General features: G+C 72.6%; 50 protein-coding genes (2 of these 50 only partly in view). 25 read left to right on the top strand and 25 right to left on the bottom strand.

The features are described from left to right. From ACZ404_RS31890 to ACZ404_RS31880, 3 genes are all read left to right on the top strand, one after another. Positions 1-251: the 3' end of an RNA polymerase sigma-70 factor gene (locus ACZ404_RS31890; protein WP_468445964.1), read on the top strand. The gene continues 676 nt to the left of window position 1, outside the view; 251 of the gene's 927 nt are visible here — the last part of the coding sequence; the start codon falls outside the window, past its left edge; it ends in the stop codon at positions 249-251. A 258-nt stretch (positions 252-509) separates the two neighbouring features. Beyond that, a complete protein-coding gene (locus ACZ404_RS31885) occupies positions 510-1,175 on the top strand; it encodes an SDR family NAD(P)-dependent oxidoreductase (protein WP_468445962.1) in 666 nt (221 codons plus the stop codon). 98 nt (positions 1,176-1,273) lie between these two features. Next, positions 1,274-2,278, top strand: a complete 1,005-nt coding sequence (locus ACZ404_RS31880) for an MIP/aquaporin family protein (protein WP_468445960.1) — start codon at positions 1,274-1,276, stop codon at positions 2,276-2,278. A 243-nt stretch (positions 2,279-2,521) separates the two neighbouring features. On the opposite strand, the gene ACZ404_RS31875 is transcribed toward ACZ404_RS31880, so the two are convergent. Continuing rightward, positions 2,522-3,895 (bottom strand): hypothetical protein, encoded by a 1,374-nt coding sequence (locus ACZ404_RS31875; protein ID WP_468445958.1) that lies wholly within the window; start codon positions 3,893-3,895, stop codon positions 2,522-2,524. 113 nt (positions 3,896-4,008) lie between these two features. Between ACZ404_RS31875 and ACZ404_RS31870 the strand changes: the two genes are divergently transcribed. Continuing rightward, positions 4,009-5,244 (top strand): molybdopterin-dependent oxidoreductase, encoded by a 1,236-nt coding sequence (locus ACZ404_RS31870; protein ID WP_468445956.1) that lies wholly within the window; start codon positions 4,009-4,011, stop codon positions 5,242-5,244. 367 nt (positions 5,245-5,611) lie between these two features. Here the strand turns inward: ACZ404_RS31870 and ACZ404_RS31865 are convergent, their stop codons facing one another. The 3 genes from ACZ404_RS31865 to ACZ404_RS31855 all read right to left on the bottom strand — a co-directional run bounded on the left by ACZ404_RS31865 (position 5,612) and on the right by ACZ404_RS31855 (position 7,926). Further along, positions 5,612-6,439: a class I SAM-dependent methyltransferase gene (locus ACZ404_RS31865; RefSeq protein ID WP_468445954.1), complete on the bottom strand. Its 828-nt coding sequence runs from the start codon at positions 6,437-6,439 to the stop codon at positions 5,612-5,614. Then, entirely contained in the window at positions 6,436-7,053 is a 618-nt protein-coding gene (locus ACZ404_RS31860) for a TIGR04282 family arsenosugar biosynthesis glycosyltransferase (RefSeq protein WP_468445952.1), read from the bottom strand. Before ACZ404_RS31860 ends, ACZ404_RS31865 begins: the two co-directional genes overlap by 4 nt. A gap of 141 nt (positions 7,054-7,194) precedes the next feature. Next, positions 7,195-7,926 (bottom strand): glycosyltransferase family 2 protein, encoded by a 732-nt coding sequence (locus ACZ404_RS31855; RefSeq protein WP_468445950.1) that lies wholly within the window; start codon positions 7,924-7,926, stop codon positions 7,195-7,197. Between the two features lie 104 nt (positions 7,927-8,030). Between ACZ404_RS31855 and ACZ404_RS31850 the strand changes: the two genes are divergently transcribed. Further along, a complete protein-coding gene (locus ACZ404_RS31850) occupies positions 8,031-8,816 on the top strand; it encodes a response regulator transcription factor (protein WP_468445948.1) in 786 nt (261 codons plus the stop codon). Between the two features lies 1 nt (position 8,817). Further along, positions 8,818-9,930: a sensor histidine kinase gene (locus tag ACZ404_RS31845; RefSeq protein ID WP_468445946.1), complete on the top strand. Its 1,113-nt coding sequence runs from the start codon at positions 8,818-8,820 to the stop codon at positions 9,928-9,930. 55 nt (positions 9,931-9,985) lie between these two features. Here ACZ404_RS31845 and ACZ404_RS31840 read toward each other — a convergent pair whose 3' ends face one another. Together ACZ404_RS31840 and ACZ404_RS31835 are read right to left on the bottom strand one after the other, a co-directional pair. Further along, positions 9,986-10,975, bottom strand: a complete 990-nt coding sequence (locus ACZ404_RS31840; RefSeq protein WP_468445944.1) for an NAD-dependent epimerase/dehydratase family protein — start codon at positions 10,973-10,975, stop codon at positions 9,986-9,988. 89 nt (positions 10,976-11,064) lie between these two features. Further along, positions 11,065-12,117, bottom strand: coding sequence for a PucR family transcriptional regulator (locus ACZ404_RS31835; protein ID WP_468445942.1), 1,053 nt, complete (start codon positions 12,115-12,117; stop codon positions 11,065-11,067). 233 nt (positions 12,118-12,350) lie between these two features. Between ACZ404_RS31835 and ACZ404_RS31830 the strand changes: the two genes are divergently transcribed. The 8 genes from ACZ404_RS31830 (at position 12,351) to ACZ404_RS31795 (ending at position 25,084) form a co-directional block, all read left to right on the top strand. Beyond that, positions 12,351-14,384 carry a flotillin family protein gene (locus tag ACZ404_RS31830; protein WP_468445940.1) on the top strand — a complete coding sequence of 678 codons (2,034 nt, stop codon included), beginning with the start codon at positions 12,351-12,353 and terminating at the stop codon, positions 14,382-14,384. Positions 14,385-14,501: 117 nt separating this feature from the next. Next, positions 14,502-19,661: a DNA repair ATPase gene (locus tag ACZ404_RS31825; protein WP_468445938.1), complete on the top strand. Its 5,160-nt coding sequence runs from the start codon at positions 14,502-14,504 to the stop codon at positions 19,659-19,661. Positions 19,662-19,669: 8 nt separating this feature from the next. After that, the gene (locus ACZ404_RS31820) at positions 19,670-19,849 is read left to right on the top strand and encodes a hypothetical protein (RefSeq protein WP_468445936.1); all 180 of its coding nucleotides are present in this window, start codon (positions 19,670-19,672) and stop codon (positions 19,847-19,849) included. 45 nt (positions 19,850-19,894) lie between these two features. Next, on the top strand, positions 19,895-20,284 hold the full coding sequence (locus ACZ404_RS31815) for a hypothetical protein (RefSeq protein WP_468445934.1): 390 nt from the start codon (positions 19,895-19,897) through the stop codon (positions 20,282-20,284). A 25-nt stretch (positions 20,285-20,309) separates the two neighbouring features. Then, positions 20,310-22,847: an NACHT domain-containing protein gene (locus ACZ404_RS31810; RefSeq protein WP_468445932.1), complete on the top strand. Its 2,538-nt coding sequence runs from the start codon at positions 20,310-20,312 to the stop codon at positions 22,845-22,847. Between the two features lie 122 nt (positions 22,848-22,969). Beyond that, on the top strand, positions 22,970-23,365 hold the full coding sequence (locus ACZ404_RS31805) for a VOC family protein (RefSeq protein WP_468445930.1): 396 nt from the start codon (positions 22,970-22,972) through the stop codon (positions 23,363-23,365). 87 nt (positions 23,366-23,452) lie between these two features. Continuing rightward, on the top strand, positions 23,453-24,535 hold the full coding sequence (locus ACZ404_RS31800; RefSeq protein ID WP_468445928.1) for a class I SAM-dependent methyltransferase: 1,083 nt from the start codon (positions 23,453-23,455) through the stop codon (positions 24,533-24,535). Positions 24,536-24,673: 138 nt separating this feature from the next. Then, positions 24,674-25,084: a hypothetical protein gene (locus tag ACZ404_RS31795; protein ID WP_468445926.1), complete on the top strand. Its 411-nt coding sequence runs from the start codon at positions 24,674-24,676 to the stop codon at positions 25,082-25,084. Positions 25,085-25,103: 19 nt separating this feature from the next. On the opposite strand, the gene ACZ404_RS31790 is transcribed toward ACZ404_RS31795, so the two are convergent. The 6 genes from ACZ404_RS31790 to ACZ404_RS31765 all read right to left on the bottom strand — a co-directional run bounded on the left by ACZ404_RS31790 (position 25,104) and on the right by ACZ404_RS31765 (position 31,221). Continuing rightward, the gene (locus ACZ404_RS31790) at positions 25,104-26,420 is read right to left on the bottom strand and encodes a phospholipase D-like domain-containing protein (protein ID WP_468445924.1); all 1,317 of its coding nucleotides are present in this window, start codon (positions 26,418-26,420) and stop codon (positions 25,104-25,106) included. A 95-nt stretch (positions 26,421-26,515) separates the two neighbouring features. After that, positions 26,516-27,187 (bottom strand): serine/arginine repetitive matrix protein 2, encoded by a 672-nt coding sequence (locus ACZ404_RS31785; RefSeq protein WP_468445922.1) that lies wholly within the window; start codon positions 27,185-27,187, stop codon positions 26,516-26,518. 363 nt (positions 27,188-27,550) lie between these two features. Further along, positions 27,551-28,936 (bottom strand): sensor histidine kinase, encoded by a 1,386-nt coding sequence (locus tag ACZ404_RS31780; protein WP_468445920.1) that lies wholly within the window; start codon positions 28,934-28,936, stop codon positions 27,551-27,553. Beyond that, a complete protein-coding gene (locus tag ACZ404_RS31775; protein WP_468445918.1) occupies positions 28,933-29,601 on the bottom strand; it encodes a response regulator transcription factor in 669 nt (222 codons plus the stop codon). Before ACZ404_RS31775 ends, ACZ404_RS31780 begins: the two co-directional genes overlap by 4 nt. 249 nt (positions 29,602-29,850) lie before the next feature. Further along, the gene (locus ACZ404_RS31770) at positions 29,851-30,288 is read right to left on the bottom strand and encodes a nuclear transport factor 2 family protein (RefSeq protein WP_468445916.1); all 438 of its coding nucleotides are present in this window, start codon (positions 30,286-30,288) and stop codon (positions 29,851-29,853) included. Positions 30,289-30,300: 12 nt separating this feature from the next. Beyond that, on the bottom strand, positions 30,301-31,221 hold the full coding sequence (locus tag ACZ404_RS31765; RefSeq protein ID WP_468445914.1) for a zinc-binding dehydrogenase: 921 nt from the start codon (positions 31,219-31,221) through the stop codon (positions 30,301-30,303). Positions 31,222-31,356: 135 nt separating this feature from the next. Here ACZ404_RS31765 and ACZ404_RS31760 point away from each other — a divergent pair, with 135 nt between their 5' ends. Next, positions 31,357-32,307, top strand: a complete 951-nt coding sequence (locus ACZ404_RS31760; RefSeq protein ID WP_468445912.1) for a LysR family transcriptional regulator — start codon at positions 31,357-31,359, stop codon at positions 32,305-32,307. A gap of 117 nt (positions 32,308-32,424) precedes the next feature. On the opposite strand, the gene ACZ404_RS31755 is transcribed toward ACZ404_RS31760, so the two are convergent. Continuing rightward, positions 32,425-33,921, bottom strand: a complete 1,497-nt coding sequence (locus tag ACZ404_RS31755; protein ID WP_468445910.1) for an MFS transporter — start codon at positions 33,919-33,921, stop codon at positions 32,425-32,427. A gap of 47 nt (positions 33,922-33,968) precedes the next feature. On the opposite strand from ACZ404_RS31755, the gene ACZ404_RS31750 reads away from it, so the two are divergent. Next, the gene (locus ACZ404_RS31750) at positions 33,969-34,895 is read left to right on the top strand and encodes a helix-turn-helix transcriptional regulator (protein ID WP_468446061.1); all 927 of its coding nucleotides are present in this window, start codon (positions 33,969-33,971) and stop codon (positions 34,893-34,895) included. Between the two features lie 18 nt (positions 34,896-34,913). On the opposite strand, the gene ACZ404_RS31745 is transcribed toward ACZ404_RS31750, so the two are convergent. Continuing rightward, positions 34,914-35,543, bottom strand: a complete 630-nt coding sequence (locus ACZ404_RS31745) for an MmyB family transcriptional regulator (protein ID WP_468445908.1) — start codon at positions 35,541-35,543, stop codon at positions 34,914-34,916. A 461-nt stretch (positions 35,544-36,004) separates the two neighbouring features. Between ACZ404_RS31745 and ACZ404_RS31740 the strand changes: the two genes are divergently transcribed. The 6 genes from ACZ404_RS31740 (at position 36,005) to ACZ404_RS31715 (ending at position 42,473) form a co-directional block, all read left to right on the top strand. Next, the gene (locus ACZ404_RS31740) at positions 36,005-36,502 is read left to right on the top strand and encodes a MaoC family dehydratase (protein ID WP_468445906.1); all 498 of its coding nucleotides are present in this window, start codon (positions 36,005-36,007) and stop codon (positions 36,500-36,502) included. Further along, complete coding sequence (locus ACZ404_RS31735) at positions 36,499-36,933, top strand: MaoC/PaaZ C-terminal domain-containing protein (RefSeq protein WP_468445904.1); 435 nt, start codon at positions 36,499-36,501, stop codon at positions 36,931-36,933. Before ACZ404_RS31740 ends, ACZ404_RS31735 begins: the two co-directional genes overlap by 4 nt. A gap of 360 nt (positions 36,934-37,293) precedes the next feature. Further along, the gene (pabB, locus tag ACZ404_RS31730) at positions 37,294-39,405 is read left to right on the top strand and encodes an aminodeoxychorismate synthase component I (RefSeq protein ID WP_468445902.1); all 2,112 of its coding nucleotides are present in this window, start codon (positions 37,294-37,296) and stop codon (positions 39,403-39,405) included. Next, positions 39,402-40,319, top strand: a complete 918-nt coding sequence (locus ACZ404_RS31725) for an aminotransferase class IV (protein ID WP_468445900.1) — start codon at positions 39,402-39,404, stop codon at positions 40,317-40,319. The genes pabB and ACZ404_RS31725 overlap by 4 nt, the downstream gene beginning before the upstream one ends. A 6-nt stretch (positions 40,320-40,325) precedes the next feature. After that, entirely contained in the window at positions 40,326-41,267 is a 942-nt protein-coding gene (locus ACZ404_RS31720) for a diiron oxygenase (protein ID WP_468445898.1), read from the top strand. Between the two features lie 54 nt (positions 41,268-41,321). Then, a complete protein-coding gene (locus ACZ404_RS31715; RefSeq protein ID WP_468445896.1) occupies positions 41,322-42,473 on the top strand; it encodes an acyl-CoA dehydrogenase family protein in 1,152 nt (383 codons plus the stop codon). Positions 42,474-42,503: 30 nt separating this feature from the next. Here the strand turns inward: ACZ404_RS31715 and ACZ404_RS31710 are convergent, their stop codons facing one another. From ACZ404_RS31710 to ACZ404_RS31675, 8 genes are all read right to left on the bottom strand, one after another. Next, positions 42,504-43,967, bottom strand: a complete 1,464-nt coding sequence (locus tag ACZ404_RS31710) for a DEAD/DEAH box helicase (RefSeq protein WP_468445894.1) — start codon at positions 43,965-43,967, stop codon at positions 42,504-42,506. A 178-nt stretch (positions 43,968-44,145) separates the two neighbouring features. Further along, complete coding sequence (locus tag ACZ404_RS31705; protein WP_007383480.1) at positions 44,146-44,349, bottom strand: cold-shock protein; 204 nt, start codon at positions 44,347-44,349, stop codon at positions 44,146-44,148. A 229-nt stretch (positions 44,350-44,578) separates the two neighbouring features. Beyond that, a complete protein-coding gene (locus ACZ404_RS31700; protein ID WP_468445892.1) occupies positions 44,579-44,917 on the bottom strand; it encodes a MerR family transcriptional regulator in 339 nt (112 codons plus the stop codon). A 434-nt stretch (positions 44,918-45,351) separates the two neighbouring features. Next, the gene (locus ACZ404_RS31695) at positions 45,352-45,573 is read right to left on the bottom strand and encodes a hypothetical protein (RefSeq protein ID WP_468445890.1); all 222 of its coding nucleotides are present in this window, start codon (positions 45,571-45,573) and stop codon (positions 45,352-45,354) included. Between the two features lie 549 nt (positions 45,574-46,122). Further along, positions 46,123-47,655 carry a hypothetical protein gene (locus ACZ404_RS31690; RefSeq protein WP_468445888.1) on the bottom strand — a complete coding sequence of 511 codons (1,533 nt, stop codon included), beginning with the start codon at positions 47,653-47,655 and terminating at the stop codon, positions 46,123-46,125. A 238-nt stretch (positions 47,656-47,893) separates the two neighbouring features. Further along, the gene (locus ACZ404_RS31685; RefSeq protein WP_468445886.1) at positions 47,894-48,592 is read right to left on the bottom strand and encodes a hypothetical protein; all 699 of its coding nucleotides are present in this window, start codon (positions 48,590-48,592) and stop codon (positions 47,894-47,896) included. Between the two features lie 133 nt (positions 48,593-48,725). Continuing rightward, positions 48,726-49,472 (bottom strand): hypothetical protein, encoded by a 747-nt coding sequence (locus ACZ404_RS31680; RefSeq protein WP_468445884.1) that lies wholly within the window; start codon positions 49,470-49,472, stop codon positions 48,726-48,728. Positions 49,473-49,548: 76 nt separating this feature from the next. After that, complete coding sequence (locus ACZ404_RS31675) at positions 49,549-50,094, bottom strand: RNA polymerase sigma factor (protein WP_468445882.1); 546 nt, start codon at positions 50,092-50,094, stop codon at positions 49,549-49,551. A 103-nt stretch (positions 50,095-50,197) separates the two neighbouring features. On the opposite strand from ACZ404_RS31675, the gene ACZ404_RS31670 reads away from it, so the two are divergent. Continuing rightward, entirely contained in the window at positions 50,198-51,112 is a 915-nt protein-coding gene (locus ACZ404_RS31670; RefSeq protein WP_468445880.1) for a serine/threonine-protein kinase, read from the top strand. A gap of 97 nt (positions 51,113-51,209) precedes the next feature. On the opposite strand, the gene ACZ404_RS31665 is transcribed toward ACZ404_RS31670, so the two are convergent. From ACZ404_RS31665 to ACZ404_RS31655, 3 genes are all read right to left on the bottom strand, one after another. Next, the gene (locus ACZ404_RS31665; RefSeq protein WP_468445878.1) at positions 51,210-51,566 is read right to left on the bottom strand and encodes a carboxymuconolactone decarboxylase; all 357 of its coding nucleotides are present in this window, start codon (positions 51,564-51,566) and stop codon (positions 51,210-51,212) included. A 249-nt stretch (positions 51,567-51,815) separates the two neighbouring features. Then, positions 51,816-53,432 (bottom strand): MFS transporter, encoded by a 1,617-nt coding sequence (locus tag ACZ404_RS31660; RefSeq protein ID WP_468445876.1) that lies wholly within the window; start codon positions 53,430-53,432, stop codon positions 51,816-51,818. A 216-nt stretch (positions 53,433-53,648) separates the two neighbouring features. Next, the gene (locus tag ACZ404_RS31655) at positions 53,649-54,200 is read right to left on the bottom strand and encodes a DUF3566 domain-containing protein (RefSeq protein ID WP_468445874.1); all 552 of its coding nucleotides are present in this window, start codon (positions 54,198-54,200) and stop codon (positions 53,649-53,651) included. Positions 54,201-54,618: 418 nt separating this feature from the next. On the opposite strand from ACZ404_RS31655, the gene ACZ404_RS31650 reads away from it, so the two are divergent. Both ACZ404_RS31650 and ACZ404_RS31645 read left to right on the top strand, forming a co-directional pair. Next, positions 54,619-55,317 (top strand): hypothetical protein, encoded by a 699-nt coding sequence (locus ACZ404_RS31650; protein ID WP_468445872.1) that lies wholly within the window; start codon positions 54,619-54,621, stop codon positions 55,315-55,317. Between the two features lie 131 nt (positions 55,318-55,448). After that, positions 55,449-56,624, top strand: partial view of a hypothetical protein gene (locus ACZ404_RS31645; protein ID WP_468445870.1) — the 5' portion only. The gene runs 84 nt beyond the window's last position; the window shows 1,176 of its 1,260 coding nt (coding positions 1-1,176); the start codon lies at positions 55,449-55,451; the stop codon falls past the right edge of the window.

Genomic DNA, 56,624 nt, shown 5'->3' with positions numbered 1-56,624 from the left:
AGGTCACCGCGGCCCGCCGCCCGATCCACGGCCGCGACCGCGTGGCCAGGTGGATCCTCGGCATCCTGGCGAAGCCCCAGTCGGCGGGCCTCACCTTCCGCCGCACCTGCATCAACGGCGAACTGGGCCTCCTGTTCACCGTCGACGACCACCCGAGGGCGGCCCTCACCTTCGACCTGACGGACGAGCGCATCACCAACCTGCGCCTGCAGGTGAACCCGGAGAAGCTGAGGGGCGTCCAGAGCCAGTAGTCAGCCCCTCGACCGCGGCGGCCAGGGATACCCGAGCCGGCGGGCGGCCTCCTGCGCCCCCCCCGCAGACGTCGCCCGCCTCGCGCGGGTCCTCGGCCGCGATCCGCCCGGCAAGCGCCCGGGCCTGCCGCACCGGGTCGTCACCGGTCACGTCGAGCACCCACCGGAACTGCAGCCAGGGCCGGTGGTCCGGGACGCGATCCCGGCCGGCGCCAGGCGCAGGTGGTGGGTGGGGAGGGGGCGGGCAAGGATGGGGGGATGAGGTGTGTGGCCGTTGTCGGGGCCGGGCCGGGGCTGGGGGCCGCTGTGGCCCGGCGGTTCGGGCGGGAGGGGTTCCGCATCGCGCTCGTCGCCCGGGACCGGGAGCGGCTGGGAGCCCTCGTCGGCGAGCTGGGCGGGGACGGCGTCGACGCGCGCGGCTTCCCTGCCGATGTGCGCAGGCCCGAGGAGCTCGTCGCCGCCCTGAAGGCCGCGGCCACCGCGCTCGGGACCGTGGAGGTGCTGCAGTACAGCCCCGTCCCGCACCGGGACTTCATGCGGCCCGTGCTGGAGACCCGGCACCGGGACCTGCTGGGCCCGATCGAGTTCTCGGTCTACGGACCGGTCGCCGCCGTGCAGCAGGTGCTGCCGGGCATGCGGGCGCTGGGCCGCGGCACCATCCTCTTCGTCAACGGGGGCACCGCCGCCGTACCGCACCCGGACCGCGCCGGCACCTCGATCGCGTTCGCCGCGGAGAGTGCCTACGGGCATCTGCTGCACGAGCGCCTGGCGCCCGAGGGGATCCATGTCGCCCAGCTGATCATCCCGGGCGCCATCACCCCGGGGCATGTGCGCAAGGACCCGGCCGTGCTCGCCGATGTGCTGTGGGGCATGCACCAGGGCCGGCGCGGCTTTCGGCACTACGCCGACGACCTGGACGGTTGAGCCCCCGACGGCCCCCGGAAGGGCGCCGCACTGCGTGAAGAGTGTTTGTGGGCCAAGATGGTGATGTTGGCCGTACTGCTCTCTTCAAGGGGGCCTCAATGGCTGTCGAAATCCCTCCGCTCATCAAGCCCTCCCAGCTGAGAAGCCGAGGAGGCCTGCTGGGCGAGTGTCTGGCGGAGTTCCTGGGAACCTTCGTCCTCATCGCCTTCGGCTGCGGCTCGGTCGCGATGGCGGTCGCCGCACTGCCCGGCTCGGGCCGTGCCGCCACCCCCACGACGATCTTCCTCGCGGCCGGCGACTGGCTGCTGATCACCTGGGGCTGGGGCATGGCGGTCGTCTTCGGCGTCTATGTGGCCGGCGGCGTCAGCGGCGCCCACATCAACCCGGCGGTGACCCTGGCCATGGCCGTGCGCCGCGGGTTCGCCTGGGCCAAGGTCGTGCCGTACGTCTTCGCGCAGCTCGTCGGCGCGTTCACCGGAGCGGCCCTGGTCTACCTCGTGTACCACAACGCGATCGACGCCTTCGACTCCGCGGCCAAGGGTCCGAAGACGAACGGGCACACGCTCGCCACGTTCTCCATCTTCGCGACCTTCCCGGCGCCGTACTTCAACGGCGGCGTCGCGGGACCGCTGATCGACCAGATCGTCGGTACGGCCTTCCTGGTGATGCTGGTCGTCGCCGTCATCGACCTGCGCAACCAGGCCGTGAAGGCCAACCTCGGCCCGCTGATCATCGGCTTCGCGGTCGCCGCCATCGGCATGTCCTTCGGCGCGAACGCGGGCTACGCGATCAACCCCGCCCGTGACTTCGGGCCGCGTCTGTTCACGTACGCGGCGGGCTGGGGCAGTCTGGCGCTGCCGGGGAGCGTGCCCGGCGCGTTCAGCGACTACTGGTGGATCCCGATCGTCGGTCCGCTGATCGGCGGGGTCATCGGGGTCCTGATCTACGACCTGTTCATCGGCGACGTCCTGCTCGTGCGGTCCGAGATGGCCGAGCTGCCCGAGCCCGGCCGCACCCGTCCCGTCGAGACCGAGGAAGGGGGCGTGCCGCCCGAGTCCGGCCGTACCCGGCGGACGAAGACCGAGGACGACGAGGAGTATTGACGGGCCCCCTGAGCTGTCAGGGGGCCGGTGGGCGCCTTCCCGACCGGGACTGCGACCGGGACTCCGCTCCCGCGCTGCGGGCCGCCGACGCGATCTGCTCCAGGGCCGCCAGATGACCCGACAGCGCCCGGCGGCCCGTCAGGGTGAGGGCCGCCCAGGTGCGCGGGCGTCGAGTCGGAGACCTGGCAGCAGTCCCGCAGGATGCTGCTTTCGTCACCGAGGCGGCGATGTCGGTCGGCCCCCTCACCACCCCGTCAGCAGTAGATGGTTCAGCAGCAGTGCCAGCAGCGCCTGGCCGGTCAGCCAGGCCCGTGGCCGGGGCAGGTACGCGCACGCCGGCAGCAGCCAGAGCGCGAACGGCAGCCAGATCCGCTCGGTCTCCGCCTTGCTCATCCCCGACACGTCGGCGATCAGCAGCGCCAGCAGCCCGGCGCACACCAGCAGCGCCAGGCGGGTGTGGGACGGCTGCGTGCGGTGCCTGAGCGCGGTGCCCGTGCGGCCGAGGGCCGCCGCCGTCGCCGGGCCCGTGATGACCGCCGTACAGGCCAGGTTGGCCCACACCCAGTAGCCGTAGGGGCGGGTGCCGCCCACGCCCTGGTAGTAGCGGATGACCAACAGGTGGTACGCCGTCCACCAGTTGAACCCGGCGAGCGTGAACGCCAGGGGGACGACGGCCAGTCCGGCCAGGAACGCAAGGACGAGGGGGAGGCGGACCTCCTTGCGGGAGATGAGCAGGACCGTGCCGGCGAGGAGGGCGATGAGCGTCAGGCCGTAGGAGAGGTAGCAGGTCAGACCCAGGAGCAGGCCGGAGGCCGCGGACAGGGCGGGCGAGCGCCCGGTGACCGCGAGGGCGAGGAGGGCCACCGACCAGGCGGCCACCGCCGCGAAGTAGGCGTCGGCGGAGGTGCCCAGCCAGACCGCCGCCGGGGCCAGGACCAGGAAGGGGGCCGCGCGGCGGGCCAGGGTCTCGTCGGCCAGGGCGCGGACCGTCACCAGGACGGCCACGGACGCGGAGGCGCCCAGCAGAACGCACCACATGCCGGCCCAGCCGCCGCCGTGCAGCCCGATGCGGTCCAGGAGGACGAAGGTGAGCGGGGCGGCCGGGGGATGGCCGGCCACGTGGGCGGGCCAGGGGTGCGGGGTGCCGCTGACGATGTGGTGGGTGAAGTCGCGCAGGGTGGCCGGGATGTCGTGGAAGCGGCCGACGACGCGGAGGTACTCGTTGTGCGTGGTGAGCCGTCCCGCGACGCCCTGCCGCCAGCCGTCGACGAGGGCGAGGGAGAGGATCCAGGCCGTGGCGGCCGCCCAGGCGGTGGCCAGCAGGGCGCGCCAGGGCAGGCGGGCGGCCAGCAACGGCCCGTACGCCACGCCGGCCGCTCCCAGCAGGACGGCGGCCGGGGTGCCGGGGCCCACATGCGGGTCCCACTCGGCCAGCAGCGGCGGCCAGTGCACGAAGAGGGTGTGCCGGGTGTCCTGGATGTGGCGGCCGATCAGCACGGCCGCCGTCACGAGCAGGGCCGCGCCTGCGGCGGCCCACAGGTCGCGGTGCGAGGAGCGGGCGGTGGCGTACGGGTCGCGGGACGGGGAGCGGGTGGCGGCGGGGCGGGGGCGGGTCACAGCGGAACGCTAGGCCGCGAGGGCGCGCGGAAGCCGCCGTACGGGGCTGACGTCAGCGTTTCGTCATGGGTTGCGGGGCCTGCGCCGGGTGCTTTCCGGCCTACGGTCGAGACATGCGCGACCCTCGTCCCCGGTTTCCCACCGCCCCCGGCTTCTGGCGCAGCCCCCTGCGCGGCCCGTGGTTCACCTCGGTGCTCGGGCTCGTCCTGCTCGCCGGCATCACCGTGCTCTTCGTGACCGGCCTCGTGTCGTACGCGGCCTACAACCCGGGCCTGTCCCCGGTGAACGACCAGACCCCGGACAAGGGGATCCTCGGCTTCTACCTCTTCGCCTGGCCGACCGGACCGGTGTGGCTGTACCGGCTCACCCAGGGCGTCCACGTCACCCTCGGCATCACCCTCGTCCCGGTGCTGCTGGCCAAGCTGTGGTCGGTGGTGCCGAGGCTGTTCGCGCTGCCGCCGGCCCGCTCGCTCGCGCACGCCCTGGAGCGGATCTCGTTGCTGCTGCTCGTCGGGGGCGGGCTGTTCGAGTTCACCACCGGGCTGCTCAACGTCCAGCTCGACTACGTCTTCCCGGGCTCCTTCTACCCCCTCCACTTCTACGGCGCGTGGGTGTTCTTCGCCGCGTTCGTGGCGCACGCCGTGCTGAAGGCTCCGGCGGTCGTACGGGCCGTTCGGCGGCGGACGCGCGACGGGAGTGACCTCGTGGCGCCGCGTCCGGCGGCCCCGACCGTCTCCCGGCGGGGCGCGCTGGGACTGGTCGGCGGCGGCTCGCTGCTGCTGTTCCTGACCACGGTGGGGCAGAGCCTGGGCGGACCGTGGCGGCGTACGGCCCTGCTCGCGCCGCACGGGGGGCCCGACCCGGGCGGCGGTCCGAACGGATTCCAGATCAACAAGACCGCCGCCTACGCCGGGATCACCCCGGCCGACACGCACGAGGACGCCTGGCGGCTCGTCGTCACCGGGCGCACCGGCACCGTCCGCCTCAGCCGCGCCGAGCTGCTCGCCATGCCCCAGCACAGCTCCTCGCTGCCGATCGCCTGCGTGGAGGGCTGGTCGACCGCCGACCAGTGGTGGCGCGGGGTGCGGCTGCGCGACCTCGCGGCGCTCGTCGGGTACGACGGCGACCCGCCGGACCTCTTCGTGGAGTCCCTGCAACGGCACGGCGCCTTCCGGCGCGGGGCCCTGCGCGCCAACCAGGTCGCCGACCCGCGCTCGCTGCTCGCCCTCCACGTCAACGGCGAGGAGCTGTCCCCCGACCACGGCCACCCGGCGCGGATCATCGTGCCCGCCGCGCCCGGCGTGCTGAACACCAAGTGGGTGGCCCGGCTGACCTTCGGAGAGCTGTGATGTCCCGCCGCCCCGCGCTGTTCCGCCGCCCCGCTGCGGCCCCCCGTCCCGCGCCGTTCGTCCGTCTGCCGGTCGGCAGCCCGCTGCACCTGCTGCTGCTCGCCTGCTCGTTCGCGCTCGCCGCGTACGCCGGTGTCCGGCTGCTCGCCGGCGACTGGTTCGGGGTGGCGCTGTGGATCGTCGGGGCCGCGCTGCTGCACGATCTCGTGCTGCTGCCGCTGTACGCGGCCCTGGACCGGGCGGTCGTGGGCGGGCTCGGGGCGGCCGGGCGGCGCGCGTGGCTGCCGTACGTGCGGGTGCCGGCCGCGCTGTCGGGGCTGCTGCTGCTCGTGTGGTTCCCGCTGATCAGCGGGATGGTGGACCGGCGTTACCGGTCCGCCACCGGTATGTCCGCCGACGTCTTCCTCGGCCGCTGGCTGCTGATCACGGCCGTGCTCTTCGGCGGCTCGGCGCTGCTGCTGGCCGTACGGGTGCGCAGGGCGACGAAGCGGCGGTCGCCGGCCGCCCACTGAGCCGACGCCCGCCAGTGTGCGCGGGCCGCGAGGCGCAGCAGGGCGGGGGTGCCGATGCGGGCCCAGGGGAACGGCCGGCCGGGCGGGAGCCCCTCGGTGCCGCCCGTGACCTGGACGAGAGTGCGTTCGTCGACGTCCAGTGGGGCGCACTCGGCGATCAACAGGCCTCCGGGGCGGAGGAGTTGGGCCATGCGGTGGAGGAGGACGGCCGGGTCGCCGCCGATGCCGATGTTGCCGTCCATGAGCAGCACGGTGTCCCAGCGGCCCTCGCCGGGCAGCGGGTCGAACACCGAGCGGCGCAGCGCCTGGCCGCCGACGGTGACCGTACGGGTGACGGCGGCGTCGCTGACGTCGACACCGAGGACGGTACGGCCCCGGGCGGCGAGCTCCGCCACCAGGCGGCCCGGACCGCAGCCGACGTCCAGGACGGCGCCCTCGCAGCGGTCCAGCACCGCGCGGTCCACGGGATCGGCGCCTGCACACCAGCGCTCCACCTCCAGGGGCAGGAGCCAGCCGTCGGTGCGGCGCAGGAACAGGGGGCCGCGGCCGGTGCGCAGGGCGACGGCGTAGGGGTCGGCGGCCCAGTCCTGACGGGTGTGGGCCGCTGCCGCCTCGGCCGGGCCTTCCGCGGGTGCGGGACATCGGGTGCGGGGGGCTGCCGTCCGGCCCGGAGCCGTGCTCATCGGGGGCCTGCCTGCGTGCAGTCCGCCAGGCGGGCGGCGAAGCTGCCGTGCGGGGCGAGGGCGGCGACGGCGTGGGCGTCGGCGGCGGTGTCGACGTCCCGCAGGCGTGGCAGGTCCCGCACGCGCAGCCCGGCGGCGAGCAGCCGCTCGCGCTGCACGGCTCCGGTCACCGGCGACGACATGGGCACCCCCCGCAGCAGCGCGGGCTCGGGGCGGGACAGGCCCAGCGCCCAGAACCCGCCGTCCTCCGCCGGGCCGAAGTAGGCGTCGCAGTCCGCGAAGTCCACGTCCAGCAGGTCGGGAGTGAGCTGCGGGGTGTCCATGCCGACCAGCAGGGCGGGGCCCGAGCAGCGGGCGAAGGCGTCGGCGAGGCGGTCGTCGAGGCCGCCCGCGCACTGCGGTACGACGTCGAAGCCGGGAGGCAGCCAGGGGCCCGGCCGGCCGTCCAGCACGAGGACACGGCGGCCGGCCGGTGCCTGCGCGACGGCGCGCAGGGTGTCCACGAGGGCGGCTTCCGCCAGGGCGGCGGCCTGGGCGGGGCTGAAGGGCGGGGTGAGTCGCGTCTTGACCCGGCCCGGCCTGGGCTCCTTGGCGATGACGAGGAGGGTGGTCATCCTGACCTTCCTGTGCTGGTGACCGGTGTGGGGGCTGGGCGGGGCGGGATGCGCCGGTCCGCGCTCGCGTTCGACGGCCGCGGCCCGCAGCCGTGCGCGCATCCGCGACGGCGGCCCTGCAGCGAACGGCACGGCAACCCCTCAGGGGCGCGGGGAACTGCGCGGGCCACCCCCGCCGTCCGGCAGTCGGGCCGGTTCGTTCAGGACCGCCCTCATGTCCCGTACCGCCTGCCACGTGCCTCTCCAGGTGCCGGTGACCTTGGAGGTGCCCGTGCGGGGCAGGTAGGGCACGTCGTGCTCGGTGATGCGCCAGCCGGCGTCGGCGGCGCGCACCACCATCTGCAGGGGGTAGCCACTGCGCCGGTCGGTGAGGTCGAGGGAGAGCAGCTCCTCGCGGCGAGCGGCACGCAGCGGGCCGAGGTCGTGCAGGCGCAGGCCGGTGCGGCGGCGCAGCAGCCGGGCGAGCGCGAGGTTGCCGGCGCGGGCGTGGGCCGGCCAGGCGCCGTGACTGCGCGGCCGGCGCCGGCCCAGCACGAGGTCGGCCCGGCCGGCGCGGATCTCGCGCACGAACGGGACCAGCTGCCCGGGGTCCAGCGAGGCGTCGCAGTCGCAGAAGCACACGATGTCGGCGGTGGCGGCCGTCAGCCCGGCATGGCACGCGGCGCCGAACCCGCGCCGCTCCTCGCGGACGACGGTGGCGCCGAGGGCACGGGCGAGGCCGGCGGAGCCGTCGGTGGAGCCGTTGTCCACGACGAGGGCCCGCCAGCCGTCCGGGATCCGGGCCAGTACCCAGGGCAGGGCCTCGGCCTCGTTCAGACACGGCAGGACGACCTCCACGTCGGGAGGTGGCGGTGAGGCGTTCACGTCGCTCACCCTACGAAGCAGAACCACCTCGAACCGGACATCCACTCCTTACGGAACACGGACGTCGCCGTCGCTCCCGAGCCCACCGCCCCGCACGGTGCCAGGGTGGAGACATGCAGCAGCCGCACACCTCACCACCGGAGACGGGCACGGGCACGGAACCGGGGACGAAGCCGGGCCCCGCACCGCACGAGCGTGCCCCCGGCCGGATCCTCGTCGTGGACGACGACCCGACCGTCGCCGAAGTCGTCGCCGGGTATCTCGACCGGGCCGGATTCGTCGTGGACCGGGCCGCCGACGGCCCCGCCGCCCTGGAACGGGCCGCCGCGCACCGGCCGGACCTGGTCGTGCTGGACCTGATGCTGCCCGGCATGGACGGCCTGGAGGTGTGCCGGCGGCTGCGCGAGCGGGGGCCGGTCCCGGTCGTCATGCTGACCGCGCGCGGCGACGAGGAGGACCGCATCCTCGGTCTGGAGGTCGGCGCCGACGACTACGTCACCAAGCCGTTCAGCCCGCGCGAACTGGTGCTGCGGGTGGAGTCGGTGCTGCGCCGCGCCCGGCCGGTCCCGGCCCGGGCCGAGCTGGGCCCGCTCCGCGCCGGCGGCCTGAGTGTCGACCCGGCCGGCCGCCGCGCCACCAAGAACGGCACCGAACTCGCCCTCACCCTCCGCGAGTTCGACCTGCTCGCGTTTCTCCTGCGGCACCCGGGGCGGGCGTTCGGCCGGGAGGAGCTGATGCGGGAGGTGTGGGGCTGGGACTTCGGGGACCTGTCCACCGTCACCGTCCACGTCCGCCGGCTGCGCGGCAAGGTCGAGGACGACCCCGCCCGGCCCCGCCTCATCCAGACGGTGTGGGGCGTCGGTTACCGCTTCGACCCCACCGGACCGGAGGGCCGCTGACATGCGCGACACCCTGCTCATCGCCCTCTGCGCCTTCCTCGGCGCCGCCGCCACCGGCCTCGTCGGGGCGGGCGTGCTGCGATTGATCCGGCGCCGCTCCCTCACCGCCTCGCTCGCGGTGGTGGCCGCCGTCGGTGTGGTGGCGATGCTCGCCGGGACCCTGGCCGTGGCACAGGCGATGTTCCTGTCCGCGCACGACCTGCGGGTCGTCACCACCGTCGTCGCCATGGCGGCGGTCGTCTCCCTGGTCACGGCGCTGCTGCTGGGCCGCTGGGTCGTCGCCCGCAGCCGGGAACTCGCCGAGGCGGCCCGGGACTTCGGTGACGGCGGCGCCTTCGCCGCGCCCGCCGTCCCGGCCACCGCCGAACTGGACGCGCTCAGCCGGGAGCTGGCCGCGACCAGCGCCCGGCTGGCCGCCTCGCGGGAACGCGAGCGGGCCCTGGAGACCTCCCGGCGGGAGCTCGTCGCCTGGATCTCGCACGACCTGCGCACGCCCCTCGCCGGGCTGCGGGCGATGGCGGAGGCGCTGGAGGACGGGGTCGGGGCGGACCCCGGCCGCTACCTCAAGCAGATCCGCACCGAGGTGGAACGCCTCAACGACATGGTCGGCGATCTCTTCGAGCTCTCCCGCATCCACGCGGGGACGCTGCCGCTGAACCCCGCCCGGGTCTCGCTGTACGACCTGGTCGGCGACGCCCTCGCGGGGGTCGGCCCGCTCGCCCGCGAGCACGGCGTACGGCTGGTCGGCGAGCAGGTGGCGCCGGTGCCGGTGGAGGTCGACGGCAGGGAGATGAGCCGGGTCCTCGCCAATCTGCTGGTCAACGCCATCCACCGCACGCCCGCCGACGGCACGGTCGCCGTCGCCGCCGAGCGGGCCGGCGACGGGGTGGTGCTGTCGGTGACGGACGGCTGCGGCGGCATCCCCGAGGAGGATCTGCCCCGCGTCTTCGACACCGGCTGGCGCGGCACGGACGCCCGCACCCCACCGGCCGGGGCGGGGCTAGGCCTCGCGATCGTCCGGGGCATCGTGGAGGCCCACCGAGGCCGGACGACCGTCCACAACATCCCCGGCGGCTGCCGCTTCGAGGTCACCCTGCCGGCGGCGCAGGCGTAGTCCCGGCTTCGTCGGGCCGAAGGCGGTACGGCACGTGAGGGCAGCAACCGGCGGCTCAGCGCGCCCGGGCGAACTCCCGCATGCCGTCCTCGAAGGTCACCTCCGGCTTCCAGCCCAGTTCCGTGCGCAGGCGGGTGGAGTCGGCGGTGATGTGGCGGACGTCGCCGAGGCGGTACTCGCCGGTGACCACGGGCTCCGGGCCGCCGCAGGCGGTGGCGAGGGCGGTGGCCAGGTCGCCGACCGTGCGGGGTTCGCCGCTGCCGGTGTTGTACGCCGTGAGGGTGCCCGGGCGGGGTCCGGCCTCCAGGGCGGCCACGTTGGCGGCGGCCACGTCCCGCACGTGCACGAAGTCGCGCCGCTGCCGTCCGTCCTCGAACACCCGGGGCGGCTCCCCGCGCCGGAGGGCCGAGCGGAAGAAGGAGGCGACGCCGGCGTACGGGGTGTCCCGGGGCATCCCGGGGCCGTACACGTTGTGGTAGCGCAGGGAGACCGCGGTGCCCTCCGTGGAGCGGGCCCAGGCGGCGCACAGGTGCTCCTGGGCGAGCTTGGTCGCGGCGTACACGTTGCGCGGGTCGGCCGGGGTGTCCTCGCCGACCAGGCCGGGGGCGAGCGGCGCGCCGCACACCGGGCACCCGGGCTCGAACCGGCCCGCCGCCAGGTCGGCCGGGTCACGCGGGCCGGGCCGCACCAGGCCGTGGTCACGGCACTCGTAGCGGCCCTCCCCGTAGACCACCATCGACCCCGCCAGCACCAGCCGCCGCACCCCGGCCCCGTCCATCGCGGCGAGGAGCACGGCGGTGCCCAGGTCGTTGCGGGAGACGTACTCGGCCGCGTCCCTGACCCCGTCGCCGAGGCCGACCTGGGCCGCCTGGTGGCAGACGGCGTCCACGCCGGCCAGGGCCCGGGCGACGGCCGCCGGGTCGCGCACGTCGGCGCCGGGGTCGTCCCGGACGTCGTACACGACCGCCTCGTGCCCGCGCGCCCGCAGCGCGTCGACGACATGTGACCCGATGAACCCGGCCCCGCCGGTGACCAGCACACGCATGGGTCCACGCTAGGCCCGCGCACCGCCCGGGACGGTCGACGGCGCCGCCACGTCACGGCTCCGTAAGACCTGCTCGGGCCGGTACGTGCTCACAACTGCCTGGCCGGCCAGTCCAGGAGGCGGGCTCCGATGACGGCTGTCTGGAGCATGTAGCGGTGGGCGGGGTCGGCGGGGTCGGCGCCGGTGAGTTTGTGGATGCGTTCCAGGCGGTACGTCAGGGCGCGCACGCTGAGGGAGAGGCGGCGGGCGGCCTCGGCGGCGACGCAGCCGGAGTCGAAGTAGGCGGTGAGGGTGTCCAGGAGCGGCCCGGGGCCGCCGCGGGCCGAGGTGAGCGGGCCGAAGGTGTGCGAGACGAGGTCGGCCAGGGCCTGCCGGTCGCGGGCCAGCACCGGGTAGACCAGCAGATCGGCGGCGTGCAGCACCGGCCCCTCCAGGCCGAGCCGCGCCGCCATCTCCAGGGTCGCGAGAGCCTCCTCGTACGACTGCACGACCCCGCCGGGCCCGGGCTGCGGGCGCCCGACGGCGACCCGGCAGCCCACCGCGCACGCCTGCCGGGCGAAGTGGGCGAGGACGTCGTCCTCGTCGCCGGGCGCGACGCACAGCAGCCGCCCGTTCTTGGTGGTCAGCAGGATGCTCCGGGTGTCGAACCGGGCCAGCACTGCCCGCTCCACCTGCCGGGTCGCCGGATCGCCCTCGGCGTACGTCGCCGGCCCCTCGGCGACCGCCACCGCGTGCCCCCGGGAGAGCCGCAGGCCGAAGCGTTCGGCGCGTTCGGCGAGCCGGCCCAGGTCGCTGCGCCCGTAGAGCAGGTCGTCGATGAACTCCCGCCGTGCCGCCTCCTCGCGGCGCACGGCGAGCCGCTGGGCCCGCTCGTACCCCTCGGCGAACGCGTCGATCGCCTGCTGCACGGCGGACAGGGCGCTGTCGGCCGAGCCGGGCGCGCCGGGCCAGGCGGCGCGGGCGGCGGCCAGGTGGGCGACGACCAGGGCGCGCAGCCCGTGCCCGGCCTCGGCGGCCTGCTCGCCGAGCCGTCGGCGCGCGGTCAGCTCCTCCCGGGTCAGTCGGCGCCCGGTGGCCGCCACCTCGGCCAGCGTGCGCACGTAGCCGTCCAGATAGTGCTCCGGTATCGCCTGTTCCGTCACACCGCCCCCGTTCCCCCGTGATGTTGACGCGCCGGTGACGCCTTCTTGGCGCCTGTCCGGCATCGAGACCCTAATGAACGCTGCCGGAAACCGGCAATGCGCGGGCGTGCGCCGCAGGTGCACCATCCCCGGCGGGGAGCACCACGGATGGCTTTGGTGCCGGACACCGGCAGGTGCCCGGCACCGGGCCAGGGGGCTTTCCTCTTCATCGTCTGACCACAGGGACGTATGCCATGGAAGCCCTCGGCGTGCTCGTCGCCGCCTGTCTCGTCGTCGCCGTGCTCGCGCTGGTCGCGTTCTCCCGGCTGTACCGGAAGGTGGACCAGGGCCGGGCGCTGATCGTGTCCCGGACCCGCACGGTCGACGTGACCTTCACCGGGCAGGTCGTGCTGCCGGTGCTGCACAAGGCCGAGATCATGGACATCTCGGTGAAGACCATCGAGATCAGCCGCTCCGGCCGCGACGGACTGATCTGCCGGGACAACATCCGCGCCGACATCCGGATCTCGTTCTTCGTGAAGGTCAACAAGACCGTCGAGGACGTCATCAAGGTCGCCCAGTCCGTCGGCACCGAGCGCGCCAGCCACCAGGACACGCTGCAGGAGCTGTTCCACGCGAAGTTCTCCGAGGCGCTGAAGACCGTCGGCAAGCAGATGGACTTCACCGACCTGTACACCAAGCGCGAGGAACTCCGTTACCACATCATCGAGTTGATCGGTGTCGACCTCAACGGTTACCACCTCGAGGACGCCGCGATCGACTACCTGGAGCAGACCCCGCTCGCCCAGCTCGACCCGGCCAACGTGCTCGACGCACAGGGCATCCGCAAGATCACCGAGCTGACGGCGGTGGAGCACGTGCGCACCAACGAGGCCCGGCGCACGGAGGAGAAGGAGATCACCCGCCAGGACGTCGACGCCCGTGAGGCCATCCTGGAGCTGCAGCGCCGGCAGGCGGACGCCGAGATCAAGCAGAAGCGGGAGATCGAGACGTCCCGGGCCCGCGAGGAGGCCGAGACCGCCCGCGTGGTGGAGGAGGAGCGGCTGCGCTCCCAGGGCGCCTTCCTGCGCACCGAGGAGCAGTTGGGGGTGCAGCGGGAGAACCAGGCCCGGGAGATCGCGGTCGCCGCGAAGAACCGCGAGCGGGTCATCGCCGTGGAGAACGAGCGCATCGAGAAGGACCGGCTGCTGGAGGTCATCGCCCGCGAGCGGGAGACCCAGCTGACGAGGATCGCCGCCGAGAAGGAGGTCGAGGCGGAGAAGCGGGAGATCGCCGAGGTCGTCCGGGAGCGGGTGGCGGTGGACCGCACGGTGGCCGAGCAGGAGGAGTCGATCAAGAAGCTGCGCGTGGTCGAGGAGGCCGAGCGCGAGCGGCAGGCCCTCGTCATCGCCGCCGAGGCGGAGGCGCAGGAGAAGCTGGTCAAGGACATCAAGGCCGCCGAGGCGGCCGAGCAGGCCGCGACCCACCGCGCCGCCGAGGAGCTCACCCTCGCCGAGGCCCGGCTGAAGACCGCCGACCTCGACGCGCGGGCCAAGCTGCGGCTGGCCGAGGGCGTCCAGGCGGAGGCCGCCGCCGAGGGCCTGGCGGCCGTGCAGGTCCGCGACAAGGAGGCCGAGGTCACCGTCAAGGCCGGCCGCGCGGAGGCGGAGGCCACCGAGGCGCGGCTCAAGGCGGAGGCGGAGGGCGCGCGGGCGAAGGCGCTCGCGGACGCCACCGGCATCGGCGAGAAGCTGAAGGCGGAGGCCGCCGGTCTCACCGAGAAGGCCGCCGCGATGGCCGCCCTGGACGAGGCCTCGCGCGGGCACGAGGAGTACCGGCTGCGGCTGCAGGCGGAGAAGGAGATCCGGCTGGCCGGCCTGGAGACCCAGCGGCAGGTCGCCGAGGCGCAGGCCACGGTGCTGGCGACCGGCCTGGAGAACGCCGACATCGACATCGTCGGCGGCGAGTCGGTCTTCTTCGACCGGCTGGTGGCCGCGGTCTCGCTCGGCAAGGGCGTCGACGGCTTCGTCGACAGCTCCCTCACGGCGCAGGCGCTGGCGAAGCCCTGGCTGGACGGCTCGGGCAGCTTCACCGACGACCTCGTGTCCGTCCTCGGCTCCCTCGGCTCGGCCGACGCGCAGAACCTGACGGTGTCGGCGCTGCTGCTGAAGCTGATGCACTCCGGCGGCCCGGACGCCTCCCGCTTCCGTCAACTCCTCGACCGCGCCGGGGAACTGGGCCTGGCGGACACCCCGGTCACCGCACTGAACGGAACCGCCCGGGCCTGACGGTGAGGGACGCGCGGGGCCCGGCCGGCCTACGGGGGTGGGCGGCCCGGCCCCGCGGCGCGTCCTCGACCCGTCCGCAGGTCCGCCGCCCGGTCCCGACCGAAGGGAAACACCCGCATGGCCACCGTCCCCGAGACGGGCCCGTACGACACCGCCGACACCGCCGACGCGGGCGCCTACGAGGTGCTGCGCGACCGGCTCCGCGCCCATGCGGCCGAGCTGGCCGGCCGCGCGGAGGCCCTCAACGCCCGCCGCGCCGAGGAGTTCGGCTCCGCCGGGCTGGGCCTGCGGGCCACCGGGCGGCTGCGCACCGGGCACGCGTGCGTGCCGTGCGACGTCGCCGCCGTCGGGGACGTCCTGCTCTTCGGCGGCACCGGCCGCACCGCCGACGGCACCGGTGCCGCGGTCGGCGACGTCCTCGCGCTGTACGACCGCGAGCTCGGCCGGCTGCCCGAGGAGGCCGTGCCCGGGCTGCTCGACGACCCGGGGTTCGTGCGCGAGTTCACGGCGCTGCACCGCTACTACCGGCAGGCCCGGCTGCTGCGGCTGCGCCGCGTGGACGACCGGCTGCTGGCGGTGTTCCGCACCGGCGACAAGGCCGACGACGTCCGCGCCCTGCGCTGGCGGCTGACCCCCGACGGCCGGGCGGAGTTCCTGGACGCGCGCGGCGACCGCGACGACTCCTTCCCGCCCGCCCACGACGTCACCTGGACCGCCACCACCCGCGAGGACCACGTCCTCGGCCGGGACCCGTACGTCGCCGTGCCCGGCGGCCTGGGCGTGGCCACCGTCGGCGGACGCCTCACCGTGCGCGGCCCGGAGGGCGAGGAGCTGTACGCCGAGCCGGTCGAGGAGCCGCTGCAGGCGCTCGCCGACGCGGCCGTCGCGCACGCGCACGTGGGCCCGCTCCTCCTGCTGCGCGTCCGGCCGTACAAGGAGGACACCGACCGGTACCTGGTGTTCAGCTCCCTGACCCGCACCGTGGTCCGGCTCGACGGCATCGGGCAGGCCTGCCGCCGGCTGCCCGAGGAGCAGGGCATCGTGTTCCCGGGCGGCCACTGCCTGGCCACGGGCGCCCACAAGACGTACGAACTCGGCACCGAAGGGCTGGAGTTCGAGCGTGCGGTGCGGGCGCCGAACGGCGAGGACGTGCTGTACGCGTTCCGCTCGCGCGCCGGGGAACGCGCGCTGCTGCTGTCGTACAACACCCTGCGCAAGGAGGTCGCCACCCCGCTGCCCTGCCGGGGCTGGGCCCTGTTCGAGGACGGCGCCCTCGCCGTGCTGCGCACCGGGGGCGAGGAGCCCGCGCACACCCACCCCGTGCAGTGGTGGACCTCGCCGTACGTCTCCGACACCCACGCGGCCGCCCTGCGCACCGGCACCGGCGCGCTGGCCCGGGTCGGCAACGCCGACCTGGTGCGCGGCCTCGCCGACTGCCTGGGCGTCGCCCGGCTCGTCACCGAGGGCATCGGCACCGGCGAGGGCTACCGGGCGCTGGCCGCCGCCTGCGTCCGGGCCGCCGACACCCACCACTGGCTGGGCGAGCCCGAACTGGGCGATCTGCAAACCCCCTTGGCGGCGGTGCGGGAGACCGCCGAGCAGGTGCTGGCCGAGTTCGAGACCGTACAGGAGCTGACCCGGCGAGCCGCCGAGGCGCTGCGCGAGGCCGCCGAGCGGATCGCCGCCGCGGTCCGCCGGCTGCGCGGCGAGGCCCCGCGGGACGCCGCCGCCTGGGTGCGCGGGCTGACCGAACTCCGGCAGGCGCACGGCCACCTGCTCACTCTGAAGGAGCAGCGGTACGCGGACACCGCCCGGGTGGACGAGCTGGCCGCGGAGACGGAGGCCGACCTCGCGGCGTTCGGGCGGCGCGCGGTGGCCTTCCTGTCCCGCGAGGACGCCTTCGCGGCGCACCACGCGGAGGTCGAACAGCTCGTGGCGCAGGCGGGCGCCGTGGGGTCGACCGCGGCGGCCGCCCCGGTCGCGGCCCGTCTGGACGGCCTCGCCGACGGTCTGCGCACGGTCACCGAGGTCGTCACCGGCCTCGACATCGCCGACGCCACCGTCCGTACGGCCGTGCTGGAGCGGATCGCGGAGGTGCTGGGCGGAGTCAACCGGGCCCGCGCCACCCTCGACGCCCGCCGCCGCACCCTGCAAAGCCGCGAGGGCCGCGCCGAGTTCGCCGCCGAGAAGGCCCTGCTCGCCCAGGCCGTCACCGCCGCGCTCGCCGCCTCCGACAGCCCGCAGGCCTGCGACGACCAGCTCGCCGCGCTGCTCGGCCGGGTGGAGGACCTGGACGCCCGGTTCGCCGAGTTCGACGACTTCCTCACCGAACTCGACGGCAGGCGCACCGAGATCTACGAGGCCTTCGCCGCCCGCAAGCAGTCCCTCGCCGACGCCCGCGCCCGCCGCGCCGAGCAGCTCGCCGCCTCCGCCGCCCGGGTGCTGGAGACGGTCGTCCGCCGGGCGGCCACCCTCCCCGACGCCGACGCGGTCACCGCCTGCTTCGCCTCCGACCCGATGGTCGCCAAGGTCCGCCGCACCGCCGGTGAGCTGCGCGCGCTCGGCGACAGCGTGCGCGCCGAGGAGCTCGACGGCCGCCTCAGGGCCGCCCGCCAGGAGGCGGCGCGCGCCCTGCGCGACCGCACCGACCTGTACGCCGACGACGGCCGCACCCTGCTGCTCGGCGGACACCGCTTCGCCGTCAACACCCAGCCCCTCGACCTCACGCTCGTCCCGCACGGCGACGGCCTCGCCTTCGCGGTCACGGGGACGGACTACCGCGCCCCGGTCACGGACCCGGACTTCGCCTCCACCCGCCCCTACTGGGACCGCCACCTGCCCTCCGAGTCACCGGAGGTGTACCGCGCCGAGCACCTGGCCGCCCGCCTCCTCACCGAGCACGGCCCGGCCGCCCTCGCCGCGGCCGACCTGCCCGCGCTGGTCCGGGAGGCGGCACAGGCGTCGTACGACGAGGGGTACGAACGGGGCGTCCACGACCACGACACCACCGCGATCCTCACCGCCCTGCTCCCCCTGTACGAGGACGCCGGCACCCTCCGCCACGAGCCCGCCGCCCGCGCCACCGCCCACCTCTTCTGGGCTCACGGCACGACACCCGCGACCCGCGACGCGTGGACACGACGCGCCGCGTCGCTGGTACGGGCACGGGAGGCCTTCGGCGCGTCGGGAGCGCTGACCGAGCTGGTGGGGGAGCTGGCGGGGGCGATCGGTGAGTGGTGTGCGGGGGCATTCGGGGGGCCGGCCGGGCAGCGGCCCGTCCCGGCTGCCGGGGGGCTGCCGGGGGCCGCCGGGTCCGGCCCCACCGTCGCGCATCCGGCCGGGCAGCGGGCCGTGCCGATGGCCGGCGAGCTGCCGGGCCGCGCCGGAAACGTCCCTGTGCCGCACGCCCCCGCCGGGTCGCCGACGCCCGCTTCCGACGGGCCGTCGCAGCCTGCCGCGGCCGGGTCGTGGCTGCCTGCCGTGGCCGGGTCGTCGCCGTGTGCCGCGGCCGGGGGGCCCGCGTCGCGCGCCGTCGACGAGCCGCTTGCCGCCGCCGGGTATCTCGTCGACGAACTGACCTCCCCACCCGACGGGTTCGTGCTCGGGCCGGCCGCGCGAACTCTGCTGGAGAAGTTCCGGCACGCGGTGGGGAGTTCGGCGTACGCCGAGGATCTGCGGGCGCTCGCCGAGCCGGCCGCGCGCCGGCAGGTGGTCGAGGCGTGGCTGACCGCGTACGCCGCCGCCTCCGGGACCGGGACGGACCCGGGGGAGCTGGCCGAGGCGGTGGCCGCCGAGCTGTGTCCCGGCCTGCCCCGCTACGACGGTGACGCCCCGCTGACGGCGACCGCCGAGGGGTTGCTGGGCGCCCACCCGAGGATCGAAGGGGGGCGGCTGCCGCTGCGCCTGGACGAGTTCCTGGCCCGCACGGCACGGTTCGCCCGCCACGAGGTGCCCGCCCACCGCGCCTACCAGCGCCGCCGCACCGCCCTGGTGGACGCCGAGCGCGATCGCCTGCGCCTGGCCGAGCACCGGCCCCGGATCATGTCGGCGTTCGTCCGCAACCGCCTGGTCGACGAGGTGTATCTGCCGCTGATCGGCGACAGCCTGGCCCGCCAGCTCGGCACCACCGGAGAGTCCCGGCGCACCGACACCGGCGGTCTGCTCCTGCTGGTCTCCCCGCCGGGCTACGGCAAGACGACGCTCATGGAGTACGTCGCCGACCGGCTCGGCCTGATGCTGGTCCGGGTCAGCGGCCCGGCGCTGGGGCACACCGTCACCTCGCTGGACCCGGCCGACGCGCCCGACGCCACCGCCCGCCGCGAGATCGAGAAGATCAACTTCGCGCTGGCGGCCGGCAACAACACCCTGCTGTACCTGGACGACATCCAGCACACCTCGCCCGAGCTGCTGCAGCGGTTCATCCCGCTGTGCGACACCACCCGCCGGATCGACGGCGTGTGGGACGGCGAGCCCCGCACCTACGACCTGCGCGGCAAGCGCTTCGCCGTCTGCATGGCCGGCAACCCCTACACCGAGTCCGGCGACCGCTTCCGCGTGCCCGACATGCTCGCCAACCGCGCCGACGTGTGGAACCTCGGCGACGTGCTGACCGGAAAGGAGGAGGTCTTCGCGCTCAGCTTCGTCGAGAACGCGCTGACCGCCCACCCGGTCCTCGCCCCGCTCGCCGCCCGCGACCGCGCCGACCTGGAGCTGCTGGTCCGGCTGGCCGCCGCCGACCCGACGGCCCGCGCGGACCGCCTCACCGCCCCCCTTGCGCCGGCCGAACGGGACCGCACCCTCGCCGTCCTGCGCCACCTGCTCGCGGCCCGCGACACCGTGCTGCGCGTCAACGCGGCCTACATCGCCTCCGCCGCCCAGGCCGAAGCGGCCCGCACCGAGCCGCCGTTCCGCCTCCAGGGGTCGTACCGCGACATGAACCGGATCGCCCAGCGGCTCAGCCCGGTCATGAACGAGGCCGAGCGCGAGGCCGTCCTCACCGATCACTACACGGCCGAGGCCCAGACCCTCACCAGCGGCGCCGAGGCCAACCTGCTGAAGCTGGCGGAGCTGCGCGGCACCCTCACCCCCGAACAGGCCGCCCGCTGGCAGGAGGTGAAGACCGCCCACGTCGGCTCCCGCGCCCCGGGCGGCCCCGGAGACGACCCGCTGACCCGCGCGGTGGCGGCCCTCACCCTGCTCGCCGACCGCGTCGCGGCCGTCGAGTCAGCCATCGTCCGAGCGACGGGCCGGCACGCTCCGGCCCACGAGGAGCACTGACGGCGCACATGCTGTACTACCTGACCCCGCTGTCCGCCGCTTTCGCGGTCGTCGCCGCCACCACCTGCCTCCAGATCCGCCGTGACCGCCGCCTGTCCGCCACCCACCTGGACGCAGGCCGCCACGGCCGCTCTCGGCAGCAGGCGGCTGCGGCCGTTTCGCCGCCGCAGCCCGCTTCGCGCCGGTAGCGTGGAGGCAGGACCGTGGCGTGGGGACACGTGGGGGAGGCGAGCATGGATCCGGTCACCTTGAGCACCGTGGCGGTGGCGCTGGTCGCGACCAAGTTCGGGGAGGGCGCGGCGTCGGAGGCGGGGAAGGCCGCCTGGCTGAGGATCCAGGGCGTCGCGCATGCCGTCCGGCAGCGGCTCGGCCGGTCCGACGCGCAGAGCGCCGCCCTGGCCGAGCTGGAGGCGAGTCCCGGGGACGAGGGCACGCGGGCCGCCGTCGCCGGCCATCTGCGCCGCGAGCTGGAGAACGATGCGGACTTCGCCGCCACCCTGGAAGCCCTGGTGACCGCCGCCCAGCGCGATCCCGCCACGCAGACCCTGATCGCCCACGCGAGCGGGAACGCCAAGCAGGTCAACATCAGCGGAAACAACAGTGGGTCCATTTCCCTTTCTTAGGCGCCGGCCGGACCGGTCCGGCACGGTGGTGCTCGCCAACGGCAACGCCCGACAGGTCAACGTCCTCCGCGACAACTACGCACCGATCTACTTCACCTCCGCGCCCACCCCGGCCCGCTCCCTGCACCAACTTCCGCAGGCGCCGAAGGACTTCAGCGGACGCAGGGACCACATCGCCGCGGTCGAGTCCCTGACCGGCGACGCCGGCCCCGGCCCCCACGTCATCGACCTGTACGGCACCCCGGGCGTCGGCAAGTCCGCCCTGGCCGTGCACATGGCCCACCGGCTCGCCGGGCGGTTCGACGAGGTCCAGCTCTACGCCGACCTGGGGGAGCAGAGCGGCGAGCCGCCCACCGCCGCGCAGATCCTGCAGCGCTTCGTCGCCGACCTCGACCCCGCCACCCTCAGCGTCCCGGTCGGCGCCCAGGACCTCCCCCAGCGCTACCGCTCCCTCCTCGACGGGCGCCGCTGCCTGGTCCTCCTCGACAACGCCCAGTCGGCGGACCAGGTCGCGGACCTGATCCCCGCCACCGCGACCTGCCTCGTCCTCGTCACCTCCCGCGTCCCGCTGTCGGCGATCGACGGCGTCCTGCTCCACCACCTGGACCTGATGAGCGAGGCCGAGGCGCTGACCCTGCTCGCCGAGGTCTCCCAGCGCCACTGGTCCGGCACGGACGACGAGCACGCCGCCCGCACCCTCGTCCAGCAGTGCGGCCGCCTCCCGCTGGCCCTGCGCATCGCGGGCGCGCTCCTCAAGCGGAAGCGCCACTGGACCGTCGGCAGGCTCGCCGAGGTGCTCACCGACGAACGCACCAGACTCGCCAAGCTGGCCGACGGCTCCCTGGACGTCCGCGGCAGCTTCGAGATCAGCTACCGCGGCCTGAACGAGGCCGAGGCCCACGCCTTCCGCGTCCTCTCCCGGCTCCCGCTCAGCCGCTTCGAGGCCCGGCACGCCGGAGTCTTCCTCCAGGTGCCGCAGGCGCGGGCGGAGGAGCTGCTGGAACTCCTCGTCGACGCCCAGCTCGTCGAGACGAGCGACGGCGTCCACTTCCGCTACCACGACCTGCTCAAGCTGTTCGCCCGGGAGTACTGCGAGACGGCGGGCGACGACACCGACGGCACGCATGTCGCCCGCTTCCTGGAGGTGTACACCAGCGACTTCCTGGAGAGCTACCGCGCCCGGCTGCTGGACAGCCAGTGGTCCGGCGCCGGCCCGGGGGCGGACCTCAGCCGCGCGCGGCGGATCTCCTCCCCCGACGAGCTCTACATCCCCCAGCGTCTGACCTCCGCCGAGGGCACCGGGTCCGGTGCCCTGCACGCTCCCTGGCAGGCGGTCGTCGCCGAGCACCGCAAGGTCCTCGTCCTCGGCGGCGCCGGCACCGGAAAGACCGTCCTGGCGGACCGGATCTGCTACGAGGTCGCCGCGGGGGACGACGGTGGTCGGCCGGATGTCGCCTTCACCGCCCCCTTGCGCCGGCGCGCCGGCCGGCCGCAGCCCCTCGAGCGGCTGATCGCCGACTCGGTCGGCCTGCGCCACGACCTGGAGATGCCGTACGAGACGCTCGAACTCCTCCTCACCGAGCGCCGCACGCTGATCATCTTCGACGGACTCGACGAACTGCCCGTCCGCGAGCGCGACCGCGCCCAGGCCGACGTGGCCAGGTTCTGCGCGAGGTACCCGCGGGCCGGGGTCGTGGTCTTCAGCCGCCCCGGCGCCTCCGTCTCGGGCCTGGTGGCGAGCGGCTTCGCCGCGCACGAGATCGACAGGTTCTCGCCGGGTGACGTGCGCACCTACCTCTCCCTCTGGGCGCAGGCGACCCGCATGTCCGAGCCGGCAGCCGACCGGCTCCTCACCGAGGTCACCTCCTCCCCGGAGCTGGCCGACTGGCTCTCCACTCCGCTCCTCCTGGCGCAGCTGGCCGCCGTGTATGAGCGCCGTGGCGTCCTCCCGCGCCGGCTGATCGACCTGTACGACAGCACGTACGTCCTGCTCTTCGGCGGCCGTGAGGGCTACCGGGGCATCTCCCGCTCCGCCCTCCGGCCCGAGGAACTCGGCCAGGTCGTGTGCCGCCTGGCCTACCGGTTCGTCACCCGGCCCGGCGGCTCGCCCGACATGCCCGGCCATGAGTTCGCCGCCGCCCTGCGCAGGGCACTGCGCCACACCGTCCACGAGTCGCGCGTCTCCGGGCTCGCCGAGGAACTGCTGGCCCTGTTCGCCGAGTCGGACTTCCCCGTCCGTCCGGCGCCGGCCACTGCCTCCGACACCGCGCCCCGCTGGACCCTGGTGCGGGACCCCTTCGGCCAGTACCTCGCCGCCCGCTACATCGCGCGGTACAGCCGCGAGTGGGACGTCGCCGACACGGTGCGCAGGAGGGTCGTGAAGGCGGTCAGGGCCACGGGTTTCGTCGAAGGTGCCGTCCATGTCGTGCACCTGCTCGACGAGCGGTCGCCGTCCGCCGCGGACGACCTCGTCACGGCCCTGGAGCACGAGCTGGGCCGGACAGCCGACCCCGACCACAGGTCCCTGGAACAGATCCTGAACGCGCTGCGGGCGCCCTCCTGAGGCCCTCGCGGGCCCGGTCGCGTGCCGGATCGTGACGCGGACGGGCCTCGTGCGGCGGGGCCGAGATCTACGCTGGTGTCACGGGAGGGACGGTCGCGGCACTTCTTGCGGGAGGCGCACCCATGGCCACGGTCCGCTACATCGTCGACGACGTGGACGCGGCGCTCACCTTCTACTGCGCCCACCTCGGCTTCCGCGAGCTGATGCACCCGGCACCGGCCTTCGCCCTGCTGCTGCGCGACGACCTCCGGCTCGCCCTGAGCAGGCCCGGGGGCGGCCCGGGCGGCGGCCAGGCCCTGCCCGACGGGACGCTGCCCCGGCCCGGCGGCTGGAACCGGTTCTCGCTGCAGGTCGAGGACCTCGAGGCCGAGGCCCACCGCCTGCGCGAGGCGGGCGTCCGCTTCCGCACCGAGATCGTCACCGGGGTCGGCGGCAGGCAGCTCCTCGTCGAGGACCCGTCCGGCAACGTGGTCGAACTCTTCGAACCGACCCTTCCGGAGGCTCGCGAGAGGCGGTGAGCGCGAGGCCCGTCCCCGGCAGCAGCCGGGCCATGACCTGCCAGAAAGGGCTCATACGTGCCAATGGGGTGGGGAATGGGAGGAATCATGTCGACGTCCGAGACACACCGGGCGCAACCGGACCCCGCCCGGCAGGAGGCGTTCGCCGCCGGGATGGTGGATGTGCTGAACAAGGCGGCGCTGGCCCTGCTCATCAGCGTCGGCCACCAGACGGGGCTGTTCGACACCCTGGCCGGGCTGCCGCCCTCGACGAGCGCCGACACGGCCAAGGCGGCGGATCTCGACGAGCGGTACGTCCGCGAATGGCTGGGCGGCATGGTCGTGGGCGGGATCCTCGAGTACGACCCGGAGCGGGAGACCTACACCCTGCCCCCGGAGCACGCCGCCTCGCTCACCACCGCCGCGGGCCCGGACAACCTGGCGGGCCTGATGCCGTACATCGCCCTCATGGGCGAGGTCGAGCAGCAGGTGGTGCGCTGCTTCCGGGAGGGCGGGGGCGTGCCCTACTCGGCCTATCCCCGGTTCCAGGCCCTGCAGGCTGAGGAGACGGCCCGGGTCTACGACCGGGCGCTGGTCGACACGATCGTGCCCCTGGCACCCGGGCTGTCCGAGCGGCTGCGCGACGGCATCGACGCCCTCGACGTGGGCACCGGCCAGGGCCACGCCCCCCTGGTCCTCGCCCAGGCGTTCCCGGCCGGCCGCTTCCACGGCCTGGACCGGTCGGAGCCCGCGATCGAGTCGGCACGGGCCGCGGCCGCCCGCGCGGGCCTGCGGAACGTCCACTACACGGTCGCCGATGCCACCGACATCACCGGTGAGTACGACCTCGTCACCGCCTTCGACGTCATTCACGACCTCGCCCGCCCGGCCGAGACGCTCGCGGCCATCGCCCGCGCCCTGCGCCCCGGCGGCACGTTCCTCATGGGCGACATCGCCGCCTCCAGCAGGCTGGAACGGAACATCGGCCATCCCCTCGGCCCCGCCCTCTTCGGCTTCTCCGTCTTCTACTGCATGACGACCTCGCTCAGCACCGGCGGAGCCGGCCTGGGCGCGGTCTGGGGCCAGGAGAAAGCCCTCCGCATGCTCGAGGAAGCAGGCTTCGGCCCGATCGCCACCGAGTCCGTGGAGGGCGACCTGCTCAACGTCTACTACGTGGCGACCAAGCGCTGACGAAGCGGGGGCGCTGCACAACCGTTTGGGCGGTTGTTCACACCTACGTGTGAATTGGTGAATGGATGTCCGGTACGACGGCTGGGGTGTGCGCTGTGCTGGGGGTGCGCGAGAGCGTGCCGAGGCGGAGGGGGACGTATGCGTGTCGTCGTTCTGTGTGCGTGGCTGGTCACCGCGGTGCTGGGGGGCTGTCTGGCCACCGTGTGGATCCGCCACGGCGGGCTGCGCCAGCGCCTGCCCGGAGTGACGCGGCTTCCGCTGTGGCTGGTCCTCGGGCATGTGGCGCTCGCGGTGGCCGGGCTCGTCGCCTGGGTCGCGTATGTGGCGGGCAGCGCGCGCGGCTCCGCCTGGGCGGCGTGCGCCATCGTCCTGCTGGTCGCCGCCTTCGGCTTCATGATGCTGCTGCGGTGGCTGCCCAGCTCCGGCCGTCACTCGCGGGACGCGAGCACCGCCGAGCGGCACTTCCCGCTCACCGCCGTCGTGGCCCACGGCATGTGCGCCGGCGCGACCGTGCTCCTGGTCGTGCTGGTGGTGGTGGGCGGGATCTGAGCGGGGCACGCGGAGCAGGTCAACCGCCGCAGGCGGAACGGATCCTGTAGAACGTGCTCAGGTACTTCGCGTGGTACGAGGCGCTGGCGATCCGGACGAACGCCTCGTCGGCCGAGCGCAACGACGACCCCGTCAGATTGGCGCTGCCCGTGTACACGCGCGGCGTGAGGTCGCCGTTGTAGGAGCCGTCGATCAGAAGCTGCTTGTTGTGCGGGCGGACGTCGATGCCCGGGCCGCGGTGGATGCTGCAGGCGCGGTGCTGGATGCCGGCGGCGTTCAGCCGGCTGGTGATCGCCGAGTCCGTCTCGGTGTAGATGACGTCGACCCAGCAGCCGCTGCGCCGCAACTGCGCCAGCTTGTCGGCGACCTGGCTGCGCGAGCCGAGGAAGCTGTGCGTCAGGACGCGGATGTCGGTCTGATGCCGCTTGCCGTCCGTGCCGGTGTAGCCGCAGCGGACCTCGTTGAGCAGGTTGACGACGGTGTCGGTGGCCGGGTTGTGGTAGGAGCTGTCGCCGCGGGGGAAGAAGAAGGCCCGGTACGTCGAGCCGGTCGGGGTGGAGAAGTACGCGTGGTTGTTGCCGTGCGCGAGGGTGCGGCCGTGGCGGAGCTGCTCGTGGTACGCGGCGTACCCGTCGTAGACGGCGCTGCTGGTGAAGGTGACGGCGTCGTTGAAGGACTCGACCTTGTACCAGTCGGAGAGGTTCGAGGAGGTCTGGAAGACGACCTTCGTGTAGCTGGTGCCGTCGTCGAAGGGGCCGACCCTGGAGAAGAGGAAGAACTTGTTGTGGTCGTACGCCGGTTCGGGCGGCGTCACGGCCAGGCAGCCGCGCTGGACGTCGTCCACGCCGTCGGGGTCCTCGAAGCGGTCGTCGCAGACCACGATCCAGGAGCGGGCCGCGTCATCGGTGCCGAGGCCGGCCTTGAGGGTCCGGTACGGCACGTTGGTGAACTCGGAGCCGCCGGCGCCGCTCACATAGGTCGAGTCGTCGACGATCAGCTTGACGTCGACGCCGCGCCGGTGGGCGGCGAGCAGCGCGTCGGCGACCTCCTGGTCGTCGAACTCGTACATCGAGCCCCGGATCGTCGCCCCGGCGGGCGTCGCGTCGATCAGCCGGACGAGCTGCGTGAAGATCGCCTTCTGCTGCGCCGGCGTACCCAACGGGTCGTTGAACACGGGCCCGCCGACCACCGGCTTCGTCAGCGCCACGGCCGGTGCCGCAGCGCCGAGCAGAACCGCTCCCACCAGCGCCAGCACCATCCCGACGGCACCGGACGGCACCGCCCGCCACCACCGCACCGGACCCCCACGCGGACACAGGGCAGAACGGGTCGTCATCAGCTACCTCAGGGATCACCGGGCCGGGACTACGAGCGTTCCGCGCCCCGCGCGCCGGTAACCTGACTCCCCGTCAACATCAACCGAACGGCGCCCTAGGACGGCGGTCCCGGGGGGTATCCCGGGGCGGGGCCGGCGGGGGAGGGGCCCCAGGAGGGCGGTGCCCAGGGGGTGGTGAGGGTTCGGCGGTGGCGGCTGCGGCGGACGGCGGTGACGACGGCGATGGTCGCGGCGGAGACGACCGCGGCGAAGAAGCAGCCGATCGCCCCGAGAATGCCGCCGACGGTGGCCCCCACCCGCGGCTTGTCGCCCAGCGCGAACTCGGCCGGCTGCTCCGAGGTGCAGGTGACCGTGTAGTCGCCGCTGCTGCCCGGCTTCACCTCGAAGACGCGCTCCCAGGTGCGGGACCCGGCGGTGATGCGGAAGGTGCTGTCCGGCTGGGTCATCGACCCGGACGCCATGCCCGGGATGCGGCAGTCGACCCGGCCCTCCCCGGACTGGGAGACGTAGATCGCCCTGGTCTCCCCCTGGACGAAGCTGAACGCCCGCGAGCCGCCGCTGGTGAAGGTCTGCGCGGTGTCGATCGAGTCGACCGTGTTCTTGACCGTCACGACGACGAGGGCGATGCCGGCACCGGCCAGCACCAGCGCCACCAGCGCGGCTACCAGGTACCAGATGCGCCGCGGCCGCAGGTCCTTCGCCGGTATGTTCGGCGGCAGAGGCGGCGGGCCGCCGTACGGTGTCCCCCAGGGAGTGTGTATCGCCACAACGCCGCATCGTAGGGGACGCCGGTGACGCGGGGACTGCCCGGCCGTCACGGGGTGAGTCCGGCTCTGCGGCAGGCGGAGGCCACCGCCGGGGCGCAGATCCGGCCGGTCGTGCAGACGCCGTCGCGGGGGTGTCGACCGCGGTGCCGGTGATGCGGCCCGGCTTCTCGCCGCGGTCCGGGGCGACGGCCGTCTTCGCGGCCGCGTCGGCCTCGGCCCTGAAGGGCTTGTATCCGCTCGTGTACGGCACGGCCGCGAGGTCGGCGTCCGGCGCGGCGATCGCGGCAACCATGTCGTCGGCGGGGGCCATCGGCGGCCGTCGTGCCCCCACGGTCGTCACCTGCGGCGCTCCCCGGGCGGCCGTCAGGCACCGGGCAGAGTGACCGTGAACCTTGCTCCGGGCGTGTGCGTGGGGTCGTGGCACACCTCGCCGCCTACCGCACGGGCCAGGCGCCGGGCGAGCGGCAGGCCGAGGCCGGCGCCGTCGTGGCCGTCGGCGGGGTCGGCGCGCCGGCCGGGCTGGAACAGCTCGCCGAGGAACGCCTCCGGCACGCCCGGGCCGTCGTCGACCACGTCGATCCGTACGGCGCCGGGCTCGGGGCGCGCGGTGACGGTGACACCGGAGCGGGCGTGGCGGACGGCGTTGGCGAGCAGGGGGCTGACGATGCGTTCCAGGAGAGCGGGGGCGACCCCGGCCCGCGGTGCCCCGGCTGCGCTCCCGACCGCCACTGTCACCCGGCCGCGGGTGTCGAGCCGCCGGACCATGCGGTCGAGGACGGGGACGACGTCCGTCGTGCCGGGGGCCGTGGACGGGGGGTTCAGCGCGTTCTCGCGGGCGTCGTTCAGCAGCGTGTCGCAGATGGTGCGCATCGACTGGGCGGCCTCGGTGAGCACCTCGTGGGTGGCGCGGGTCTCGGCCTCCGAGCGCGGACGGGACCGCCACCAGTCGAGCTCCATGACGATCCGGGTGAGCGGGGTGCGCAGCTCGTGGGACAGCTCGCCGGTGAGCTGCTGTTCATGGCGCAGGACGGTGCGTATGCGGTCCAGGAGCGCGTCCAGCGAGGCGCCCAGGCGGGCCAGTTCGGCCGGATGCGTGTCGGTGCCGAAGCGCTCCTGCGAGCCCACGGCGCTCCACTGGGTGGCCTGGTCGGTCATCGTCCGCACCGGGCGCAGCGCCCGCCCGACGGCGAGGCGCGTCAGGACGTACGTGCACGCCAGCATGACGGCGTCCAGGATCAGCGACCCCAGCAGCAGGGTGCCGGCCGAACTGCGGTACGGGCCGAGGTCCAGGGCGGTGACGACGGTGGCGGTGGTGCGGCGGCCGTGCAGCGGCCGGGAGCACAGCCGGACGGGCCGCTCCCCGTGGCCGTGGACGCTCGCGCAGGTCGGGGCGGGCCGGCCGGCCAGCCGGTCGGCGGCCTGGGTGAGCGGGCTGCCGGCCGTGGCCGACGGGGGTTTCTCCAGCAGCCGGGTGCCGGCGTAGATCCACACGTTGGCGTCGAGGAGGTCGTCGTTGGCGGTCGCCAGGATGCGGACCCGGGGCCCGCTGGTGTCGACGGTCGTGGCCACGGCGGCGGCCCGGTTGCGCAGCTCGTCGTCCGCCTGGTGCTGCAGATGGCGGTCCATCGCCGCGTTGAACACCACGGTCAGGACGGTCATCAGCAGCGCGGCGGCGGTCAGGGCCACGAGGGAGAGCCGGCCGCGCAGGGTGCGGGGCGTCAGACGGCGCAGGACGCGGTCGAGGGTCATGACAGGTGGTGTCCGACGCCGCGTGCCGTGCCGATGCTCAGCGCGCTGCCGGCCTCGCGCAGCTTGCGGCGCAGCCGCGTCAGGTACTGGTCGAGGGTGTTGTCACTCACGTACGCACCCTCGGGCCAGCCCGCCCGGAGCAGCTCGCGCCGGGACACATGGGCTCCGGCCGCGGCCACGAGCGTGGCGAGCAGCCGGAACTCGGTCGGGGTGAGGGGGACGCGGGCACCGTGCACGGTGGCGCTGTGCCCGACCGGGTCCAGGACGAGGTCGCCGGCCGTGGCGGTGGCGGGCGGTGCGGCCGGCGCCCGTCTGAGGGCGGCCCTGAGCCGTGCCGCGAGCTCGGCCAGGTGGAACGGCTTCGGCAGATAGTCGTCGCCCCCGGCGGCGAAGCCGGACAGTCGGTCGGTGAGCCGGTGCCGGGCGGTCAGGAAGATCACCGGCGCCAGGAAGCCGTTCGCGCGCATCGCCTGGCACACGTCCCGCCCGTCGGCGTCGGGCAGCCCGACGTCGAGCACGGCCGCCGCTACGTCACCGGTGGCGAGCCGCAGGGCGGACGCGCCGTCGGCGGCGAGGACGGGGTCGAAGCCCTCCTCGGCCAGACCGCGCCGCAGCACGTCGCGCAGGACGTGGTCGTCCTCGACGACCAGGATCGTGTGACGCATGATTCGGTGGCAGCTCCTCGGCCGGGCGGTCGGCGGGGCCGGTGACGGACGACGGCGTGACTACAAGCATGTAGACACCAGGAACTGTAGACGAAGGACGGCCGAGCGGCGTTCCCGGCGGCCCCCACCGCAACGTCGGGCCCACCGGATTCCTGACCGGTCGACGAGCTTCACAAGACGTGCCGCAGGGAACGGGGCGCCTCACCGCGTGCCGTACGGAAGGCCGCGGGCGCGTGACACCCCCGGCAGTCAGTCGGCAGCGGTGGGCCGGTGGGTGTCCTGGCCGGGGAAGAGCGTCGCGGCCACGTGGTGGGTGTCGGCGTACTCGACGACGGAGACGATCCTGCCGTCGCGCACCGTGTAGATGCCGAGGCAGCGGTTGTCGTAGGTGTCGCCCCGCACGGTCCTGGCCCTGGAGGTCCATTCGGCCACCACGCGCTCGCCCTCGGTGATCGTGCCGACCAGTTCGATCTCCAGGGTGCCGGGGACGAAGACCGTTCCCATGCCGCCGAGGAACTCGTTGACGATCGCGTCGCGGCCCCGCCACACCTTGGAGACGGGCAGGCTGCCGGGATAGTGCCAGGTCGCGTCTTCGGCGAAGCTGTCGTGGATGACGTCGGCGTCGCCGTCGCGGACGGCCTCGACGTAGCGGACGACGACGGCCCTGGGGTCGGTGCCGGTGGTCATGGTCGTGCTCCTTCAGGAGAGGGTGAGGACGGCCTTGCCGCGGATGCGGCGGTCGCGCAGGTCGGTGAGGGTGGTCGCGGTGTCGGCCCAGTCCGTGATCCGGCCGATCTCGGGGTGCAGCCGGCCGTCGGCGGTCAGCCGGACCAGTGCCGCCAGGTCGTCGTCGAGGCGGGTGTCGGCGTCGAGGTAGTGGAAGTGGCGGATGACGGCCGATTCCGGCCCCGCGAAGAAGTCGAAGAAGTCGAGCGTCGCCGGCGTCCGGCTGGCCTGCCCGAACCAGATGAGCGTGCCGCGCCCGGCGAGCCGCGCGAGCGCGAGGGGGAGGGCCCGGCCACCGGTCGACTCCAGCACGATGTCGTACGGGCCCCGGGCGTCGGCGACGTCGTGGACGATCTCGGCGGCGCCGAGTCCGGCGAGCCGGGCGCCCCGTTCGGCGTCCCTGGTCACGGCGGTGACCTCGGCCCCGGCGGCGGCCGCGAGTTCGGTGACGAAGTGGCCCACGCCCCCGGAGGCACCGGTCAGCAGGACCCGCCGGCCCAGCACCGGTCCGGCGGCGCGCAGCAGGCGCAGCGCGGTGAGGCCGGCCAGTGGCAGCGCCGCGCCCTGGAGCACGCAGACGCCGTCCGGCAGCGCGGCGAGCGCGGTGGTCGGCACCGCCACGTACTCCGCCCAGCCGCCCGACATGGGGTGGCCGACGACCCGGGTGATGCCGGGCGGTCCGCTGCCGTCGGCGGCCGGCTGCACCACCAGGCCCGCGACGTCCTTCCCGGGCCGCTCGCCGGCGACGGGCTTCTCCAGCTTGAACGTCTCGCCCCGGTTGACCGAGAACGCCTCGACCTTCACGAGCACCTCGTCGGGGCGTGGCGTCGGTTCTGCGACGTCGGCGAGCACGACCGGTTCGGCGGGATCTCCGGTCGGTACGAACGCCTTCATGGGGTCGTCTCCTCACTGGCCTCGGGCCATCCGGCGGCGTGGCGTGCGGGACCATCCGACCTCGCGGCAGGGCGGCCCGGCCAACAACCGGATGACCCGGCCGACAACGCGCGGTTGTCGCATAGGGTCGGCGGCATGGACCTCGACCTCGCCCTGGTCCGCGCCTTCGCCGCGACCGCCGGGACACTGCACTTCGGGCGGGCCGCCGAGGAACTGGGCACCAGCCAGCAGGCGTTGTCCAAACGCATCGCGCGGCTGGAGGAGTCGCTGGGCGTACGGCTCTTCGAGCGCCGGGGAGGCATCCGGCTGAGCGAGGCGGGGGAGCGGTTCCTGCCGGCCGCGCGCGAGGCGCTCGCGGCGGGCGAGCGGGCGGTCGCGGCGGTGACGGGCACCGGGCCGGTCGTCCGGATCGACACGTGGGGCCACCTGTTCGCGCCGATGCGCACGGTCGCCGAGGCCGTGCAGACGCTCGGCGCGGTGCGGTGGGAGCCGGGCCCGGGGCGCGACTGGCCGTCCGTCGCGGGGGCTCTGCTGCGCGGGGAGACGGACCTGGGATTCGGCCGGGTGCACCCGCTGCCCGACGGCCGGGACGCCGGAATCACCCAGCGGCTGGTGCGGCTGGAACCCGTCGACGCGGTGGTCGGCCCCTCCCACCCGCTGTCCGGCGCGGACGCCCTGCGCCCGGCCGACCTGCGTGACAGTGTCCTGTGGTGCCCGGCCGAACTGGACCGCCTGGACTTCCTGCGCCGCTTCGCCGACGCGTTCCGGATCACGCGGCGGCACGACGGCCCCAACCTGGGCCTGGACCACCTGCTCCGGCAACTCCGCGCCGACCCCGAGGGCTTCACCCTCTTCCCCGCCGACGCGCCGCTGCCCGACCCCCTGGGCCTGCGCTGTGTTCCGCTCGTCGGGCCGACACCGCTGTACGCGTGGTCACTGGCCTGGCGGGAGTCGTCCCGCCACCCTCTGCTGGACACCCTGCTGAAAGGCTTCGCACAAGCGGGCCGGGCCCGGCGCTGGCTGGAGTACACACCGCGGCACGACTGGCTCCCCGACACCGACCATCCGAAACTCGCGGCCCGTTGAGCGCGGCCGGACCAGGGGCCGGCCGAGGCGCGTGGGCGGCTCGAGCCGCACCACGCGCAAGCGCCCGGAGAGGCGTCTCCGGGCGCTCGGCTCGCGATGGGGGGAGCCGGTCGGGCGTCAGGCGGCGTCGGCCGGCTTCTGGCGGGGCAGGGCGAGCAGCAGCGCGGTGGCGACGGCCGCGATGACCAGGTTCAGGATCGCCGCCGTGCCGAAGGCGTGCGCGTACTGCGCCACCCGGCTGCCGTGCGGGGTCAGGGCGTCGAAGAAGAACACGCCGATGACCGCGACGCCCACCGCACCGCCGACCTGCTGGCCGGTGGACAGGACGCCGGAGGCCATGCCGACCTCGCTCGGCCTGATCCGCCCGAGCACCGTGTTCAGGAGCTGGGGGAGCAGCAGGCCGTTGCCGAGGCCCACCAGGGTCAGCGGGGCGATCAGCGGGCCGGCCGAGAGCCGGCCACCCTCGGCGAAGGCCATCAGCAGCGTGGCGAGGAAGCCCGTCGCGGCCAGCACGCTGCCGAGTTCCAGAACGCGCCGGCCGTAGCGCGGCGTCCAGCGTGCCGCCAGCAGGCTGGTGGCGAAGAAGGCGACCGCCAGCGGGGTGTACTCGAGCCCCGCGCCCAGGGCGGACATCCCGAGACCGTCCTGCAGCATCAGCGAGAGGATCAGGAAGAAGGAGTTCACGCCGGCGTAGGCGACGACCACGAGCGTGATGCCGATCGCGAACGGGCGCTCGGCGAACAGCCGCAGGGACACCAGCGGGGCGCGCCCCACCCGTTCCACCCGGCGCTCGACCACGACGAACAGCGCGAACGCGACCGCGCTGCCGGCGAGGCTGATCCAGGTCCAGGCCGGCCAGCCCGCGTCGCGCCCCTCCACCAGCGGGATCACCAGGAGGAACAGCGCCACGGTGAGCACCGCGAGACCGGGCAGGTCCAGCGAACGGGCCTGCGGCGCGCGGCTCTCGGGCACCATCCGCGCCGCCAGCGCCAGCGTGATCAGGCCGATCGGGACGTTCACCCAGAACACCGGGCGCCAGGTGGTGCCGAACAGGTTCGCCGCGATCAGCAGGCCACCGACCAGCTGTCCGAGAATCGTCGACACGCCGATCACCGAGCCGAGCGCACCGAACGCGCGGTGCCGCTGCTGCGCCGGAATCAGCACCTGGATCATCGAGAAGACCTGCGGGAACATCAGCGCGGCGCTCAGGCCCTGCGCGAGGCGCGCCCCGATGAGCACCTCGGCGGTCGGCGCCAGGGCGCAGGCGACCGAGGTGAGGGTGAACAGGGCCATGCCGATCATGAACAGCCGCTTGCGGCCGAACGTGTCGCCGAGCCGGGCCCCGGTGATCAGGGCCACGGCGTAGGTGATCTGGTATCCGGCGACGATCAACTGGACCTGGCCGTCGGAGGCGTGCAGGTCGGTCTGGATGGCGGGGGCGGCGACCAGCACGATGAAGGTGTCGAGGATGGCCATGAAACTGCCGACGAGGATGACCGGCAGCGCCCGCCAGGGCGAGGCGGCGGCCGACTCCGCCGGGGTGGCCCGCCCGTCGGTCGCGTGCGGCGCGCTCGTCGGTCCGTGGGCGGCCGCGTCGGTCTTACGGTGCGTCATGTCGCCCAGCGTTCCATCGACTTCGGCCGCTGCACATGGGCGCGGATATGCTAGTGGTGGCGGCACCAGCATCGACGGCTACGTCCGTACCGGGGGATGGGATGGACAACACGGCGCAGCGGCAGGAGCTCGCAGACTTCCTCCGCGCCCGGCGCGGGCAGATCTCACCGCGTGACGTCGGGATCGAACCGGGGCCCCGGAGGCGCACTCCGGGGCTGCGGCGAGAAGAGGTCGCGCAGTTGTCCGGGGTGAGCGTGACCTGGTACACCTGGCTCGAACAGGCACGGGACATCACGGTCAGCAGACAGGTGCTCGACAGCCTGGCGCGCGCACTGCGCCTGACGACGGCCGAGAAGCGGTACATGTACACGCTCGCCGACCAGCAGGGCGTCGTGCGCCGGAAGGCCGCCGACGCACCGAGCGCCGAGCTGCAGCGCCTGGTGGACGCGCTCAACCCGAACCCGACGTACCTCATCGGCCCGAGCTGGGACCTGCTGGCCTGGAACGCGGCCGAGGCGGGGCTGATCGGCGACCCCGCCCGGCTGGCCGGTCCCGAACGCAACATCATCCGCATGGTGTTCACCGACCCGGAGACCCGCGGCCTGCTGGTGGACTGGCGCGCCCAGGCCTCCGGGCTGCTCGCCCAGTTCCGCGCGGACGCCGCCCGCAACCTGGGCGACCCGCGTTTTGAGCAGCTGAGCAACGAGCTGTACGGCGTCAGCGAGGAGTTCCGCGAGTTGTGGGACGAGCACCGCGTGGCCGACTTCGGCTCCGCCCGCTGGGAGTTCGACCACCCCCGGCTCGGCCGGCTGGCCGTGGACTACGTGCGGCTGGCCGCACTGCAGTCCCCGGGGGTGAAGCTGTTCACCTGCCTGCCGGCCGACCCGGAGACCGAGGCCAAGCTCCCCGGCCTGGTCGACCCGGAGCACACGTTCGGTCCTGTCGGTGCGGGGGCGGTGGCCGGGGCGCTCTGAGGGGCCTCCTGGGGGTGGTCAGCGGGCGGGGGCCTCCGAGAGAAGCGTCACGGCCGTGACGTCCCTCGTGTGCGACGTCAGCAGGCGGACCGTGACCACTCCGCGTCCCGCGTGGCGCAGTCGGCGCGGCTCGTCCCCGACACCGCTGGGCGCGTCCTCGATGTGCCGCGTACGCGGGTCGTTGCGGACGGCGTCCCGCAGTTTCTGCAGGGTCGGGTCGTCCGGGTGCCGGGCGAGAGCGAGACGCAGGTCCGCCAGGAGGTGGGGTGCCCAGTCCCGCTCCCAGTCCAGCAGGACCTCGTCACGGGCCTCGGCGGACAGCAGCGCCCACTCCGTGATGTTCGCCGGCGGCCCGCCGGACGGGAACATCTGCGTGAAGGCGTCGTTGGCCGCGATGACGTCGCCGGCCGGCGAGCAGACGTAGGCCATCTCCGTGTGACTGCCGGCCCAGCGGTGCCAGTGCGGGGAGACGGGCCCCGCCGGCAGCACCGGATCGGTCCTGAACAGGTCCAGATGGGCGATGCGCAGATGGTGGTCGCTGAAGTGCAGGGTCCTGGCGACCCGCAGGAAGAGTTCGGGCGACGGCGCCAGGACGCCGTTCTCCAGTTTCTGATACGTGCCCGTACCACCTCGAAGTGCCTCGTCCATGTCGGATTGGCGAAGGTGTGTGCTGCGTGAACGTCGTGTGGAGATACGGGGCGGTAGCCCGATTAACTCGCGGGTGCCCTTTGCGCGATACCTCCGGAGAAGCTCCTGATAATCGCGATCGGTAGGCCGCTTCTGATTCATTGTTTCCCCCGGTTTCGGATGACCGTTAACGGAATAGTTGAATCCGTTTCGTCTCCATGGTGCAGTCCGTTTCTGACGGTGCAGATACGTGCGCACCCCAACGGCACTCACTATATGTGCGCTCACAAGCCTGCCGTTGTCAGTCGCTTGTCACCCCTGAACCATTGTGTCCGGAACCGATCGGGTGCCTGATCGGCTCCGATCGGATGCACAGTGACGTATGACACGGCGGAAGTAAAAGAGTCGTCAATTCTTTCTTGGAGCGCGTCTCCAATCACGGGGGAACCCCGAACCACACGGGGAGGAAAGGTGGTTCGATCATGCCGCTGAATCGCGCGGTCATCGGCCGCAGTACCAAATCGGAAGCCGTCCTGGTGGTCACCGAGGACACGTTGCGCGACGCCGCGGCCCAGTTCGAGGAACCGCTCGCGGTGTACCGGGACCCGGAGGCTGCCCGTGCGCTCGGGCACCCCGCGCCGATCGCGCCGCCCGCATTCGCCTCGCGGCTGTGGTTCCGCATGGTGTGGGCCTGGCCGATGTACGAACCCGACCTCGGGCGCAAGCCCGGCGCCAACCTGCTGCTGGCCGACCTGCACACGGTCTCGCACCGCCCGGTCCGCCTCGGCGACCGGCTCACGCTGACCTCGACCGTCGCGGACATCACCGAGATCAGCCGGCAGCGCGACATCATCCACATCCACAACGAGATCGCCACCGAGGACGGCGAACCGGTGTGCAGCACGGGCTACAAGTTCGTCATCTCCCATGCGGACACCTTCGATCCGGCCGCCGGAACCGAGCAGGAGGGTGTGGCATGACCGCCAGGCTGCGCTACGAGGACACCAGCGTCGGACAGGAGCTGCCGGCCAAGGAGGTCACGGTCGACCGCCTCGCGCTGCTGCTGTTCGGCGGCCAGACCATGCGGCTGGACTTCGCCGCCACCCACTGGAGCGAGCGGATCTCGCGCTCCGTGGGACTGCCCGACGTGATCATGCACGGGCCCTTCACGCTCGGCAAGGTGCTGGAGATCGTCAACGGGTGGACCGGCGACCCGGGCGCCCTGGTGGAGCACCGCATTCGCCTGGCCCGGCCGGTCCCGGTCCCGGACGACGAGACAGGAGCGGTCTTCCGGCTGTCCGGGACCGTCGAGGAGAAGCTGCCCGGCAACCGGGTGCGGGTCGGGGTGACCGCCTCCTCACCCGAGGGCCAGGTGCTCGCCACCCTGCAGGCCACCGTCCAGCTCGCCTGAGAACCCGAGCAACCGCCGGACAGCCGGCCGACCGCCGGCCCCTGAACCCGACGGCCGGGCGGGTGCCGCCTCGGTCCCCCTTCGCGCACACCGTCGTGCGCCCAAGATCCCGGACGACCTGAGCCACCACACCGACCAGGGCCTTCGTGCCCGCCGGTCGGGCGAGCGGTGTGCGGTCGGCCCGGCGACGTGCCCACCGTTCCCAACGGCCAGGACGAGCACGTGCGTTCACCACCTCGCACGCGCCGGCCCGCGGCATGCTCGAACGCCGACCGCGTCGAGCAGCGGCGGCGCCCCCCACCCGACCTTCCGAGGCGAGCCCGACCGGCTGCCGAACGCCCTTGAACCAGGAGTATTCGAGTGCGCACCCTGCTAGTCGACAACCACGACTCGTACAGCTTCAATCTCTTCCAGCTGATCTCCCAGGTCACCGGCGTCGACCCGGTGGTGGTCGTCAACGACGACCCCGCCCTCGCCACGATGCCGCTGGACGGGTTCGACAACATCGTCGTCTCACCGGGGCCCGGCCGGCCGCAGAACGGCCGCGACCTCGGACACGTCGACGACCTGCTGCGGCGCACCACCCTGCCGGTGCTCGGCGTGTGCCTGGGCCACCAGGCCATCGCGCACCTGGCCGGCGGCACCGTCTCCTCCGCCCCGGAGCCGCGGCACGGCCATCTGACCACGGTCAAGCACAACGACGACGAACTCTTCGCGGGCATCCCCACCGAGTTCACCGCGGTGCGCTACCACTCGCTGTGCGTCCAGGAGCCGCTGCCCGACACCCTGATCGCCACCGCCCGCTCCGAGGACGGTGTGATCATGGCGCTGCGCCACCGCGACCTGCCGCGCTGGGGCGTGCAGTTCCACCCGGAGTCGATCGCCTCGGAGTTCGGACGGGAACTCGTCGCCAACTTCACCGAGCTGACCCGCCGTACCGCGGCCGCGCGCGCCCGGGCCGGTGAGCAGCCGCCGGCCGCGCAGGCAACGGCCGACGCAGAGCCTCGGGACACCGGCTCCGCCCCGGCCGGGCGACTGCGGGTCCTGAGCACCGACCTGCCCGAAGCGGTCGACACCGAGGCGGTGTTCCTGGAGCTGTTCGCCGACAGCCCGGACAGCTTCTGGCTCGACAGCAGCCGGGTGGAGGCCGGACTGTCGCGCTTCTCGTTCCTGGGCGACGCCGGCGGGCCGCTCAGCGAGGTGCTCACGTACCGGGTCGGCGCCGCGGCGGTCAAGGCGCGCGACGCCTCCGGCGTCCGCGTGCTCAGCGGCAGCGTGTTCGACGTGCTGCAGGCGCGGCTGCGCGAGCGCGCGGTCGATCCGGGCGCGCTGCCGTTCGACCTGACCGGCGGCTATGTGGGCTACTTCGGGTACGAGCTGAAGGCCGAGTGCGGCGCGAGCGTCCGGCACTCCGCCGACACCCCGGACGCCGCCTGGATGCTCGCCGACCGGCTGGTCGCGGTCGACCATCTGGAGAACCGCACCTACGTGCTGGCGCTCTACGACGAGCGGACCGAGGACGAGGCCCGCGCCTGGATCGAGCGCACCGCGGCCCGCCTGGTGCAGCTGCGCCCGGCACCGGTGCCGGACCGGACCGACGCGGGCCCGGCACCCGACCCCGCCGAGCACCTGGTGCGCGGGCAGGCCGGGTACGAGGACGACGTCCGCGCGGCGCAGCGTCAGCTGATCCGCGGCGAGAGCTACGAGATCTGCCTGACCAACAAGCTGCATCTGCCCTTCGACGACGACGACACGGAGTTCTACCGCCGGCTGCGGCGGCTGAACCCGGCGCCGTACTCCGCGTTCCTGCGCATCGACGGAGTGACGGTGTTCTGCTCCTCACCGGAGCGCTTCCTGCGGATCGAGCGGGACGGGCGGGTGGAGAGCAAGCCGATCAAGGGCACCGCCCCGCGCGACGCCGACCCCGAGCGGGACGCGGCGCTGGCCGCCGAACTCAGGGCCAGCGCGAAGACGCAGGCGGAGAACCTGATGATCGTCGACCTGCTGCGCAACGATCTCGGCCAGGTGTGCGAGGTCGGCAGCGTGCACGTCGATCCGTACATGGCCGTCGAGAGCTACCAGACGGTGCATCAGCTCGTCTCCACCGTCAAGGGGCGGCTGCGTCCGTCCGTCGGCGCGGTCGACTGCGTGCGGCGCTGCTTCCCCGGCGGCTCCATGACCGGCGCGCCCAAGCTGCGCACCATGGAGATCATCGACCGCCTCGAGACCGAGGCCCGCGGGGTCTACTCCGGCACCCTCGGCTACTTCGGGCTGTCCGGCGGCACCGATCTCAACATCGTCATCCGCACCGCCGTGCGCAACGGCGACGACCTGAGCATCGGGGCGGGAGGTGCGATCGTGCTCGACTCCGATCCGCACGACGAGTACCAGGAGATGATCCTCAAGGCCGACGCACCGTTGCGCGCCTACCGTGCGCCGCTCCCGGCCGAGGCGGGCACCGCGGCCCGATGAGCACCTCCACCCCGGCCCGGACCGGCCGCTACGTCTGGGACCCGGCCGCCGGTCCGCACGGCGCCCTGCTGCCCGAGCCGGCCGCGGACCCGGCGCCGGCCCCGTCCCCCTCGCTCGTCGCCGACTCATGGCTGGTCGAGGACGGCCGGGTACGGGCGCTGCCGGACCACGCGTGCAGGTTCCGGGACACCTGCGGCCGGCTGCTCGGCGTACCGTCCGGCCAGGTCACCGGCTTTCTGCGCGCGGCCGTGGGCCTGCTGCCGCCCCGGGGGCGCTGGTTCCCCCGGGTGGAGGCCCGGCCGGGCGCGCTCGGGCCGCGCCTGATCCTGTGGCTGCGCCCCGCGCCGCCGCGGGGCGGGCCGGTGGTGCTCTGGCACCCCGGCATGGCGGACCCCCGTGAACTGCCGTGGGCCAAAGGACCGGATCTCGACCTGCTCGGGCGGCTGCGCGAGGCCGCCCGGGCAGCGGGCGGCGACGAGCCGCTCCTGCTGTCCCCGTCCGGACACGTCCGCGAGGGCGGCACCACCAGCCTCGTCTGGTGGCGCGGTCCCACCCTCTGTCTCCCGCCACCCGGGCCCGATCTGCTGCCCGGAGTGACGCGGGCGCTCCTGACCGCCGAAGTGGCCGAAGCCGGCCACCCGGTGGTCTTCGAGACGGCCACCGCGGCGGACCTCGCCGGTGTGCCCGTGTGGGCGGTCAACGCCCTGCACGGCATCCGGCCGGTCGCCGGCTGGCTGAACCCGGTTGACGAGCTCCCACCACCCCCGGACTCGTCGGCCGAAGCAGAGCGCTGGCAGGCGCGCCTCGATCGGCTCGCCCTGCCCGCCCACCCCGGCCTGGTGCCCGACGCCGACGATCCGGCGCCGGGCACCGCCGGGGCCACCCCTTCCGCCGACCCGCAGCATCGAGGCTGACATCGCATGTCCACCGACACCCCTACGCAACGACCGAGCTACGAGCGCGACCTGCTGGCCCAGCTCACCCTGCGCTGGGGCCGACGCGTCGCGGTGAAGAAGGACGAACTCGACCTCGACGGGCACTTCGACCCGGACCTGCCGGACTTCCCCGAGCACCTCGTGCCGGTGCTCGCGCTCCCCGGCATCGAGCCGCTCGACCGGCAGGCCCGCCGGCGCATACTCGCCGCCGCGTGGGTCGCGTACAACGCCAAGACGGCGGCGATCGAGAACGAGATCATCCTGCCGGCCTGCCGGCTGATGCTGGAGGAGCGGATCCCGGTACGACGCGACGACGTGTCCTACACCGCCCTGCACCAGACCATCGTCGACGAGCACTTCCACATCCTGATGTGCCACAACGCGGTCGGTGTCACCAAGCGCCGGCGCGACCTCGGCGCCCTGGCCTTCGACCCGCGTGGCTGGACGGTCGTCCAGGGCCTCGACCGGGCCCGCGAGGGCCGCTCCGGCTTCGAACGCGACCTGGTCGAGATCGCCTTCTCCCTGGCCGCCGAGACCACCATCAGCGGCTTCCTGTCCACCCTGGCCACCGCGCAGGACATCCAGCCGATGAACCGGATCACCGTGGACATGCACCGGCGCGACGAGAGCGGACACGCCGTCGTGTTCCGCGAACTCGCCGGATCGCTCTACCGCTCGCTGGACGACTCCGAACGCACACTGTTCCGCGACGCGTTGATCAGCGGGCTGGCCGCGTTCCGGGCCGCGGACACCGACCCCTGGGTCGAGGTGGCCGCGGTCGGCGGCCTGCGGATCGAGCCCGGGCAACTGGCCGAGTGGGCCGCCGACCGCCCGGCCCCGCGGCGCGACACCGGCCCGCTGCAACTGCTGCTCGACGACCTCGGCATCGACCAGTCACTCGTCGACGCGGTGCCGCAGGGCGGCTGAGCCGGGAGCGCGCGCCGCCGCGTTCGATCCGTCACCACGGAAAACGAGGAGAAGATGTTCACCCTGACCGACGAGCTCCAGGACATAGCCCGCACCGCGCGGGACTTCGCGGACGAGCATCTGGCCCCGTGCGCGGTGGAGTGGGACGAGACGCACCACTTTCCCGTCGACACCCTGCGCAAGGCCGCCCAGCTCGGCATGGGCGGCATCACCGTACGGGAGGACGCGGGGGGTTCCGGTCTGTCCCGGCTGGCCGGAACCCTCGTCTTCGAGGGGCTGTCCACGGGCTGCCCGGCCGTGGCGGCGTACCTGTCCATCCACAACATGGTCGCCACGATGATCGACACCTTCGGCGACACCCGGCAGCGCGACCGCTTCCTGCCCCACCTGTGTTCCATGCAGTTCCTGGCCAGTTACTGCCTGACCGAGCCGGGCTGCGGCTCGGACGCCGCGGCCCTGCGCACCACCGCGGTGCGCGACGGCGACGCGTACGTGCTGAACGGCGTCAAGCAGTTCATCTCCGGCGCCGGGACCTCGGACGTCTACCTCGTCATGGCCCGCACCGGCGGACCCGGCGCCGACGGCATCTCGGCCCTGCTGGTCGAGGACGGCACCCCGGGTCTGTCCTTCGGCCCCGAGGAACGCAAGATGGGCTGGCACGCGCAGCCCACCCGCCAGGTCGTGCTGCGCGACGTGCGGGTGCCGGCCGCCAACCTGCTCGGCGGCGAGGGCCGTGGCTTCCGTATCGCGATGACCGGCCTGAACAGCGGCCGGCTGAACATCGGCGCCTGCTCGCTCGGCGGCGGTGCGGCCGCCCTGGAGCGCACCGTCGCCTATCTGCGCGAACGGGAAGCCTTCGGCAAGCCGCTGATCGAGTCGCAGGCCCTGCAGTTCCGGCTGGCCGACCTGGCCACCGAGCTCGAGGCCGCCCGCGCCCTGCTGTGGCGTGCCGCGGCCGCGCTGGACGCCGGCGACGCGAACGCGGTCACCCTGTGCGCGATGGCCAAGCGGGTGGCGACCGACGCGGGCTTCGCGGCCGCCGACGGCGCGCTCCAGCTGCACGGCGGCTACGGCTACCTGACCGAGTACGGCATCGAGAAGATCGTGCGCGACCTGCGGGTGCATCAGATCCTGGAGGGCACCAACGAGATCATGCGGCTGATCGTGGCCCGTTCCCTGCTTGCGGCCGGCCGGGGACCGCGCTGAGGAGGACGGGACGCACTCCCTGCCTCCGCGCTAGGCGTTGTTCCTCCGGGCAGGGCGACGGCGCCGGGTGGCGGTCCGGCCGCTGCGTTGCCGTCCGGCGGATCCGTTGCCCTGATCCCGTCCGTCGGCCGGTGCGGCCAGGGTCACGGGTACGCCGGAGGGGGTGCGGGCGCCGGTGATGCGCTGCAGTTCGGCCTCGCCCGGGCGGACCCGGGCGGTGCGTGGGGCGATGCCGGCGTCGGCCATGAGGCGGTCCACCGCGCGCCGCTGGTGCGGCAGGACGAGGGTGACGACGGTGCCGGACTCGCCCGCGCGTGCCGTACGGCCGCCGCGGTGCAGGTAGTCCTTGTGGTCGCCGGGAGGATCGACGTTCACGACGAGGTCGAGGCCCTCGACGTGGATACCGCGGGCGGCGACGTTGGTGGCGACCAGAACCGTGACGTGGCCGTCCTTGAACTGGGCGAGTGTCCGGTTGCGCTGCGGCTGCGACTTGCCGCCGTGCAGGGCCGCGGCTCGCACCCCGACGGACAGCAGGTGCTTGGCCAGCCGGTCCGCCGCGTGCTTGGTGTCCAGGAACATGAGCACGCGTCCGTCGCGGGCGGCGATCTGCGTCGCCGCGGTGTGCTTGTCGTCGTCGTGCACGTGCAGCAGGTGGTGCTCCATCGTGGTGACGGCTCCCGCGGACGGGTCGACCGAGTGCACGACGGGGTCGTGGAGGTAGCGGCGCACCAGGAGGTCGATGTTGCGGTCCAGGGTGGCCGAGAAGAGCAGCCGTTGCCCTCGGGACGGCACTTGGTCGAGCAGCGCGGTCACCTGCGGCATGAAGCCCATGTCGGCCATCTGGTCGGCCTCGTCCAGAACGGTGACGGCGACCTGGTCCAGCCGGCAGGCGCCTCGCTCCAGCAGGTCCTTGAGGCGGCCGGGGGTCGCGACGACGACCTCCGCCCCGCCGCGCAGCACACCCGCCTGGCGGCCGATCGACACGCCGCCGACCACGGTGGCCAGCCGCAGGTGCAGGGCTCGGGCGTACGGGGTGAGCGCGTCGGTGACCTGCTGGGCCAGTTCCCGGGTCGGCACGAGGACGAGGGCGAGCGGCTGCCGGGGCTGGGCCCGCTGGCCGTCCAGGCGGGCCAGCAGCGGCAGGCCGAAGGCGAGGGTCTTGCCCGAACCCGTACGACCGCGGCCCAGGACGTCGCGGCCCGCGAGTGCGTTCGGCAGCGTGGCCGCCTGGATCGGGAAGGGCACGGTCACGCCCTCGGTGCCGAGGGCGGCCGACAGCCGTTCCGGCATGTCCATTTCGGCGAACGTCCGAGCCGCGGGCAGCGGCTCGGTGAGGGTGACCGGCAGGGCGAACTCCTGCCGGCGCGGCGCGGGGCGGGCGCCCTGGCCGGCCTTGCGCCCGCGGCTGCCGGGAGCGGAGCCCGCCGAACGGGTGGATTTTCTGTCCGCGCGGAAACCAGCGGATGTGCCGCCGGTGCGACGGGTGCGGTTCATGGAGGAACCTTCCTCGATGCGGCGTATCGAGGAATTTCCGTCCAGCGGTGACGACCGCACGGGATTCGCAAGAATGAGCCGAAAGAAAAATGAATGAGCTGGGGCCCGCACCCCTGAGAGCGCGGGCCCCAGCCACATGATGCGCGAACCGTGGGCTCGCGACGATTTCGCGTCAGCGTCAGGCGGGAACGATGTTCTCGGCCTGCGGGCCCTTCTGGCCCTGCGTGACGTCGAAGGTCACCTTCTGGCCTTCCTGAAGCTCGCGGAAGCCGCTGGTGGCGATGTTCGAGTAGTGGGCGAACACGTCAGCGCCGCCGCCGTCCTGCTCGATGAAGCCGAAGCCCTTTTCCGCGTTGAACCACTTCACGGTGCCAGATGCCATATTGAATCTCCCTTGGGGGGCAGTGCCGGACTCCGCACTTTGCGGAGCCGAGTCGCCGCGATGATCACCCCTCCGGAAAGATCCGGAAAGCTCTGCAAAGAAAAAATCTCTGGCAACCAAAACTGCAACTGCTATCACGCTAACACAGACCGGCCGCAAGCGGTGCTGTGTTTTCCGGCGTGTCCGGCAATTGTCATACCGCGGACCGTGCATTTCTGTAGCGGCGGGACTAGGTATCCGTGCCGCGCTCGTCCAGCCTCTGGCGCATGTCCCGGTTCAGCCGGAGGGCGTCGTCGAGCCGGTCCTCGAGGGAGACGATGCGGCACGCGGCCTCGATGGGGGTGCCCTGGTCGACCAGCTCACGGGCGCGGGCGGCGACGCGCAACTGGCTGCGCGAGTACCGGCGGTGGCCGCCGTCCGAGCGCAGGGGGGTGATCAGCCCGGCTTCGCCGACGGCCCGGAGGAAGGCGGGGGTGGCGCCGAGAACGTCGGCTGCCCGCCCCATGGTGTAGGCGGGATAGTCGTCGTCGTCGAGATTGCCGGCGGCGGAGACGTTCTCAGCGGGCATGGCACCTTCGTTTCGGGGACGCGGCGGGGGCCCCGGGCGTGCCTGGCACCGGTCTTTCCGTGGCAGGACCCGGTGCCATCCGCGTCGTGCGACAACCCTAACTCCGGCGGGTACGCAGATGTGGGCTCGCCGTGGCAGCTTTCCTCGCCGCCCCAGGGGCGCACTCGGCACTCAGCTCACGAGCGTCGAGCCGCCTTGGGACGCGTCGGGCGCATGTCCGAGGCGGGCTCCTGGGGGTCGTCGAGCGGCAGGGTGTCGTCCTCCCCGAAGTCGGGGGCCTGGAAGGGGTTCGTCGCCGGAGGCGGCGATGCCGCGGCGGAGCAGCGGGGTTGTCCTTCCAGGGCGGAGAACAGCGACGTCAGATCGATGAGAGGGCTCTCTTTCGCTACAGGTCCCGGACGGGACCCGGTGTGCCGTGACCGGGCACAGTGGTCCTACAGCTTGGTCATCTTGGCGTACGGGCTCAGGATCCGCATCTGCGCCGAGCCGAAGTCCACGAGCGCGGCGACCCCGTCCTCGATGCCGATGACCCGGCCGAGGCCGTACACGTCATGGGTGACCTGGTCACCCACGGCGAAGTGCTTGGGGGCCGGTGTGACCGGGGCCTTGAAGGGGCTGGTAGGCAGATGACGCTTGGGCGCAGCAGGCTTTGTCATGGCTCAGTATGAGCCCACGCGCAACCCGTTTGCTGTGGCCGTGGGCACAGATCCACCAGCCCTCCGCGACCTCAAGTCTCTGACCTGCGGTTTCCGTCTCGATGAGGCGAAAACTTTGGTGCGGCACCGGACGGACTGCCGCCGAACCGTTCGCGCCCCGCGACGGGCCAGTTGGGGCACTGCCGCGCGGGCGAGCAGGAAGACCGAGGTGAGGGGTTGCAGGGTGGCGGCCCAGTCCCCGTCGCGGCGCCCTGCGGCCCGCCTCGCGCCGCCCACGCCACCCGCGCGGCCTCGCCCAGGCGATCGCCGTACTGCGCGACGCCCTGGGAGGCGGTGCCGCTTCTCCTGGACCTGTGCCGGGGTAGACCCTGCGGCGGAGCTGCCGGTACGTCGCCCTGGCCTGGGCGGCCGTTTTGGCCGCCGTCGGCTTGGGCGCCCTCGAGGCCGCCCTGGCCGGGCTCGCGGTGGTCGGCATCCGGTCGGGCCTCGTCCAGGCCGCCCCGCCCGCGCCCTGAGCCAGGCGGCCCGATGCGGTGTTCCTGGTGCTGCTCAGCCCACCGCGTACGCGTCGTACACCGTCGTCGTCGAGCTGTCCCCGTGGGTGTCCGTGACCGTCGAGCGCAGGCCCACGCGGCCGGAGCCCGGGTTGTGCACGGCGACGGTCCACTTGCCGCCGGACAGCTTCGCGGTCACCGCGTGCCAGTGGGCGCCCTTGTCGGTGGTGTACCAGGCACGCACCGACTTCACACCGTCCGACAGCCGGCCGATCGTCCCGTCGCCGGTGCCGAGGCGCTGCATGCCCAGGTCGACGATCGTGGTCGAACCGGCGGCCGCCTGGTTCCTGGAGTTCAGCGCCTCGGGCCAGAACCGGGTGATGTAGTCCCGGATCTGCTGGTTCTTGCCGGCGTCGGCGTAGAAGTGCAGGGAGAGGCTGGAGGAGGTCGACAGCGAGCCGGACGGCAGGCCGGCCCGGTGGGCGGTTTCGGTGATCGTGTACCAGCCCGACCCCGGGATGTGCGGATGCGGGTCGATCCCCCGCGAGGGGGTGTAGCTGTGCGAGTAGAGCGTCTTGCCCGCGTGAGTCAGCTTCACGGTGCCGGAGGCCAGGACCCCTCCTGCCGTGAAGCGGGGGTCGGCGAACGGATTGTCGTTCCCGAAGTACAGCTGGTGGTACCAGGTGTACGGCAGCTGCCCGCCGGGACCCCAGACGGCGTGGCCGAGGGACAGAGAGGTCGTCCTGCCGGCCGCGTACTTGTGGAACCCGCCGTAGACGTAGTCGTGGCTCTGCTGGCCCACCTGCCACTGGCCGGCCGGGAGATGGACGCTGAAGGAGTTGGGCAGGTCACGCTGGAAGTCGAGGTTGTTCATGGATGACGAGCAGTCGTCACCGCCCGTCGACCCGCCGTTGAACGAGAACCGCGCCTGTCCGCTGTCGGGGCCGGAACGGGCGGACACCTTGAGGGTGGTCAGCCCGGACTTCCCGAGCTTGGCGGACACCCCGGACGGCACGCCACGGCTGTGCGTGGCGGACGCCAGCCAGAAGTCCCCGCCGGTCGCCGCCCGCGGCTGGTAGGTGGTGCCGTAGGCGAGCTCGTACGCCCTGCTGCTGTTCGGGATGGCGTACAGGTCACCCGACCCGGCCGAGATGCTCATGGTGGCCGGGCCGTTGTCGGTGGCGCAGACGGCCGCGCTGACCATGTGGTCGTATCCGCTGCCCGGGCCGGGGCTGAGCGAGACCTTGACCGCGCGGCCCTTGCGGCCGTCGAAGGTGGTCGTCGTGGCCCCGGAGACGTTCACACTGTGACCGCCGACGACGGCATCTTCGCCGTTGCCGCCGACGAAGGACGTGGCGAGCTCATAACTGCCCTTGGGCAGCGATGTCTTCTTGTTGCTCTCGATGAAGCGGAAGTCGTACGTCTTCGTGTTGTAGACCGCCACCTGGGCGTAGACCGTCTTGCCGCTCCGGTCCAACGTCCTGACGGTGAGCGACCCCGTGGCCGCGGCCGACGCCGTCGAGGCGCCGGCCAGGAGAAGCGGCCCGAGTACGGTGACGACACTCGCGGCCACTGCAGTTCTTCGCATCGAGCCCCCCAAGAGTCCTACGGCAAAAGCGAGTCACCGTAGCGCACAAAAAACGCGCCGCCGCCACCGACCCCTCTTGAGGCCTCCGCCTCCTCACTGCCGTCGACAATCCCATGGAGACCATGCGTTCGGCCATGGCCACCCCCACGGGGCCGAACCGCCGTCCAGGTCACCTGAGGCGTCCCGCCATCGGGCCCCATGGACGGCGGGACGGCCCAGGAGGTGCGCCGCGGGGAGATCAGTCGGCCAGCCGGTTGATGGCGGCGGCGGCGATGCCTTCCATGTAGCCGGAGTCGTCGCTGGGCTGACCGGAGAGCTCGACGATGCCGACCCGGTGACCGCTACGGATCACCGCGACACCGCCGGCGACCGTGCCGTCGCCACTGTAGGCGGGGTACCAACTGCCCTCGCCGGCGTGGACGGCGACCGCATGCGCCTTTCCGTAGTACCAGTGACCCGCCGGCTCGTCCTGGCAGCTGCGCACCAGCTTGTTGAGCTGCTTCTCGTACGAGGCCGCCGACGTGCCGGTGGAACCGTCGGCGAGAGACTCGGTCAGTCTGGTGCCCTTGGTGTCGAAGGCCCAGGCCACATCGGCATGGGCGACGGCCTTCCCCTTGGTCAGCGTCCGCATCGTCTCCTCGCCGGAGCACGCCGAGAGAGCCCGGTTCCCGGTCAGTCCCACGGTCGCACCGACCGGGGCCAGCCCCTGCTGGAAGAAGTCCTCGCTCTGCATCAGGTCGGCGGAGCCGAGACCGGGCGCGGCAGAAGCGGCGGCAAGCGCGGTGGCCGACTGCTTCGGAGCACGGGTGCCCACGCCCGCGACGGCGGGATGCGTGCCGATGACGATCGCGATCAACGCAGCGCCGGCGGCGGCAGCCGCTCCTGCGGTACGACCGCGACGCGAGGACCTCTTGCCGGCTGCTTGGTGGTCGAACATCTCATCTCCTGTCTGGTGACGACGCTTGGTGTCGTCGTTCACCAGGGAGATGCCGCAGGTCCGCGAGATGTTGGATGGAAGTCCGCGACGACCGGGGTGAGCTACGTCACTCTCCGGCTGGGCTCGGGCCGTCTCAGAGCCGCGTCACGGCCGCACGGACGATCCGCGTCATCGCAGCCGTGCCCAGGCAGGTGTCGACCTCCAGGACCCCGTAGTGAGAGCCGCTGCGGAGCACGGCGATGCCGCCACACGGCTCCTTGCCCCGGGGCGCGGTCCCTGTGGTGTTCAGGTCACCGTCGTAATAACCCATCCAACTCGCGGTGATCCCCGGAGCGACATCGATCGTGTGCGTCGGTCCGTAGACCCAGTGGGTGGCCGGTTCCGACTGGCACGGCTCCTCCTCCAGCAGCAGGCGCTGGGCGAAGTTCTGAGCCAACGCCGGGCTCCTGGCGTCAGCGGCGACTTCTCGCGCGACCTGATCCTTGATGTCCAACGCCAGCGTGGGGTCGCTGTCGTCCGTGTCCTCGGTCGTCATCAACCCGCGGAAGTGCGCGTCAGGCCCTCCCAAGGTCTGGCCGAGGGTCTTCTCCCCGGCACAGGCCGCGTTCGCGTACCTGCCGTCCCCGACCCGGTCCCGCACGTGGATGCGCCGGGAGACCCCGGCCTTCCTGAACGCGTCCGCCGCCAGCAGGCTCCCGTTTGTCACGGGTCCGCCGACGGGCTTCGGTGCCGAGGAGCGGGCACCGGGCGAGGACGCCGCAGTGCCTGACGTCAGCGACGGGCCGGCCGCGGCGGAGCGAGCGGGCAGCACGAACCGGCCCGTCAGCAGGCCGAGTCCGACGGCTGCTGTCAGGATGAAGGCGATCGTCCGAGTTCGCACGACACCCCCTCCCGGCTCTCGGTCGTCGGCTGGTCGTCGGCTGATGCGGGTTTGGCAGCGGAGAGCACCGGCCGCCTCAGCAGCCACCGCCGAGGTGGTCCCGCATGAAGCGGCGGGCCTGATGGATACGGTCCTTGACCGTACCCAGCGGAGCGTCGGTGATCTCCGCGACCTGAACATAGGTCAGGTCGCCCAGGTCGCGCAGCACGAAGGACTCGACCAGGGCCGGATGCCGCTCCTCGAGCGCGGCCAGCGAGTCCATCAGGTCCAGGCGGGTCCCCGCGATGACGCTCGTCGTCCGAGGGTCGGCGCCCTCGGGAAGGACCGCATGGCTGTCCTCCGCGCGTCGGCGCATCGAGCGATACGTGGCCCTGGCGGCGTTCGAGGCGATCACTGTCACCCACCCGAGGAACGAGCCTCGCCCGCTGAACTCGTGCAGATGGGTGCTGATGGACAGCAGGGCGTCCTGAGCGGCCTCTTCGGCGTCGGCGTGGTGCGGGAGAAACCTGGAGCAGCGGCGCATGACCGTGGGGCGCAGCCTGACGAGAAGGCGGTCCAGGGACGCCCGGTCACCTGCCTGGGCGGACGCCACGAGCCGTGTCAGCTCATCCTCTTCGATCACCCTGCCGTCCCCGTTCACCTATGGCCTTGGACTCCACTGACCTTGGACTCCACCTGACCGCACCGCGGTTCCCGGCCCCATCGTCTCGGGCACAATGGTGCCGGTGCAGAAGCTGGGCCGTTACCTCCTCGAGGACAGACTGGGAGCAGGTTCGTTCGCGACCGTCTGGAGAGCTTACGATCCCGAACTCGACACAGAGGTCGCGGTCAAGGTGCTGGCCGACAACTGGGCGTCGAACGCCGATGTGCGCCAACGGTTTCTGACGGAGGCGAGGCTGCTCCGGAGGATCTCCGACCCACGTGTCGTACGGGTTCACGACGTGGGCGTCCAGGACGACCGGCCCTACTTCGTCATGGACTACGTCCGAGGCGGCACGCTGGCTGAGAAGGTCGGGCACTGCCGGCCCTCGGAGGCACTCCATCTGGCGGCCGAGGCCGCATACGCCGTTCAGGTGCTCCATGACGCAGGCGTCGTCCACCGTGACGTCAAGCCGTCCAACCTCCTCCTCGACGTCGGCCGCACACCCACCGCCGTACTCGTCGCGGACCTCGGCAGCGCGAAGCAACTGGCTGACGCGTCGGGGCTGACCGTGACCACGGGCACCCCCGCGTACATGGCGCCCGAACAGGCCTTCCAGACCGGCGGGTTCGACGGTCGGGCCGACGTCTACGCCCTCGGTGTGGTCGCCTACGAGCTGCTGACCGGGCACAAGCCGTTCGGTTCGGGCGGCCGCGCAACCCAGGTGACGGCGCAGGCGTCGCCGACGATTCCCGGAGAGCTGGGTGTTCCGGACGGCATCGACGCTCTCCTTCGCGCCGCGCTGTCGGCGGAACCTGAGAACCGGCCACCAACCGCCCGGGCGTTCGCGGACGCGTTGTCGTCCCAAGGGGGAGAAGGGGGAGAAGGGGGAGAGGAGCGGGTGCCGGCCAGACCCTCAAGGCCGACACACCTCGTGGTCTGGCTCGCGGCGGTCGCCGTGTTCCTGACGACAACGCTACTGACCTGGCTGGCCCGCTGAACTCCCCGATGGACCTCCTCTTCAGCACATGTACCCAGGTCTGCGACCTGCTCCTTCTGCGTTCCGCTGCTCCGCAGCAACCCGCAGCGCGGGCTGCCTAGGATCCGCCGCGGCTGTCGGCTTCGGCCTGTGCGATGGCTTCCGCCTCGCTGTCGGCCAGAGCGAGTGCGACACCGAACGCCTGGGCTATGTGGCCTGCGGCCGACATGACGCGCGCCGTCCCGACGACGGGGGCGATGGCGACGAGGAGGTCCTGGAGCTGCTCGACCGTGAACTCGGCCTTGATGGCAGGGTTGATGTGGGCCAGGTAGGAGATCGCTGGTGCGTCCATGGCCACGAGTGCGGCGATGCGGGAGAGGATCAGCGTCCGCTCGTCCATGTGGCAGTGCTCGATGGAGTCGATCGTCATGGCGGCGATCGTGTCGAGTACCGGAGTCTCGGGTGAAGTAGCCATGGTGAGCCCGCCTCCTTGCGATGCAGGGAGTTGAATTGCCACCCGCTCAAGCAGGTGGGCAATGCCCTTCCCTACCGGTGGTTGCGACTCAAGCGTAGGCACGCTCGTCCGGTCGCGCGCGTCGAGCCGGACTGCCGGATCGAGCGCGCTGGTCCCATGCCGACTGCGATCTCTCGCGCCGCGAGGCGTGGGCCCCGTGTGCGTGGGCTGCCTTGGGCGGGCCTACAGGAGGGTTGCCAGTGTCAGCGGCTATGCCTGCCTCGACCGGGGCTGGACCGTCGGAATCCGATGCGTGAAGAACAGCGCCAGGACAGCGCTGAACGCAAGGGCGGCGAGTGCGGCGCGCAGTCCGACGAGTCTCGCTTCGGTGTTCGCTTTGAGTGTCGCCTGAGCCATTGCCGTGCTGGTGCCGGCCTCTTGGAGAGCGGTTTCGAGCTGGGCGTCCGACAGGAATGCTGCTCCGCTTTGGAGCTCGACGCTCGCCTTGGCCTTGACGTCGGCCGGGACCGCCGGGTTCTGCTCGACGCTGGTCAGGAACGAGGACGTGAGCGCGGCGATCATCATCGATCCGGCGAGCGCGGTTCCAATGGAGGCGCCGAGGTTGGTGACGGCGTTCTGGAGGCCGCCGACTTCTGCGCTCATGCGCTCCGGCACCGCGGATACGGTGACCGACCCCAGCTGGGACGCCAGCGATCCCATGCCGAGCCCGATCAACAGAAGAGGGACGGTGACGATCTCCGCACCGGCCCCCACATCCAGCGTGGCCATCAGAACGACTGCACCGGCGAGCAGGGCGACAACCCCGAGCCGCACCACACGCCGCGGCGAGACGTCGGGGAGGAAGCGGGGGATCAGCACCGCGGCAGCCAGCAGCGAAATGGAGAGCGGCAGGAGGCGAGCGCCGGTCGCGAGCGCGGAAAGGCCCAGCGCGACCGACAGGTACAGCGGTACGACGAAGAACACGCCCATCTGCACGAGGTACTGGAAGAAGAACATCGTCAGTCCACCCGTGAGCTGCTTGTTCTCGAGCATGGAGGGGGCGATGAGCGGCTCCCTGCGCCTCTCCACGAGTCGAATCTCCCAGCGGAGGAAGAGCCAGATCAGAAGCAGTCCGGCGAGCATCAACCAGACGACCAGGGAGACCCCGAGCCACGATGGCGCGTCGGGCTTCGGCCGGAACCAGCCCCATTCGTCCGAGCGGAGCACGCCGTAGACGAAGGACCCGAGCCCGAGCGCGGAGAGCACGGCTCCGATGAGATCGAGGCGCGGGCGTTCGCCGCCGGCGGCGTCAGCGATGCGACGGGCAAGCGCGAGAATGACGAGGACCACCAGGACCTCCCCGGCGAAGACCCATCGCCACGAGAAGTAGGTCGTCGCGACACCGCCGATGAGCGGCCCGAGCGCGATCGCAACAGCCCCTGCTGCCGCGACGAGTCCGTAGGCGGTTGGACGCTGTTCCGTGCCGAAGTTGCCTGCGACGAGCGCCACGATGGCAGGCAGGATGAGCGCCGCGCCGACCCCTTCGAGGAAGGACCAGCCGAGCAGCAGCACAGGCAGGTTGGGCGCCAAGGCCGTGGTGAGGGAACCACAACCGTAGATGCCGCAACCGATCATGAATGCGCGCTTGCGGCCGATCAGGGCGCCAACCTTGCCTCCGGGGATCATGAGCATCGCCATGACAAGGGTGTACGCCGTGATGGCCCCTTGGATACCGGTCACCGTTGAGCCCACGTCATCGGCTACCGTCGCAATCGATACGTTCATGACAGAGCTGTCGAGCGCCATCAGGAACTGACCAGCGGCAAGCGTCAGCAGGACGAGTCGCGTCGTTGCCGCACTCGGAGTACTGCCAGCCCTGAGAGCCATGGGCGAATGGTCCCAGGCTCTCCGGGAGGCGGATCCGCGACCCGCCCTGAGGATCAGCCGCTTGGCGGGCTCGCGGTCGCAGCGACGACCGCGCGCACCCCAGGGAGAAGCCCACCGGCAGCCGGCGGAACGCTGGTTCTGGCACGACCTCTCAGTCCGCACAGGGGATCACGTCTGGGTCCCGCGGATCGAGGCACGGCGTATGAAATCTGTTGGTCAGGTCGATCGAAAAGTCCGAAGACGTCGCCGGGCGCGAGCATACAGTCGCGTCGCGAGTTGGAGAGCCTGGGCGGCCGGTGCCTGATCGCTGAGGTCGTCGGTCAGGGTCACTTCTACGCCGCCGCTGAGCCGCGCGGTGTAGTTGTACATGAAGCTGCACAGGCATGCCACGGCGGTGCCCAGGAGGATTTCCAGTGCGATGACCACGGTGCCGATGAGCAGCGAATCCGACGGCGTCGGCCACGCGCCTGGGGCCAGGAGGGCCAGGATCACCGACGTGGCGAGCAAGGCGCCGAGGACGCACACCCCCAGGCCTGCCAGGAAGAGGAAGGTCATCACCGTGACCGACCAGGGGTTGGTCTCGGATATGCGCATGCGGGTGGGCCGGCGTGGTGGAGCGTGCGGAAGGGGGGAGTCGCGCGTCGGCTCCGGCCCCTGCGGGTCGGGGTTGGGTGCCGTCGTGGTGGGTGCCGTCATGCTGCGGGACGCGATTCTCGACGTCGTGTGACGAGCCGTGCGCGGGGTCCTGCTGCGCTTGGTGGGGCTCATGCTTCACTCCCTGCTTGGTCCGTATGTGCGACGTTATGTGCAGGTGCGTGACGGTGCACTCCCGATGATGACGGTGAGTGAACGGGAGCGTGCCAGCCTCCTTATCTTGCGAAAGGGCATCATCCGTTCGGCCTACGCGGGCCGCGCCTCCGTGTGCGGCGTCGGCCATTCGGACGGCAGATCGCGGGCATCCATGCGGAGTTCCGGCTGCGATCCGAAGAACCAGCCATCCGCAGCCCGGATCCACGACCTGTAGACACGCCTGTGGGCGGTAACCAAGCACTCTTCTCACCTGTGTCGGTGGCTGCGAGGGCCTCGAGCGAAGCCATTCACCTGCGTTCATGGGCGGCCGGTTGAGCTAGCGGCTACTGGCTCCGGTCTCTGACGCCGTGACTGTCCGGCGTGCCATCATCTGCACGTGCTCAAGATCCCCGGATACGAAGGCGGCCCCTTGGCCCGGGGCGACGCCTACTTGGACGACCCGTTGTTCTGGCCTGTGCACCTCGGCTCCTGTCTGCGTGGGGAAGGCGCACAACGAGCCGCGTTCGGCGCCGACTGGGATGCGGCCATGGAGTTGTATCGCACACTGTCCGCCGAGCATGAGTGGCCGGTGTTCTGCGTGCCGCTGCGCTCCGGTCACACCATCTACGTCGTCTACCGCAACGTCGTTGACGAATGGGGCGTGGACTATCTGATCCACCAGCCGGCTTGGCCCGAAGCGGAAACCCTCGCTGTGGTCGACGGCCATTTCATGGGGCCCGGCATGGCTTGGCCGGAACTGCTGTCCGCTGCTCGGCAGTCGACAACACAAGGCATTGGTGATGCTGACGCCCGTCTCTTGCTGCTCTTCCCCACACTCGGCGACGCGCTGCTTCCCGACGATGCAACCGCGGCTCTCACCACTGCGCTCGATGCTCTCACGCTGATCGAAGAACCCGTCGAGGTGGCAAGGATGCTCCTTGAGAACCAGGGCCAATGGGCTCCCGCTCGGTGGAGGTTGGCAGACGGCGTCTGGATCAACGACGGTGGGCACTCCTACCGGAACCCCAGCAACGCCTTCGCTCTGCCCGAGGGGCGCCTTCTGGAGATCAGTAGCGCACTGCAGGGTGGGAGCTGAGTACCGCTTTGAATTTCACTTGCTCGTCATCTCTTTGCCGCCGTTGATGCCGTGACGCGCTCGCTGCGATCCAGTTCAGTGGAGCGCCCCCCCCCGCAACCGGACCTGAGAGAGGACGCAAGTTGGGACGCATGCTGAAGCGCGGGCTCATCACGCTCGTCGCCGTTGGCCTTGCCTCTTCCGTAGTGCCGGTCGCCACGGCATCGGCGGCCACCGGTCCATTGACGCTCGCCGTGTTCGGAGACTCGCCGTACGGCAAGTCGGCGTACGCACCCGCGGGCCAGGCGGCCGACACCTCGCAGTTCCAGAAGACTTCGGCGTTCATCGGCACCATCAACAGTGACCCGACGGTCAGCGACGTCGTCCACGTGGGCGACATTCACTCTGGTAAGGAGTTCTGCACCGAGAACTACGACGCCTCGATCGCGTCCGCGTGGCAGAGCTTCACGAAACCGCTCGTGTACACGCCGGGGGACAACGAGTGGGCCGACTGCCACAAGGCGTCAAGCCTCACCTCGCCCGGCCAGGGTGGCGGCTTCTACGACTCCACCTCCGGTGCAATCAACTACATCGGCACAACCGGCCTGTCGACCAACCCGGCGGACTGCGTCAGCTACCACTGTGGCAACCCACTCGACAACCTCGCCGAAGTCCGGCAGGACTTCTTTGCACAGCCTGGCCACACCCTCGGCAGCGGGACACTCAGGGTGGTCTCCCAGGCCACCGCCTACGACCCGAGCCACCCGGCCGACGCGCAGTACGTCGAGAACGTGAGGTGGACGCAGAACGACATCACCTTCGTGACCATCAACGCGCCGGGCGGCTCGAACAACGACGCCGACCCCTGGTACAAGGTGCCGACCGCGACTCAGGCGCAGACCGACGAGCGGACCAACCGGACCGCGGCCGACGTCCGCTGGCTCGATGCCGCCTTCGCCGACGCGCGGGCCAGTCACGCCAAGGCCGTGGTGATCTCGGTCCAGGCCGACATGTGGGACCTCGACGGCAAGACCAAGGACCACCTCACGAACTACGAGCCGATCATCAGCGAGGTCGCAGCGAAAACGACCGAGTTCGGCCGCCCCGTGCTGATGCTCAACGGCGACTCGCACCTGTACCGCTCGGACAACCCGCTGTCGCCGACGGCGACGTGCACCGGCGAGACGGACCCGGCCACCGGCGCCAGCGTGTGCGCTCACGACCCGGGCAACAACGCGTGGAACGAGCACCCCTACTACAACGTCTCGAACTTCCACCGGATTGTCGTGCACGGCAGCACCACCCCGCTGGAATGGCTGAAACTGACA

This window comes from Streptomyces sp. NPDC030798 (assembly GCF_055572275.1).
Note: the sequence above shows the minus strand (reverse complement) of the source record. Positions and strands in the feature narration are given on the sequence as shown.

Coding starts and splice junctions, on each gene's coding strand:
- ACZ404_RS31765 (WP_468445914.1), bottom strand. CDS start 31,221: ATGAAGGCGTTCGTACCGACCGGAGATCCCGCCGAACCGGTCGTGCTC.
- ACZ404_RS31760 (WP_468445912.1), top strand. CDS start 31,357: ATGGACCTCGACCTCGCCCTGGTCCGCGCCTTCGCCGCGACCGCCGGG.
- ACZ404_RS31720 (WP_468445898.1), top strand. CDS start 40,326: ATGTCCACCGACACCCCTACGCAACGACCGAGCTACGAGCGCGACCTG.
- ACZ404_RS31685 (WP_468445886.1), bottom strand. CDS start 48,592: ATGTTCGACCACCAAGCAGCCGGCAAGAGGTCCTCGCGTCGCGGTCGT.
- ACZ404_RS31830 (WP_468445940.1), top strand. CDS start 12,351: ATGGAAGCCCTCGGCGTGCTCGTCGCCGCCTGTCTCGTCGTCGCCGTG.
- ACZ404_RS31780 (WP_468445920.1), bottom strand. CDS start 28,936: ATGACCCTCGACCGCGTCCTGCGCCGTCTGACGCCCCGCACCCTGCGC.
- ACZ404_RS31700 (WP_468445892.1), bottom strand. CDS start 44,917: ATGCCCGCTGAGAACGTCTCCGCCGCCGGCAATCTCGACGACGACGAC.
- ACZ404_RS31870 (WP_468445956.1), top strand. CDS start 4,009: ATGCGCGACCCTCGTCCCCGGTTTCCCACCGCCCCCGGCTTCTGGCGC.
- ACZ404_RS31815 (WP_468445934.1), top strand. CDS start 19,895: ATGGATCCGGTCACCTTGAGCACCGTGGCGGTGGCGCTGGTCGCGACC.
- ACZ404_RS31725 (WP_468445900.1), top strand. CDS start 39,402: ATGAGCACCTCCACCCCGGCCCGGACCGGCCGCTACGTCTGGGACCCG.
- ACZ404_RS31840 (WP_468445944.1), bottom strand. CDS start 10,975: ATGCGTGTGCTGGTCACCGGCGGGGCCGGGTTCATCGGGTCACATGTC.
- ACZ404_RS31845 (WP_468445946.1), top strand. CDS start 8,818: ATGCGCGACACCCTGCTCATCGCCCTCTGCGCCTTCCTCGGCGCCGCC.
- ACZ404_RS31655 (WP_468445874.1), bottom strand. CDS start 54,200: ATGAGCCCCACCAAGCGCAGCAGGACCCCGCGCACGGCTCGTCACACG.
- ACZ404_RS31790 (WP_468445924.1), bottom strand. CDS start 26,420: ATGACGACCCGTTCTGCCCTGTGTCCGCGTGGGGGTCCGGTGCGGTGG.
- ACZ404_RS31865 (WP_468445954.1), bottom strand. CDS start 6,439: ATGAGCACGGCTCCGGGCCGGACGGCAGCCCCCCGCACCCGATGTCCC.
- ACZ404_RS31825 (WP_468445938.1), top strand. CDS start 14,502: ATGGCCACCGTCCCCGAGACGGGCCCGTACGACACCGCCGACACCGCC.
- ACZ404_RS31800 (WP_468445928.1), top strand. CDS start 23,453: ATGTCGACGTCCGAGACACACCGGGCGCAACCGGACCCCGCCCGGCAG.
- ACZ404_RS31690 (WP_468445888.1), bottom strand. CDS start 47,655: ATGCGAAGAACTGCAGTGGCCGCGAGTGTCGTCACCGTACTCGGGCCG.
- ACZ404_RS31705 (WP_007383480.1), bottom strand. CDS start 44,349: ATGGCATCTGGCACCGTGAAGTGGTTCAACGCGGAAAAGGGCTTCGGC.
- ACZ404_RS31745 (WP_468445908.1), bottom strand. CDS start 35,543: ATGGACGAGGCACTTCGAGGTGGTACGGGCACGTATCAGAAACTGGAG.
- ACZ404_RS31880 (WP_468445960.1), top strand. CDS start 1,274: ATGGCTGTCGAAATCCCTCCGCTCATCAAGCCCTCCCAGCTGAGAAGC.
- ACZ404_RS31665 (WP_468445878.1), bottom strand. CDS start 51,566: ATGGCTACTTCACCCGAGACTCCGGTACTCGACACGATCGCCGCCATG.
- ACZ404_RS31710 (WP_468445894.1), bottom strand. CDS start 43,967: ATGAACCGCACCCGTCGCACCGGCGGCACATCCGCTGGTTTCCGCGCG.
- ACZ404_RS31775 (WP_468445918.1), bottom strand. CDS start 29,601: ATGCGTCACACGATCCTGGTCGTCGAGGACGACCACGTCCTGCGCGAC.
- ACZ404_RS31820 (WP_468445936.1), top strand. CDS start 19,670: ATGCTGTACTACCTGACCCCGCTGTCCGCCGCTTTCGCGGTCGTCGCC.
- ACZ404_RS31795 (WP_468445926.1), top strand. CDS start 24,674: ATGCGTGTCGTCGTTCTGTGTGCGTGGCTGGTCACCGCGGTGCTGGGG.
- ACZ404_RS31770 (WP_468445916.1), bottom strand. CDS start 30,288: ATGACCACCGGCACCGACCCCAGGGCCGTCGTCGTCCGCTACGTCGAG.
- ACZ404_RS31860 (WP_468445952.1), bottom strand. CDS start 7,053: ATGACCACCCTCCTCGTCATCGCCAAGGAGCCCAGGCCGGGCCGGGTC.
- ACZ404_RS31885 (WP_468445962.1), top strand. CDS start 510: ATGAGGTGTGTGGCCGTTGTCGGGGCCGGGCCGGGGCTGGGGGCCGCT.
- ACZ404_RS31715 (WP_468445896.1), top strand. CDS start 41,322: ATGTTCACCCTGACCGACGAGCTCCAGGACATAGCCCGCACCGCGCGG.
- ACZ404_RS31695 (WP_468445890.1), bottom strand. CDS start 45,573: ATGACAAAGCCTGCTGCGCCCAAGCGTCATCTGCCTACCAGCCCCTTC.
- ACZ404_RS31735 (WP_468445904.1), top strand. CDS start 36,499: ATGACCGCCAGGCTGCGCTACGAGGACACCAGCGTCGGACAGGAGCTG.
- ACZ404_RS31805 (WP_468445930.1), top strand. CDS start 22,970: ATGGCCACGGTCCGCTACATCGTCGACGACGTGGACGCGGCGCTCACC.
- ACZ404_RS31660 (WP_468445876.1), bottom strand. CDS start 53,432: ATGGCTCTCAGGGCTGGCAGTACTCCGAGTGCGGCAACGACGCGACTC.
- ACZ404_RS31755 (WP_468445910.1), bottom strand. CDS start 33,921: ATGACGCACCGTAAGACCGACGCGGCCGCCCACGGACCGACGAGCGCG.
- ACZ404_RS31740 (WP_468445906.1), top strand. CDS start 36,005: ATGCCGCTGAATCGCGCGGTCATCGGCCGCAGTACCAAATCGGAAGCC.
- ACZ404_RS31850 (WP_468445948.1), top strand. CDS start 8,031: ATGCAGCAGCCGCACACCTCACCACCGGAGACGGGCACGGGCACGGAA.
- ACZ404_RS31750 (WP_468446061.1), top strand. CDS start 33,969: ATGCTAGTGGTGGCGGCACCAGCATCGACGGCTACGTCCGTACCGGGG.